Raw genomic sequence first — 56,271 nt, 5'->3', positions numbered from 1 at the left:
GGCTGATGCGTTCCATCTCCGCCAGCACCTCGTCCTGGTCGTGGTCCAGGACGCTGCGCGAGCGTCGATACTCCAGTTCGCATTGAGAGAGCACCACGTCAGGCGCGGCAAGGAGCGAGCAGTGGTCGAGGAAGATGCCGTAGATATGGCTGGTGACCACCGCTGACGGCCAGCTTGTCGAGCGAGATCTGTCGGTGCGGAGAGCTAGGGTGTGCTCACCCTCGATCACTGCCCGAAGGGATACTAGATGTCATACAGGGACTACCTGAGCGACATCACCGAGTTCGGCCCCTGCAGGTCTTGTGGCTGCACCCCCGAGACCCAGTGCAAGGGCGGGTGTCAACGTGACCAGAAGCGGTGGCGACCCAGCGTGGGCCTGTGCACGGCGTGTATGTCCAGTAGAGGCGCCGAGGGCTGCTACCCAGGCACCAAGTCCCACGCTAAGCGTGGTAACTCACTCTCTGAGGCCCAGATCGAACAGTTCGGCGGCAGAGTGTGCCACATCTGCGAGAACGGCGAGATGCTGGTGAGCGGCCTGGCGCCAGCGGACCAGCAGGGCTGGCGCGAGATTCAGCCCTACCGTCACCTCTGGGACCCGAGCACCTGGGTCGGCATGATCTGCAGCATCACCAACGCTCGCGGCCGCGCGTTCGACGGCTGCTCCCGCTACCTCGGGTACGTAACCCGCGGAACTCCCTACGGATCCGTACGGCGCCTGCGTGCCCTCGCGCACTACCGCGATCACCGGCTAGACCTGATGCCCTATCTCGACACTCCCGTCACCCAATACGACCGGGACGAGACAAAGCGACGCCGCAAGGACTTCGACATCTCGCCTGCCGAGGTCGCAGCCCTCCGCGCCGCGGCCGGGCACAAGTGCCAGATCTGCAACCGGTCGGAGGCCGAATCTGTCCCTGCGGACCGCCGGCACCGCCTGGTGATCGACCACGATCACGAGACCCATCTGTGGCGCGGACTGCTCTGCCCCGAGTGCAACAGCAGCATGAAGTTCTTGGATTACGGCCCTCGCGAAGATCGCGAGGGCTACTACAGTAACGCCCTGCAGCTGTTCAGCCGTGTTGATGGTGTGCGGGTCGCACCGAACTACGACAAGCTCCGTGCAGGCAACAAGGCCAGGGCAGAAGCCCGACGCCTGGCGAGGTGAGCCACCTGCTACGGCCCGGCGCCCTACCCGCTGCTCACGTCGCTAAGGTCTACTGCGCGGGCCCCAGCCCTACGATCACGGCTGCTGCGGTTTCTGAGTTCCTACCCCTGATCGCCATGGCTCTTTCGGCGCCGCCCTACCGGCGCCGAGGCATCCACTTCCTGCCGCCCGTCGCGGACACGAAAGCCTCGTCCTATCCCGGCCAACCGCCGTACGTGCCGCCCCACTGGATCTGCACACCCGAGAACTTTCCCGGAGACAACGGCACCATAAACACAGGCTGGGGGTGAAGTCCCACAGAGCGGTAAAACTGCGCCTCCCGGCAAGGTTTGCCAAGGTATGCGTCACGTGGCGAGATCGTTGATCCACCACTCGGCGGGACACCACCCGACGGACAATCCGAGCAAGAGCAGCTTCTACGAACGCCATAGGTTCGACAAACCCGAAAGTTGCGCGTTGGGCATCAGTTCGCAGCGTCAATATGACGATGAACAGCCAGCGCTCGGCGTGCCAGTCGACGGACAGTGTGCCGTCGATCCTCGCTCAAGAGCTGAAGAACGTCTGATGCCGGCACCTCGGATCGCCCGAGGTCGTCTGCCAACGTTCGGCGCACGATCACGGCTGAGTCACAGGCGAGACGCCGCCCAATCTGCTCGTCGCGTCGCCCCGGGGTTCTCACCCAACGAGATGCCGCCAAGGCGCGGACCGCTGGCTGTGGATGCCCAACGAGAGCTGCTGGGGAAGCCAGATCAGGGTGCTGAGGAAGCCAGTACAACGCCCGTACGACCGCACAAACGGCCTTCTCATCACCTGAGCTTAGGAGGCCTAGTCCCACCGCTTCGACCTGCAAAGCCTGTTCGATGCTGCATGTGGTGCTCGCCAACTCCACGCCGCACACAGCGAGATTGCTGCGACCGAAATCTATGCGGAACAGGCTGAGGGGATGGGTGGGCGCGAAAGGGCCGTCGTGAGCGGTGGCGTCCTCTTCACCCCTCGCGAAGGACATGGCCATCTCGAAGAGCCGCTGCCGGGTCGAGGCCGACAGCGATTCGGCCAAAGCGTCAAGCGCCGCCATCGCCGCGCGCCGGTTCGCGGCAATCTCCCGGCGGTCCTGAGCCTGCGTGACCAAGGCGTCGGCCACTGCTTCCCGATCCGCTTCAGGTAGTGCCGTGACCAGACTTGCCCGCCAGTTGAGACCGCCCGCGAAAGCAGTCACGCCCTGCGGGGTCGCGTATGGTGCCAGCAATTTGTCACGCGCTCGGAGCGCCATCGTCATGTCGGAGAGGTCATGGTTCATCCGCACGAGCAATCGCGCAGCCGTTGACCTTTCACCAGCCAGCGTCTGCAACCCTCCGGCGAAGAGGTCCGGGTGCTGGACAATGGCGATGCCTGCGAGATTCGCCACCTGGTGGGAGATGGGTGCATCAAGCTCGATCATGCGGATGAGTTGACCAGCAGCCTGTTGGGCCAACTCCTCGTGCCCGTACAGGATCCCGACCAGCGCGTTTATGTGTGCCTCGTCGCTGAAGCGGTACTTGCCATCGCCACGCTCAACCAAGGGGTCAAGGATCTCCAGCAGGCGGGAGGCCTGAACAGGCGTACCTCTCTCGACCAATGCGGCGACCAGTTTGAGGGCCGACGATCCCGTCGATGGCCCAATCCGGCTCTGCCGGATGCGGCCAGTCTGACAAAGCTCCCATTCACTCAAGGCGATAGTCAGAAGGTCCTCGACCTGTTCATCAGGAACCAGATCGGCTTGCATCGCCATTCCAGTGAACCCCGCAGCCCGCGAATCAGGTACGGGGCTGGTGAGGTAAGTCGTCAGATCGAGGTAGTCCTCCCCCAGATCTCCGAGAAGCTTCGTGATGGCCTGGGTCTGTCCTGCGCGAGCGTAAAGAGTGGCGGCACGAGCGTGTTCGCCGGTTTCAGCGTAGATGTCGGCGAGTAGGTCGAGAGTGAATTGCTCGGTGGCAACATGAGCTGACGTAACCGCAGCACGCAGAGCTCGACGAGTGGCATGAGCCGCACGCGCATACTTCCCACGTCTCAGCGCGGTGCCCGCGTCCTCGATGTAATTCCTGCGATGGGCGGGCAAGACAGTTCCGCCGCTGGCGCGCATGGCCTGGGCCAACGGATGTGTTTCCGTCCAAACTCCGTCCGGACCGTAGATGGATATGCACAAGCGGACTGCATACAGCCATTCGGCGGTGTCGTCTCCGAGACCGGCGAGGGCGCCGGCGTTGATGGCGTCCCACCAGATCTCAATTGCTGCACCGGCTGCGCCGGTGAGCATGAGATGGCGGGCGTATCTGGCCAGTACCAACGCGATTTCCGGCGGTGCCAGGCGTCTACGCTGGGCAGATGCAACGATGTCCTGCCAGTCTCCGGTCGCTTCCGCGACCACAAGGCTGAGCCGGGTCCGGAGGATCCCAGTTGCTTGGCCGACTGCCGCGGAGAAGGCGGGCAGGCGCATCAGGATCAGATCTAGCTGCTCACTGGCGATCGCGGCCTCGCCCAGCGCCACGATGTACTTGGACAGGTGATCGTCTTTAAGTTCGGCCAGCGCATCGACTGCGGCCGCGAGGGCGGTCCAATCATCCAGAGCATGCCACGCTGCGGAATGGACTGCCAAAGCAGCGGCGGCGCGCTCTTTTGCGGGCGAGTTCAGGCTCCCAGCGTGCGCGAGCTCGCCGAGGCGGCGGTGGACGCCTATGTCCTCGTCTGGGCCTTCAGTGTGCGCGTATTGCTCGACGATGTCGGCGTACAGGATCGCCGCGCTGTCACTGTCGCCGCCGGCTTCCAGCGCCGAGCCAGCGCGAATGATCATGAGCAGAGCATTGCCTCGATAACCCGCTTCTGTCAGTGACGTCGCGATTTCACGAAAAAGCGCGGCGGCCTCAAGCGGCTGATTCGCTTCGTCGGCAACCGCTCTGGAGAGCTTCTCGGCGAGCCCCGGTATCGCGTCGACCGGCCCGCGAGTCAGCGCATCGGCGCGGACGGTGTTGTCGAGCGCCTCAGAGGATTGGCCGAACAGAACAGACCGCGAAATGTTGAGGTAGCGGTGAGCGATCCACCGCAGATCGGAATCGCTGAGCCTTTCGGCCACAGCACGGCCGTCAAGGATTTCCAGGTCAAGCTCATGCTCCCGAAGCGCCCACGCTTGAAGGGTTCGTCGAGCTTTCGGGGTGATGTCGTGCACCGTGAAGGCGTAGACGTTGTTGACCTCACGACCCTTCATCACCTCGATGATATCGGATTTAATCTTGGCCGAAATGTTGCTTTTTTGAAGGGTGCAGATGCCGACGATCATTCGACCACTCGCCGGAGAGTCCCTTGCTCCAAGCAAGCGGTCGGGGACGAAGCTTCTGAAACTCTCGAAGTCGCGCCCTTGATCTCCACCCGAAGATACAGGACCGGTAGTGGGGATGATGTTGCGAGTGATCCTCGCACGCGCGAATTCGCGACAGATGTCCTCGAATGTGTGATGCCCATTCCGGCCCGACAGCCCCAGCAGTGCATGAAGAACGGTCTCTGTGACCACATCGGGCGTTTCGCCGAGCCAAGGTTGCGACACGGGCCATGAGCATAGCCGCAGGGTCCGTCGTTTTCCCTCGAACGGAACGTCGCACCTGTCGATCAGGCTTCTGCCAGGCTGGCCATGGCCAGGTTGGCAGGACGTGGGAACTGATTAGCGCCGCAGATCCGTGCGGACCTAACCCAGGTTGGCTCAGCGTACGGTGTACCGCCCGGATAGTGAGTTACGTGCCCTGAGCTGCGATTAAGCGTGTACCGCTTTAAGATCCATCGCGTAGGGGCTTGAGCTGGGCGTTCTTCGGTGTAGCTTACGCGGCTCCTGACTTCCCAAGGATCTTCGCTCACATACTGCTGGCCACCATGACCGTTCGCTCGGCGGGTCGGCAGCCGGTGGTCGAGGGCGGGGCGCATAAGGCACGGACGCAGGGTCCAGCGATCATGGTCGAACCTTTGCTTCGGCTGCTGTCCGATTCCGGGCTCGATCGCAGGTATTTATAGGGGTGACAGGGATCAGGTGGCCCAGGTGATCGGGCCACACCACATGCATTCCAGGCCGACGCCCGCGAGACGGCCTCTCATCTCCCTGGCAAGCATGGGCGCCTTCCGGCGGAGAAAGCCGTCCTTGCTCTGTGGCGACTCGAAGCGAAGATCGGTTAGCCGGCGGCGACGCCGTGCGGAGACTATCGGCGCCCCGGCCCGGCGATGACCGTCGGATTCGGCCTTGACCAACGCCACCCAGGTGGGCGTCGATACGCCCTGACCGGCACGGCCATCGATGCGGTGGGGTGATGACCACGGGCGTGCTCGCCTGATCACGCCACCGCATCGGCTGTGCCGGACGGGAGCACGGCGACCCCGGCGCTCCACACCGCACAGACGTCGGTACGGGGCGACAGGACCGCCGTGCGCCCATAGCCAGCCACCACCAGGGCCACGGCTGAACGGGATAGCGCGGGATGCGTGTTCGGCACAGAACTACCGAAGGCATGCCCAACAATGCGATCAATTCCTTCGAGTCGGCCGCTTCCGGAACCAAGCGCTACCCCGCCCTGCCCACCACCACACCGGCCCTACCCGACAGCATCGAAGAGAACAGGACAGGCACCAGCATGGCCGAGGGACGTACCTTCAAACGCTGCTCATGCCGCGACAGCGACGGCAAGGCACTGGGGCAGAAATGCCCCAAGCTGCGCCGTGCCGACGGCGGGTGGAGCTACCGGCACGGCATCTGGAACTACCAGATCGAACTCCCGCCAGGACCTGGCGGTAAGCGGCGTGGGCCGCTGCGGCGCGGCGGCTTCATCACCCAGGACGCCGCCAAGGACGAACTCAGCCGCGTGCGTGACCTGCTCGCGCTGGCCGACCCGCGAGAGCCCGCCACCCGCACTCAGATCGCCGACCTGATCAAACGCACCCTGGCCGAGACCGACACCCTCCCGAGCGTGGAGACGGTCCGCCGCAAGATCAAGACTGGGCAGGATCCGACCCAGGAGATCACCGTGGAGCAGTGGCTGGCCGAGTTCCTGACCCGCAAACGAAAGATCGAGGAGACCACCCGCCGCTCCTACGAAGGCCACATCCGCCTCTACCTCACCCCGTACCTGGGGCGGCTGCGGCTGGATCAACTCAAGGTCAGCGACATCGCGTTGATGTTCGAGCAGATCGAGGAGTTCAACGACACCATCGCCGAACGCCGCGCCGACCCCGACCCGCAGATCCGGGCCACCGTGAAGTATCGGCGGCCAATCAGCATCGCCACCATGCACCGCATCCGCGCCACCCTCCGCCACGCGCTCAACGTCGCCATGCGCCAAGACCGGCTGATCGACTTCAACCCCGCCGCCGTCCTGGAGATGCCCGCACACACCCGGCCCAAGCCGCTGGTGTGGACCGACGACCGCGTTCGTGCCTGGCAGGCCGACTACCGCAGCTACCGGGAAAGGGAAAAGCAACGCAGGGGTGGACGACGGGTCGATCCGATCGACGCCTACACCAGCGTGCCGCGCCCCTCCCCAGTGATGGTGTGGACTCCCGCCCAAACCCGGCTCTTTCTCGAAGAAGCCCAGCGTCACCACCTGTTCGCCCTCTACCAACTGATCGCGCTGCGTGGACTACGGCGAGGCGAGGCGTGCGGACTGCGCTGGAAGGAGGTCGATCTCGACGGCAACACGCTGACCGTGAACTGGCAGCTCGTGCAGTTGGCCTGGGAGGTGCACGAGGGCACCCCCAAGACCGACGCCTCGGTGCGGACGATCGCTCTGGACAGCGACACCGCGCGGGTACTGCGGGCCCATCGGCAGCAACAACTTCAGGAACGGCTGGCCATGGGCGAGGCATGGACCGACACCGGATTCGTCTTCACCCAGCCCGACGGCAGCCGCCTGCATCCCCAGCACGTCTCCGACCAGTTCCTCTGGCTCGCCTACCTGGCTGGCCTGCCACCCATCCGGCTCCACGACCTCCGCCACGGCGCGGCCTCTCTGATGCTGGCGGCCGGGGTGGAGATGAAGGTGGTACAGGAGACCTTGGGCCATACGTCCAGTGCCTTCACTGCCGACACCTACACCTCCGTCTACCCGCAGGTGGCCACCGCCGCGGCCGAGAAGACCGCAGCCTTGCTGTTCGGCAAGGATGATCAGGACGCGTCCGGGCACGTCATCTCGCTGAGGAGCTGAACAGTCGGATTAAGAATCCGGCCCCGCATTCGCCACCTGCTCGCGGCGAGGCGGGGCCGCTGCTCTTGGTGCCTGAGTGGGAGGATGGCGAATAGATCATGGTGTGTGCGGGGTTGGTGCGGGCGAGCACGCCCGGAGCACGCAACCACTAGATCAAAATTCTAGAACGCGTCCGATCCCGCATAACCGCAGGTCAGGCCAGGATCAAAGCGCGCCCTGCAGGATTCGAACCTGCGACCGTCGGATTAGAAGTGGATCGCTGTTCCTTCGCAGGACAGCACGCCGAACTGCGACGATGTCACTGTTTCCTCCCGGGATACGGGGAGCATTCCGCGCATGTTCCGGATCATGCTGCCGCTGTACATGGCCAGAGAGTTCTCGTCCGACGTGTGCTTGGATACCCAGTGGGCCGGGGCTGAGGAACGAAGCCCTGGACCGTCGATCGCCCCCAACCCCGTACGGTGGCCGGCCACAACCAGGCGATCGGGAGTCCAGCACCTCTACGGCGGCCTCAAGGTTTGCACCAAACCGCATTAGTAGCTCGGATCTTGCCCATTCCGATCGGTTCAGCCTGGACCAACAGACGTCGACGGTCGGGCCACGTTCGTGGACGTGGTGTATGAAAGGACCTTCGAGTGATCCTGTTTCTGCAGATCAAGCGGTAAGTGTCTGCCGAAGCGTTTCTGCTCGGCAACCGGTTTGCCTCGCGAGCAGGGAAGTACGCGAGAGATGCGCTCGCACTCGCGCCCCTGGGTTAGGGGGCTAGGCACCACGTTATGCCACGTCAAACCGGCCCCGGAGGAAGGCCATCTCGGCTCGCGCTCGTACCCCTGACGGTGGCTACTGCTCTGTACATGCGTCCCGGCAAACTGCCATGTTCGTGCCCAGAGCATGCTGCAGGGCTAGGATCAGGTTCCCCCAGACCCACTGAACGGTGATGGTAGGTGAGCATGCCAAAGCGCCCAAGCCAACATGACATTGCCTCGCGAGCAGTAGCGGCCGTACGCAAAATCTGGGCTGATGCGGGTGCCGCAGTAGATGAGCTCCATGAGGATTATGGCGAAGACCTCCTAGTGCAGCCAAGCCTCAACGGAGAGATGGATTCTGTCCGCATCTGGGTCCAGGTCAAGGGCACAGCCATGTCCAACCCAAATAAGTCCGACCCTCGAGCCCGGCTAGCAGTTGGACACCTGAAGCGTTGGCTAACAACAGACAACTACGTGATCATTGTACTCTGGGATGTAAGAGCAGAGCGAGGATGGTATTTCCTACCCGCATATGAGACAAGCATCCGCGAGCTTCACAAATTCCCCGACAATAAAAGGCTCAGCATCTCGCTGGACCCGAAACAGAAGTTCGATTCCAAGGGTGCTGCATATCTTATCTGGCATGCACGACTAGAACATACAGGGGAAGCCGTCGAGCGGCTCCGCATCTCTCAAAATTCGATGGATATCAGCGCGCCCACATGGCCTATCGAGGATATCAAGTCGGAGCAAGATGCCCTAATCCTAGAACATACAGCACGCATCATGGCTCAGCTAGGGATGATTGAACGCTTACCAGAGGGTATCATTTTCACCGATGACTTCCGTCACGTTATCGAGACAGTAACCGCCAAGCGGGACAAAGATGCCCATCGCTACAACGACAACTATCCGAAGTTCGCTTCGGTTGTCGCACTAGAATCGCTAGTAATACAAGCTCAAAATAGCGCACCCATGCTGAATGGATTTCCAAGTCGAGTCATGCAGGAGATGCATGCCGTGACAAGCTATCTGCTAGGTGCATACGAGTGACGTGTACCGTCATCTAGCGCGCGCTGCGTAACGAAGCCGGGTAGCAGCATTCAACCAAAGTGTGCGTCTCCGGTCAGAGGAGGGCACAGCGCCAGCCGCTACGTAAAGACAGCACGGCGATCACTCCGGAGCCGGAGCGCCCTCAGGGAGGCATAGTTTGTGGCGATGAGGGGGTTGTACTGGTTTCCAGCCACTGACCTGCAAGGACTACACGCACATGGCCCGCCTGACAGGATTCAGGCGCGCGTATCGCTCGACTGAAGCGCGGCAAGTGCCGGCTCGGAGCTGAACTAATCTGCTGCGACTACTGTCAACCCGGAACTACGCAACAGCTATGAGTGTCCGAAAGTTGCCCCCAAGGGACAGCTTGTTCTGATATGCATCTGTCACGACTCAAACCCTGCGCGCAGGCTCACCGGGAGACCAGAAGGAGTCGTTATCCTTTGATGGTTCAGCACATAACAACAAACAACGGTAGAGACCGGAACCGAAAATATGACTGATCCAAGAGAAAAGCGATGGCAGCGTCTGCTTAGTAGTAGTGCGCCACGTCAACTACAAAGCGTAGATATAACCAACTCTAATGTCTTTGCGGATCAGACTATTGAGTTTTCTCGAGCGACGGCCTTCGTTGGCCGTCACGGAACAGGAAAGAGTCTGATTCTTCGCGTGATTGAGGCGCTATTTGGATACTCCACCCCGGCGTATGCCTCACCAGACCTCGGTCGAGTATCGGGCACCTTTCGAGTAAAGCTCGCTTGCCCCGACGGATTGATTGAGAGAACCATTGATCTGCAGGCTTCAGAGGCAGATCGGGCGGAGCAATGGAACCTAGAGAATGGATGTCCTATTGTTGCCTACTACACAGCGCCGACAAACGCCTTCTCGGAGATCAATTTCCTTACCGACAACTTCGCGATACTAGATGAGCAATATGAGCGTGGAGCTACAAAAGCCGAGCTTGGCGCTATACGGAATATCCTTGGGCGTTCATACGAGCGACTGACATATCGTACTCACACGAAAGAGTATCAAGGACACAGTGAATGGTATGCAGTCTATGTGACTGGACTAGAGTCAGGCCGAGAGGTCGACAGCTTTATGATGAGCCAGGGCGAGTCTTGGGTGCATCATGTCCTTGGATACTTTCTCTCTCATCAGCTCGGAGATGAAGACCTTGCGCTCCTGGATGAACCAGAAACCTTCCTAGCGCAATCTGCGCAAAGGCCATTCATTGATCAAGTTGCACGCGAAATTCTAAAGAAAAACTCCCAGTTGATTATAGGCACCCACTCCTTCGAGGTGCTCAATAGGTTCCCGCTTGAGAGCATACGCGTATGCGTTCGCGTCGATGGAAAGATCCATGTAATCCGCCCTAGTGGCTACTCAATCATCAAGGACGCAATAGGTATAGAGTCACCGGTTCGGGCTTTAGTACTCGTAGAAGATCGCTTTGCGATGGATTTACTGCGATCCCTGTTTTCTATCTACGATGTCGCTCTCAATCGCGACACGGAGATCGTTAATTGTGGCGGAGAGTCGCACGTCCGTCAAGGCATCCGAAGTCTTTCGGCAGCTAGGCGTGTTCCTTGTATTGCTGTTCTGGATGGCGATCAGAACGATGGCACAGGTGCATCGGATGACCATTTGGAAGCGATTTATTATTTGCCTGGCAAATTCGCCCCAGAGAGAGAACTTCTCGATAGCGTACTGAAAAACGGAGTCTTCTTTTCGCATCTCTCCGGGCGTACCATGTCGGATATATTAGGGGCCGTAGATGCTTGCGCCCAGCTAGATCACCAGTATCAAATAGAAAAATTTGCTAGCTACCTCGACATTGCGCGAGAGTCCGCTATCGATCAGCTAGTTCGTTCCTGGCTCCAGACGCCAGAGATTGAATCTCAAGCACGCGCTCTCATACAGCAGATTAGACAGCGAATCGAGACTTGAGGTTTGACCTCCACCCCTTGCGCCTTCCTCGGCTGGCTACTGGCATCGGGGTCTAGGGATGCTCATAGGGATCGCGGAGAGCGGCCCGAGTGGCGGGCCGCGCGCGAGAACGGCCACCAGGCCGCACGCGCAGCGTGCGGCCCGCAAGCTCGGGCCGCGCGGCGGCGCGTGCGGCGCCGCCTTGATCCCCAAGAGATTAATTCGGCAAGTTCTCCAAGGTCAGTGCCCACGGGTAGCTGTCGATGTGTTCTGCTCCGGAGTTGGGTGGGTGTGGTTCGAATTGGCCGAGGCCGAGCAGGACGCGTACGCCTTCGGCGCGGAGTTGGTCGACGCTTTGTTTGAAGGGGGCGCGTGTGGCCAGGGCGGTGTTGACGAAGGGCACGATGACGATGGGGATGCCGAGTCCTGGGGCTTCGGACAGGACGCCGAGTGCGTAGGTGTCGGCGATGCCTTGGGCGAATTTGTTGATCGTGTTGTAGGTGGCAGGGGCGACGATGATGGCGTCGGCGCGGGGTGATCTGGGCTCGTCGGGTTTGCGGTACTGGCTGCGGACGGGGCGGCCGGTCTGCTTCTCCAGTTCGGCAACGTCGATGAAGTCGAGTGCCGGCGGGGTGGCGATGATCTGGACGGTCCAGCCGGCGTCTTGGGCGAGGGTGACGAGACGGCCGACGTGGGGGGCCGGTCCTGCGGCGCAGACGATGACGTACAGGACTTTGCCGGGTTGGGTCACGCGATGACTCCCAGGGTGGCCGCGTATTCGCGGGCCTCTCGGCGGACGCTGATCGGGGCGGTTGCCAGGATGTCACGTACCAGCCGGAGGGCCGCGGGGCGGCCGGCGATTTCCTCTGGGGCGATCTCGCCTGCGGCGCGCAGGATGTGCAGGGCCTTGTCGTGCCGGTTCCACATGAGGAAGGCGCGGGAGGTGTCGAGCAGAAGAGTGGCCTTGCGTTCGTTGATGGGGAGCTGGTCCAGGTCGACTTGGCGGGCGTAGTCGATGGCGGTGCCCGCGTCGCCGAAGCGGAGGGCGACGTTGGCCCGATGGCACAGGACGTTGTTTGGGCCGAACGCGGTCCACATGTGGTTGGCGTCCCGGCCGAGTCGGTTGCCGGCCTCGGCTGCCTCGTCCAGGAGTTCGGCAGTGTTGTGGCGGTTGCCCGTGTCGGCCGCTGCGATGGCTCCGCGCAGCAGCAGCGATCCGTAGATGGACAGGTCGTCGGGGGTGGGCTCGGTGAGGTCGGCTGCCATGCGTTCGGCTGCGCTGCGGGCCGCGCCCGTTGCTGCGTGGTGGTGGCCGCCGTCCATCAGGGCGTGGGTGATGATGCGGGAGCTTGAGCCGATCATGAGTGCGCTCTGGCTGGCGTGTGCGGCTTGGACGCTGCGGTCGGCTGCGAGCCAGGCCAGGCCCTTGTCTTCCTGCTTGAGGAGGATGGAGGCGGTGACGTGGTACGCCTCGGCGGACAGGGCTTGTGCCCGTAGGCGCTCGTCACCCTCGGTGTAGGCGCAGGCGGCGCGAAGCTCGCGGAGGAGAGCGGGGAGTTTGGCGGTCACCTCGGCGTACCGGCATGCCTGGTAGTTGCGTTTGGCGGCCGCGACCGCGTTTGCGAGAGCATCGAGGCTGGCGGGTCCATGGGCCGGGCTGGTGTGATCAACCAGTACGGCGGCCAGCTTTTCGATGTCCGTGTCCGCTCCCTGAGCTGGTTTTCCGAGTACAGCGCTGAAGAGGGCAGCTCCGGTGAGGCCGACAAATTCGCGGCGTCGCACGTCTCTTTCGTCGCTATCAAATCCGGGGAGTCGTACGGCGCGCGTTGTATTGCTGATGCTATCGACCGTTGTAAGGGGCTTTTCGGGAGTACGTCCGCGTCTGGTCGGGGCGAAACCCAGGTCTTCGGGGTCAAGGTGGGTGACCTCGGCCAGAGCGAGCCGGTATGGCTCGCGGGGCCAGGTGACCTCTCCGGCTTCCCACCGGCGTATCCGTTCCTCGTCGCAACTCAGGCGATACTTGATCCCGCTCTTGGTGAGGTTGACCTTTTTGGCCATTTCGGCGCGGGTCAAATCGGCCTGCTGTCGCCAGTTCCGAAGTCGCTCATTCGGTGCGGCATCGGGCATATCTGGCCTTCTTTCCGAGCGGAGATCGAAAAGGGGTTATGAGGGGGGCTATCGGCGGGTCCCCTCATTCTGCTTTGCCGGTGGACTTGCCATCAACCAACAAGGTAAGCGAAGCGGGCTTCCGCCGCAGGGAGCACCGAAAACGACTCGCGAGGAGATGGCGACGGTGACCCGGCCAGACGAGAACTGCGAGACCAGCCCCTGTCCCGCGTGCCGTGGGCGTGGTTACAAGCTCAAGAGCTCGCGCCACGCTCTCCTGATCGGCGCCGGCGGGGAGGAGGCGGAACCGATGGGAGAGCGGACGTGTCTCGACTGCCTCGCAAGCGGCCGGGCCGGAGGGAACGGGAAATGAATTCGATCATGCAAGCGGCCTTGCAGGGCTTCGGGCAGACGGACGAGGCGAACGCCCTGATCCGGCTGCGTGACCGGCTCGTCAGTCGCGGCGTCAACGCCGAACTGCGGGACAACAACTGCGCGCTCATGGTGCACAAGCCGGAGCCGGGCCTGCCGGTGTGGGTGTTCGTCGGGTACGGCGGGGCCTACTACTCCTGGCAGAGCGCCGAGAAGCGGCATCCGATCAGCGATGTTGAGGGGGCGGCGGACGTCTTGGCGGAGTACATCGCCAAGTAGCAGACGGGCGCGGCAAGGTGGTGTCTGCCCTGTTCGAGGGGATCGGGGCGGGTCCTTCCCAGCCTTGCCGCGCCTCATCGCCCGGCAGGCAGTCCAGCCCATGCTCATAGGAGGGTGCCCCCATTCCCTCCGTCGGCTGCCTGCCGGGCGTTCTCCTGCACCCCTGTGGAAGGTGTGGACGAGTGGGCTAAGCCCAGGTTACGCTCCAACTTGGTAAAACAACCTGTCGGGTGTTGGACGGTCAAAATGTCGCTAGAGTCCGTGCCGCCGAAGTATGCGCAGCTTGTGCAGGAGCTTCAGCGGCGTATCGAGTCGGGAACCTATCCGCCTGGATCTCTCCTTCCGAGTGAACACCAGCTCATCCAGGAGTTCAGTGTGTCCCGGCCTACCGTGGTCGCTGCGCTTCGGGTGCTGCGCGAACAGGGGTGGATCGAGTCCCAGCAGGGCAAGGGCCGGTTCGTACGTGGACGTCCCGCGATGGCGGCAGTGGAGCCGAACCGGCCGGGACAGGCGTACCTGACCAACCCGGAGACCAGCACCCCTGGCGAGTTGATCGAGGCCGGGGCCGTCGCGTTGCCTAATCGGGTGGCGGCGTTGCTGGAGGCGCAGCCCAAGAGCAAGGCGTTCCTGCGCCGGCGGGTGGTGATCCGTGACGGCGAGCCGACTGAGCAGGTGTCGCTGTGGTTGCCTCTGGAGTTGTCGGAGGGGACCAGCCTGACCAGTGGCGAGCCGTTGCGTGAGGGCATTCGTGAGCATCTGAGGTCGCGCAAGGGCGTGCGCTTTGATCACATCGTGGAGCAGATCACCGCGCGCATGCCCACCACTCAAGAGGCCAAGCAGCTCAGCATGCCCAAGAACGTGCCGCTTCTCGCGGTGTTCGGTGCTGTCCGAGACGCCTCCGGCCGGCCCCTGGTCGTGGTGGAGGTGCTGCTCCCGGCGGACCGGCACGAGTTGGAAGACGCCTATCCGGTTTCGTAGGGAATCACGACGATCTGGTGAGGATCTTCGTAGATCACTTTGCCGGGGTCGGCCATCTCGACACGTACGCATGCGACGCCATGAGCGGCGAGGATGTCCAAGTAGCCGGGCAGTCGTTCAAGAAGATGTGTGGCTGTCGCCTCGAACCAGGCCGCGGCCTTTGGGTTCAGCGCGCGGTCGTAGACGAGCGGATCGACGTCGCTCGGGTCGATCAGGTTCGCGTGGAACCAAGCATGGTTCTCGTCCTTGAAGCGTTCCTCCTGCGGTGACAGGCGCCCGTGTTTGGCAAGGCCGTTGACGAGGCCGAACACGCCGGGGTGGACGCCTCGTGCGTTCGGGGTGGGGCTCTGAAACCTCACGTACACGAGGGCGATCATCCTTGATCGTGGTGGTTTGTCGCTACCGGATCGGTAAGAGGTAAGTCACCTCCCAGCCTAGTCACTTGACGTAGCAAGTCTGAGCGTCTTACCTTCGGAGCATCACTTGATAGGTCAAGTGTCAGTCAGACAAGAAAGGAGAGCCGTTATGGCTCTGCAAGGACCCATCCCCGTCACCTACCCCATGGTCTTCCCGCACGGCTGCTACGTCGTCGGTGAGGTCGAGCCCGTCAAGGATTTCGACGCCTCCGCCGGCGGCCGGTTCGTGCAGGCCCGCGACAAGCAGACCGGTGAGCTGGTCTGGCAGGTCGCGGTCATGGACGGTGACCCGACCCTCAAGCCCGCCCAGAAGACGGTGGCGGTCAAGATCCTCGCCCCGGTCCAGCCGGTGCCCCCTCAGCCGATGCCGGGGCTGCCGTTCACGCCGGTCGAGTTCGACGGCATGTCCGTCACGCCGTACGTCAACGCCTCCGGCCGTCTCGCCTACTCGATCAAGGTCCGCGAGATGCACGCACCCCGCCAGCTCAACCAGCCCGCCCAGAGCAAGGCTCCGGCCGGAAGGGACGCCGCCTAAATGACCCGACGCCGCACCCCGCGCAACAGCGTGATCCGGCTGACCACCGGGCACGCCGCCCGCACGCTCAACCACCCGTTCCCGCGCCGTGAGCCCGTCCTGGCGCTCGACTTCGGCGCCACCTCCGTCCTGGTCACCACCAGCGGGCCGGTCACGGTGGAGGACCTGGAGTTCGCGCGGCAGCTCGCCCGAGAGGCATCGCGCTTCGCCCGCTCGCTGGAGCGCAGCTTCTACGGGCTGCCCGACGGTAAGGGGGTCGCGGCGTGACGCTCGGCCCTTACACCTACCTGACCCTGTCCATGCGGCCGGAGTTCACGCCGCACGTCGGCGTCTCCTTCCACACGCCGCACCTGAAGGTCCGCGCCGGACTGCTGCTCAGCGACCCGCGCCCGTACCTGGAGTTCACCTCCGACGAGGCGAACGTGCACATCTCCACCACCGGGGCCGGTCCCGTCACCGACGCCGACCTGGCCACCGCCCGCGAGATCTTCACCGCTGCCGCTCGCTACCTGGCCGACTGCGAGCAGTTGCACGCCGAACAGACGGCCGACGACAAGGACGCCACCCCGGACGCCACCGGCCCGGCGGCCTGACACAAGAAGGCGGGGCCGCTGGAAGCGGCAACTTCCGGCGGCCCCTCGGTTCTCCCACGACTCCACATCACGAGAGGTATCTAGCTTATGTTCAAGCGGCTGCCTGGCGACGAGGCGCGCAACCTCGTCTCCACCACGCCCGACACGGCCGTCGTCTTCCGCCCGGCCGTGGTCACCACTCCCGCCATCCTCACCATCGTCATCCTCGCCTGGCGCATGCTGGCCGGGCTCGTCCGTACGCTCTGGCGTCACCCCATCGCGGCCCTCGTCGCGGTGGCCCTCGGCGCTGTCTGGTACGTCTACGGCTGGCCTGCGGCGGCGTCCCTGTCCGGGACGGTCGTGCTGGCCCTGATCTCGTGGGCGTTCATCGACCGGCAGTCGTTCGCCCGTCTCGTCGGCTTCCGGCTGCTGGCCTGGTGGCGGCTCGTCTGGATCTACCGCCGTCACTGGCAACCCGTCATGATCGTCTCCGGTCTCGGCCGTCACCTCCGGGGCCGCGACTACCTCCCTCGGCTCGGCAAGGTCACCTGCACCTCGTGGGCTGACCTGGTCACCGTGCGCATGCTCAAGGGTCAAGCGGTCAAGGACTGGTCCGATCGCCTCGACCACCTGGCCCACGGCTTCGGCGCGCAGTCCTGCCGGGTGACGCTGTCTCACGCTGGTCGGTTGACGTTGACCTTTCCGCGCAGTGATTCACTCGCCTCGCCCCTCCCGGCGCTGCCCATACCGCAGGAGCCGACCGTGGGACCGTTCGAGATCGGCAAGCAAGAGGACGGGCGGCCATGGCGGCTCAAGGTGCACGGCACCCATGTCCTCGTCGCGGGCGCGACCGGGGCCGGCAAGGGGTCGATCATCTGGTCCGTCATCCGCGCCCTGCTCCCCGCCGCGCGTGCGGGGCTGGTCGAGCTGTGGGCGCTGGACCCCAAGCTGATGGAACTGTCCTACGGGCGCGACCTGTTCGGCCCGCGTTACGCGGCCACTCCGGAAGAGTGCGCCGACCTGCTGGACGAGGCCGTGAGCGTCATGCAGAAGCGGGCGGCTCGGTTCGCCGGTCTCCAGCGTTCCCACGCCCCCACCGTCGATGACCCGTTCGTCCTGGTCGTGGTGGACGAGGTGGCGTTCCTGACCGCCTACCAGTCCGACCGGCAACTGCGGCAGCGCATCTCCGCCGCGCTGGCCACGCTCACCACGCAAGGCCGCGCGGTCGGCGTGGGTGTCCTGGCCGCGTTGCAGGACCCGCGCAAAGAGGTCATGAACATCCGCAACCTGTTCCCCGACAAGATCGCCCTGCGGCTGGACGAGTCCGAGCAGGTGGACATGGTCCTCGGCGACGGCGCCCGTGATCGCGGCGCGCTCGCTGACCACATCTCGCCGGTTCCGGAGCTGGGCGCGGGCGTCGGCTACGTCCGGCTGGAAGCCAACCCCGAGCCCGTCCGGGTCCGCGCCGCCTACGTCTCCGATACCGATATCCGCGCCATGGCCGACACCTACGCATCGCGCGGGGAGGCCGCGTGAAGATCTGCTTCCACGGCACCGCCGACGAGATCAGCCGGGTCGCCGGCCGTCCGCTGCTGGTCCTGCTGACCGCCCGTGACCTGCCCCGCATGCGCGTCTTCGAGCTCCACCACTCCCGCATCCACGCCCACCCGCGCCTGGAGCACTACCGGCTCTGCGCCCTCATGGCCGAGACCACCGACGAAGGGAGGACCGCATGACCCATCCGCACGACCGCGCCCTCCCCCGGGCCGTCCGCCAAGCCATGCCGATGGCCCGGGACGTGCTCGTGGAGGTCGCCAAGCAGCACGGCGTCTGCATCAGGCCCCTCGCACTGCGACGGTTCGACATCGTCACCGGCAAGGCCGAGATCATCGACGTGCCATGCGGCTCCACCCTGGACAGCAAATGCCCGCCGTGTGCCAAGCGCAACCGGCAACTCCGCATGGCCCAATGCCGCGAGGGCTGGCACCTCGACACCGAACCGGCCATCACGCCGGACGAGCCGAACGAGGAACAACGCTGGCTGGTGGAGTTCCGCGCCGACATGCAGGCCAAGCGCGACGCCACCGCACAGGCCGGCGACGACACGACCGACCTGGACGCCGTCCTCGCGGGCCTGGACGAGGAGATCAACGCCGCCGGGATGCGGGGAAGCGTCACCGGATCCGCGGTGCCCAAGCGCTCCCGATCGACCCGGCGGCGGCAGGACGCTCCCGATCTGCCCAAGCGCAAGATGGCCCACACGACGCTGGGACGCACCTTCCACGCGTCCGATGGCAAGGTCTACCGGCCATCGCTGTTCGTCACGCTCACCCTGCCCAGCTACGGCAAGGTCCGGGACGGCGTCCCACTCGACCCGGACGCCTACGACTACCGGCGTGCTGCTCGGGACGCGCTGCACTTCTCCAAGCTCGTGGACCGGTTCGTGCAGAACCTGCGCCGGGTCGCGGGCTATGACGTGCAGTACTTCGCTTCGGTGGAGCCTCAGAAGCGGCTCGCGCCGCACCTGCACATGGCGATCCGGGGCACCCTCCCGCGTGCGGAGATCAAGCAGATAGCCGCCGCGACCTACCATCAGGTCTGGTGGCCGCAGGCCGATGAGGTGCGCTTCGACGGTGACCACCTGCCCGTCTGGGACGAGCAGGCCGGCTACCTCGACCCGGCCACCGGCGAGGTCCTGCCCACCTGGGACGAAGCCCTCGACGCCCTGGACGAGGACGCCGAACCCCTCCACGTGCTGCGCTTCGGCGAACAGGTGGACGTGCAAGGTGTCCTCGCCGGTACGCCGGACGCCGATCAGTGCATCCGGTATCTGTCCAAGTACCTGACCAAGTCTCTGGGTGACGCTCTCGACTGCGGCCAGGCTCAGCGTGAGCATGCCTCCCGCATGGTGGATGCCCTGCGTTATGAGCCGTGCTCGCCGGCCTGCCCGAACTGGCTGCGTTATGGCGTCCAGCCCAAGAACGCCAAGGCGGGGATGGCTCCTGGTCGGTGCCGTTCCAAGGCGCACAAGCCTGAACACCTCGGCTACGCCGGGCGCCGCGTCCTGGTGTCCCGCAAGTGGTCCAACAAGACGCTCGCCGAACACAAGCAGGATCGCCGGACCTGGGTCCTGGAAGCTCTCGGCCAGGCCGACCAGCCCACCGACCCGCACCGCTACATCTGGCGGCCTGTCCCGGCCGGCGATGCCAACGTGCCGCCCCTCGCCGTACGCCTCCTGCGCACCGTCGCCGAACGCCAACGGTGGCGAGCCCACCTCAGAGAGCTGGAAGCCAGAGCGGCCGGTCAAGATCTTTCGGCAACTGAGCCTACCGGGAGGGCGGCATGAGTAGGCGGGACGAACTCCTCACCGTCGCCCAGGTCCTCGACGAACTCGGCGGAGTCTCCCGCCGCACCTTCTACCGCTGGCGCGAGATCGGCAAAGCACCACAGGGCATCCGCCTGCCCAACGGCGAACTGCGCATCTACCGCAGCGACCTCGAAGCCTGGCTCGAATCCCTCAGGAGCGCCGCATGACTACCTCCTACAAGGTCAAGTTCTGGGACATCCGTACCAACACCAGAGCGGACAAGCCCGGCAAGAAGCCTCGGATCGTCTCCCACACCGTGCGGTGGACAGTCGGCCACCGCGAGAAGTCGCAGACCTTCAAGACCAAGGGCCTGGCCGAGAGCTTCCTGTCCGACCTGCGGCAGGCGGCCAAGAAGGGTGAAGCCTTCGACGTGGACAGTGGGCTTCCCGCTTCGATGGTCAAGGCCAAGGATGCCCGGACCTGGTACGCCTTCGCCGTCGCGTACGTCCACGCGTGGTGGCCTCACGCGGCGGCGAAGTCCCGTGAAGGCATGACCGACACTCTCGCCACCGTCACCCGCGTTCTGGTCGGCGACGTACCCGGCCGCCCGTCTGACGAGGTAATCCGGCGGGCACTGCGCGAATACTCCTTCCTGCCCGAGGACCGCCGGCGGGAGTCGACGCCGGAGATCGCCCGCGCTGTCCGCTGGCTGGAAGGCGCTTCGCTCCCGCTGAGCGCTCTGGAAGAGACCAAGCACGCCCGTGCGGCGCTGGAAGCCCTGGCGCTGTGCCTGGACGGTAAGCCTGCGGCGACCTCGACGTATCGCCGCAAGCGGGCCGTCTTCCATCACGCGCTTGAGTACGCCGTGGAGCTGGAGGAGCTTTCGGCGAATCCGCTGCACAAGGTCAAGTTCCGCAAGGCCAAGGTGAGCGGCGAGATCGATCGGCGCTCGGTGGTCAGCCCAAGGCAGGCGCGTGAACTGCTCACCGCGGTGACCTACGTGGGACGGTCGCGAGGGCCGATGCTGGCCGCCATGTTCGCCTGCATGTACTTCGGCGGCCTTCGCCCGGCAGAAGCGGCGGGACTTCGGCAGAAGGACTGTCAGCTCCCAGAGAAGGGCTGGGGGCTGCTGACGCTGGAGAAGACCAGGCCACAGAGCAACAAGCGGTTCACCGACTCGGGGCAGGCCCACGACGAGCGCGGGCTGAAGCATCGGGACGTGAAGCACACGCGGACTGTGCCCGTCCCGCCCGAGTTGGTGGCCATCCTGCGGGATCACATCGCGGCGTTCGGAGTCGGCGAGGACGGCCGACTCTTCCGTACGCGCACGGGCGGCGTGATCTCGGGCTCGGCGTACGCGAAGGTCTGGCAGGAGGCCCGGACGTACGCCTTCACACCTGACCAGGTCGCCTCTCCCCTGGCGGGCCGGCCGTACGACCTCCGGCACGCGGCCGTCTCGCTCTGGCTCAACGCGGGCGTGCATGCCCCAGAGGCGGCCGAGAGAGCGGGACACGGTGTGGACGTGATGCTTCGTGTCTACGCCAAGTGCATCGACGGCCAACAGGAGATCGCCAACCAGCGCATCTTGGAAGCGCTCGCGGCGTGACACAGGAGCCACGGCAGGACCCCGGGACACCTCGGGGTCCTGTCGCCGTTCGGGCCTCGGAACTCCCACGCCGACCTGGGCAAACGTGGCTGCGAGCATTCCGCGTATGTTCCGCGAGCAGTGGCACAGGGCTGCTTTCGGGGGCCTCCCGCTGCCTACGGGGCAACCGGGGCGATCATGCAAAAGACCAGGTCAACCCATGGATTGCCTGGTCTCGGTTGCGCGCCCTGCAGGATTCGAACCTGCGACCGTCGGATTAGAAGTCCGGTGCTCTATCCAGCTGAGCTAAGGGCGCTCCCGCCTTATTGTGCATGATCCGGCGACTTGTCACGCACATGTTTTGGTTGTGTCAGGGAGGTCGGCGGGTCGGGGCCGGTGGGAGGGGGTGAGCGGAAAGTCCGATCGCGGGCGGAAACTCCAGGCGGGGGCGGGGTGGGAGGGTCTAAGCTGTCGTGGCATGGTCACGACGGTCCTGCATGAGATTCCCCTGCAGGGCGGGGACGTGACTGACGGCGTGGTGCGGGTCGGTGACACCGTGCGGAGGCCGGTCAGTACGTCGACTCCCGCCGTACACGCGCTGCTCCGGCATCTGGAGGCGGCGGGGTTCGCGGGGGCGCCCCGGGTGGTCGGGAGCGGGATCGACGGGTTCGGGCGGCAGGTGCTCAGCTATCTGCCCGGTGTCACCGGGGTGCGGGCGGCGAGCGTTCGGGACGACGCGCTCGGGCGGTTGGGCGGGCTGCTGCGGGACTATCACGACGCGACCCTCGGGTTTCCGCTCCGGATGGAGGGGTGGGAAGGCGGGTCCAACGATGATCGGGCGCCGGAGGTCGTGGGGCACTGCGATCTTTCGCCGGCGAACGTGGTGTTCCGGGCGGACGTGCCGTACGGGATGATCGACTTTGATCTGGCGCGGCCCACCACGCGGTTGTTCGACGTGGTGACCACCTTGCGGCACTGGGCGCCGCTGGCGGATCCGGTCGATCGGCATCCGTTGTTACGCAATGTCGACGTGGGTGAGCGGGTCAGGATCTTCTGCGACGCGTACGGGGTGCCGGCGCGCGAGCGGCGGCGGCTGGTCGAGGTCGCACGGGTACGGTTCCAGCAGTCCTACGCGGTCATGCGGAGCCGGGCGGCCGTGGGCGGGGGCTGGGGCCGGATGTGGGCCGAGGGTGCGGGGGAACGCATCCGGCGTGCGGTGGCATGGCTGGATGTGCACGAAGATGAGCTTCATGCCTATTTGGTGTGATCGTGGTGATGGTGATGGTAGAGGTAATGCGCGTGAGCTTGGGTTGGGGCTTGCGGCTGGGGTGATGCTCGACCGGGTCATTGGTGATCCGCAGAGTGCGGGGCATCCGGTGGCGGTGTTCGGGCGGGTGGCCGGGCAGGTCGAGCGGGTGCTCTATCGGGATTCCAGGGCGGCCGGCGTTCTTCACGTGGCCCTGTGCGTCGGGGGTGCGGTGGCTCTCGGTGTGGCGATGGCGAAGGCGGGCCGAGGTAAAGGCCGGGGGCGGGTCGCGTCGGTCGTGCGGGTGGGGGGCGTGGCGGGGGCGGCGTGGGCGGTGCTCGGGGGGACGACGCTGGCGCGGGAGGGCCTTCACATGGCCGAGGCGCTGGAGGACGGGGATCTGGAGCGGGCCAGGAAGCGGCTGCCCCACCTGTGCGGACGGGACCCGTCCGGGCTCGGGGCGGAGGAACTGGCGCGGGCGACCGTCGAGTCGCTGGCCGAGAACACCTCCGACGCCGTCGTGGCGCCGCTGTTCTGGGGGGCGGTCGCGGGGGTTCCCGGGCTGCTGGGGTACCGGGCGGTCAACACGCTGGACGCGATGGTCGGGCACAAGTCGGCGCGGTACCTGCGGTTCGGATGGGCGGCGGCGCGGCTGGACGACGTGGCCAACTACGTTCCGGCGCGACTGACCGCGCTGCTCACGGTGCTGGCCGGGCCGGATCGGCGGGGAGCGTGGTCGGTGGTGCGGCGGGACGGGCACCGGCATCCCAGTCCGAACGCCGGGCGGTGCGAGGCCGCGTTCGCCGGGGCGCTCGGGGTGACGCTGGGGGGCACCAACGTGTACGGGAGCAGGGTCGAGCATCGGCCGACCATGGGTGACGGGCCGCGGCCCGGCGTGGCGGACATCCGGCGGGCGGTGCGGTTGACGCGGGTGGTGAGTACGGGAGCCGCGGTCGGGGCGATCATCGGGGCGGTCGTCGGGGCGGCGGTTCTTGAGGTCTGGGGTCGGCAGGTCGGCAATTGCGGCGCCGCTCGTTCCGGTGCCCCTGAGCGCGGTGAGCGGCCGGCAGGGAGGTGACCGGGCGGCAGGGAGGTGACCGGCCGGCAGGAAAGTGAGCGGCCGGCAGGGAGGTGAGCGGTCGGCGGGAAGGTGGGCGGCCGGCGGAGGAGCGGATCAGCCGACCGGCCGCGCGCCCCCGTTCGCTCACATCACGCGGTTGAGATTGAACACCAGCCACACGATGACGGCCGAGATCACCGTGATCCCGATCATCGCCTTCGCGGCCTGGTGGGCGGTGACCTTTCTCGCGGTGACCTGTTTGGCGCTCTGCTTCCAGACCTGCCGCATGGTGATCATGTTCTGGTAGCGGCGGCCCAGGGCGAAAAGGGCCACCCCGAGGAGGATGAACAGAATGACGCGACCGTCCGGTGTTCCCATGGGAATCCCCCTGTGACCTCGGTGAACGTGCTGCCCCCGAACCAGGTGAGAACACAGAATACTCGGGCAATAGCGATTTGTAATCAAGATATCGGGTCGAGATCCACGACGATCGGCGCGTGATCGGAAGGACCTTTCCCCTTGCGCGCCTCGCGGTCCACGTAAGCCGACCTGACCCGGCCGCTCACGTCCCCGCTCGCGTACACGAGATCGATCCGCATCCCCTTGTTCTGGTGGAACATCCCCGCCCGATAGTCCCAGTACGTGTAAGGATGCGGCCCCTTCATCGGGGTCGGCACCACGTCGTGCAGCCCGAGGGCGCGCAGGGCGGCGAGCGCGTCGCGTTCGGCGGGGGTGACGTGCGTGGCGCCCACGAACAGGGCCGGATCCCACACGTCGGCGTCGGTCGGGGCCACGTTGTAGTCGCCGCAGGCGACCAGCGGCCCGGACGGCAGCTCGGCGGCGAGGGCGTCGCGCAGGGCGGCGAACCACTCCAGTTTGTACGCGAAGTGGGGCGAGTCGACGGCGCGGCCGTTGGGCGCGTACAGCGACCAGACGCGCAGGCCGCCACAGGTGGCGCCGATCGCGCGGGCCTCGGGACGGGCGGCGCCGACGCCGGCGAGCTCGCCGAAGCCGGGCTCGCCGGGGAAGCTCGGCGTCACCTCGTCCAGGCCGACCCTGGACAGGATCGCGACGCCGTTCCAGCGGCCGTCGCCGTGGGCCGCGGCGGCGTAGCCCAGCTCGCCCACCTCGGCGGCCGGGAACGCCTCCGCCGGACATTTGGTCTCCTGCAGGCAGAGGACGTCCGGCTCGGCGGCGGCCAGCCAGTCGAGGAGGCGGGGCAGCCGGGCCTTGACGGAGTTGACGTTCCAGGTGGCGAGACGCATCCTTCTAGCCTGCCACCGGACTACGCCTGCCACCGGAACGCACGCTCACACGGCTTTCATCAACGCGGCGGACGGCTCGCGGAGCAGGCCGCCGACGCCCTGGTCGAGCGCGGCCTTGGCGTGCCGTACGGCGTCGAGCGCGTTGCCGGCCGCGCTCGGCGAGTCCTCGACGACCATGCGCAGCTCCACCTCCAGCGGCGAGCCGCCGAAGCCCTCGCCGTCGAGCCGGATGTAGGCGACCTTGCGGTCCTCAAGGAAGGGCACGTATTGGGCTCCGACGTGCAGCGACCCCGCTCCCGCGCCGGCGGACTTGGTGGCCCGCTTGCTCGCCAGGCGGTCGCCGTCGGTGAGGTTGACGAAGTCCATGTTGCCGCCGCCGAGGAGCTGGTGCCCGCCGGACAGGCGTACGCCGTTGCTGGTGAGCGCGTCCACCAGGGCCCGGTGCAGGAGCGTCGCGCCGAACGAGCTCTTCAGGTCGTCGCCGATGAGCGGCAGCCCGGCCGCCTCGAAGCGGGAGCGCCACTCGGGCGAGCGGGCGAGCATGGCGGGCATGCAGTTGACGAACGCGCACCCGGCCTCGATCGCGGCCTGCGCGTAGAGCTCGGTGGCGCGCTGCGCGCCCGTGGGCAGGAAGTTGAGCACGACGTGGCTGCCGGTCGCGGCGAGGTGGGCGGCGACCTGCGCGGCGGTGGCGGCCTCGTCGAGCCGGCCGCGCGGCTTGACGAGGCCGGCCGAGCCGGGGCCGACGCCGTCGGCGAGTACGCCGTCCACGACCGGCACCCCGAGGTGCGGCACGTCGGCGAACCTGCGGGCGTTGTTGGGCGGCGCCCAGACGGCCTCGGACAGGTCGCGGCCGATCTTGGCGGGGTTGACGTCGAAGGCGGCGGTGAAGCGCACCTGGGAGACGGCGTAGCCGGCGCACACGGGGTTGGGCAGGCCGGGGGCGTCGCCGTCGCGGTAGTGCTCGACGCCCTGCACGAGCGAGGACGCGCAGTTGCCCACGCCCACGAGGGCGACGTTCACGGTTGACACGTTGAAGCTCACGTCCGTTCGACGCCGATGGTGATCTCGTTCCCGAGGCGGCGGCCGGTCAGCAGCTCCAGGTCGTCGCCGCTCCAGAAGCGGCCCGGATCGTACCAGTTGGGGCGGCGGCCGACGGGCAGCAGGCCCATCTCCTCGTACGTGACCGCCACGACCTCCGCGCAGTAGGCGCTCTCCAGCGCCATCCCCTGACGGGCCCGCCACGGGACGCGGCCACGGAACCAGCGGCCGGCCAGCCGGGCCGTGGAGGGGAACGGCGTGCCGTCCAGCCGGGCGACCGTGCGCAGGGCGGCGTCCTCCATCTCCGGCGTGACCTCGGGTTCGAGCTGGCGCAGCCAGGGGCGCTGGCCGTATCTGCCGACCCACGTGGTGACCGCCGCGCGCAGGTCGTGCAGCTGCACGCCGCGGTGGTGCGCGCCGGCCCACAGGTCGGGCAGCGACCGGCCGAGCTCGGCGTGCCACATCATGGGCGGAAGGTCCTCGATCACGATGGCCATGCCCACATGGTTGACGGGGCTGTTGGTCACCGTCTGGATGGCGCGGTCGGGCACCGAACGCCCGCGGAAGATCCACAGGTCGCCGGTGCGCGTCACCTTGACGGCCTCGTCGAGTGTCAGCACATGGCTAGCCTAGGCACTATGCGCAAGCGGCGGTGGTGGAAGGTGCTCGGGCTGGCCGGGGTCATGGGCGTGGCGGCGACCGGGGTGGTGATCGCCCGCGCCGAGCGGCGGCGGCGCGCGTACACGCCCGAGGAGATCAGGGCCCGCCTCAAGGAACGCGTCGAGGGCCCGGACCAGGGGCAGGATCAGGCCGAGGGCCTCAGGTCGTAGACGAAGACGACGTCGGAGTACGCCGGGTTGTCCACATAGCCCTGGATGCTGCCGAGGTAGGCGCGCTGGTAGTTGGTCACCCACGGCAGCGCCACGGCCGCCCGCTGGTCCAGCACGCGGCGGGTGGCCTGCTCGTACGCCCGCTGCGCCGCCGGCGGGTCGGTCACGGTCAGCTCGGCCACGGTGTCGAGCAGCGCGTCCAGCTCGCCGTCCTTGAGATAGGACAGGTTGAACACCGGCGGCTCGCCGCTGTGGAAGACGTTGCCGAAGTAGGAGTAGCCGTCGGCGTAGTCGGGCCACCAGTACATCACGAAGATGTCCTGGCCGCGCCGCTTGCCCAGCTCCCACTGGTCGTTCCACGGCATGGCGGTGGCCTGGACGGTGACGTTGAGCGGCTTCAGCGTGGCCTCCAGGTGGGTGGCGAGCAGCCGCCAGTCGGTGTCGCCCTCCCCGTACGTCATCCGCAGCCGCAGCGGCCGCCCGCCGGGACCGTAGCCGGCCAGGCGCAGCAGCCGTTCGGCGGCGGCGAGGTCCTGCTTGGGCTCGCGGCCGGGCACGTGGCCCATCAGCCCTTCGGGGATGACCCCGCTGGTGGGCGAGCCGGCGCCCTTGAGGTCCTTGACCAGGCCGCGGTAGTCGATGGCCTTCTGTACGGCGCGGCGCACCCTTACGTCCTTCATCGGCCCGTCCGCGGTGTTGAACAGCAGCATCGCGGTCTGGAACGACGGCCGCTCGGAGGTGCGCACGCCGGGCGTGGCCGACGCCCTGGAGAACAGGCGGGGGTTGAGCCGCTCGACGAAGTCGGCCTCGCCGCGCTGCAGGAGCTGCCAGGCGCGGTCGGGGTCGGGCACGACCCGGTACTTGACGAGGTTGTAGTGGGGTTTGTCCCACCCGCCCCAGTACTTGTCGTACGCCTTGAGCGTGAGCTCCTCCTCCTTGTCCTTCTGCCACTGAGCCACGGTGTACGGCCCGGTGCCGGCGTCCCTGCCCTGCCCGAACCAGGCGGTGAGGTCGGAGGCAGCCTTGGTGTCGTAGATGTAGGCGGCGTACCCGGCGGAGGCGACCAGGTCGAGCGGCACCGGGTACTTGAGCGTGAACGTCACGGTGGACGGCCCGTCGGCCCGGATCGAGGAGACGGCGTCCCAGATGTAGGAGGCGCCGGTCTTGGTGGTCATCGTGCGCTCGATGGACGCCTTGACCGCGTCGGCGTCGAACGGGCGGCCGGTGTGGAAGGTCACGCCGGTGCGGAGGTTGAACGTCCAGGTGCGACCGTCGGCCGAGGCGCGCCAGGAGGTGGCGAGGCGCGGGGTGGACTTCTTCGTCACGGGATTCCAGAACGTGAGCGTCTCGTAGATGTTCTGAAAGGCGACGAGTTCGTTGGAGTAGGACTTTCCCGGGTCCCATTCGGTGATGATGTCCAGATTCTTCACGTAGACGAACGTCGACTCGCCCGCGGGGGCGCGGGCCGGCTCAGGAGGTGAGGAGCAGGCCGCGAGGAGCGCCAGCGCGGCGGCCGCGGCGAGACGACGGCGCAACGCATCTCCCTCTGTCAGCGACCTCTGTCAGCGACGTACTCGGGAAACCTACTCCAAGATCATGAAGACCGGCGACACGTGTCCAAAAGTCCCGAAAAATTGGGCAATTGAGTGATCGCGTTGCTATTCTCAGGGCCTGTCCCGTCCAGGGTTGCCGCCAGGGGACCAGGACCGGAGTGAGGTGCCATGGGTCGTAGCCGGACGATCCGCATGAAGATCATCGGACTGCTGCTGGTGCCACTGGCCTCCATGGTGGTGTTGTGGGGAGTCATCACCGCCGTCACGGCGACCGAGAGTTTGGAGCTGCGCGAATACAAAACGGTCTGGACGAACCTGCGCCTTCCCGCGTACAAACTGATCAGCGAGATTCAGCGTGAGCGTCTGGCCTCGGCCAAGCTCCTGCGCAACGTGGCCGGCCCCGCCGCCGTGACCGCGCAGCGCAACCGCACCGACGCGGCAAGGGACACGTTCCGGCAGCTCTCCAGCACATCCAAGAACCGATCGGAAGAGATCCGCATACAGGTGGACGCGGTGGACACGCAGCTCGACAGGCTCGACGCGATCCGAGGAGAGATCGACGCCGGCCTGTCCGACCGTCTGCACACCGTGGAGTCGTACAGCGCGATCATCGACACGATCTTCGGCCTGCACCGGCACGTCGCCCTCATCGACGACATCCCCATCTACGAGCAGTCGCGCGTGATCATCGACCTCGGCTTCGCCAAGGAGCTGCTGACCCGGGAGCAGGCCATCGCGCTCGGGCCGGTCACCGAGACCGAGCGCAGGCTGTTCACCCAGATCGTCGGCAACCGGCGCTTCCTCGTCGACCAGTCGCTGAGCGAGCTCGACCGGCCGCTGCGCGACGCCGACGTCTCCCTCATCGCCTCCCCCGCCTACCAGCGCATGCGGATGATGGAGGACCAGATCATCGCGGGCCGCACGCCCAAGAGCTGGCTGGCCACGACCGAGGCGCTGGCGAAGTCGTTCCAGGAGTCGCTCATGCGGGCCAGCGCGACGCTGAACGCCCGCGCCGAGCCGATCGCCGACGAGGTGCTGCGGCGGGCGTTCATGCTGGCCGGGCTCTGCCTGGCGCTGGTGGTCGTGTCCATCGCGTTCTCGCTGCGGATGGGCAACCGGCTGTCGAAGGAGCTGGGCGCGCTCCGGCTGGCCGCGCTGGAAGTGGCCCAGGAGCGGCTGCCCCAGGTGGTGGCCAAGCTGCGCAAGGGCGAGACGGTCGAGCTGCCCGAGCTGTCGGTGCCGAGCACCACCACCGAGATCGACGACGTCGGGCAGGCGTTCTCCACCGTCCAGCAGACCGCCGTCGAGGCCGCGGTCGGCCAGGCGCAGCTCAGGGAGGGCGTCCGGCACGTCTTCCGCAACCTGGCCAGGCGCAGCCAGGCCCTCCTGCACCGCCAGCGCATCCAGCTCCAGGACATGCAGCACCGGGCGACCGAGCCGGACGCCCTGGAGGACCTGTTCAAGCTCGACCACCTCACCACCCGCATGCGCCGCCACGCGGAGGGCCTGATCATCATGTCCGGCGCCATCCCGGGCCGCGGCTGGAGCAGGCCGGTGCCGCTGCTCGACGTGGCGCGCGGCGCGACGGCCGAGGTGGAGGACTACCAGCGGGTCACCGTCGAGCCGATGCCGGCCGAGCGCCTCGCCGGGCCGGTCGTCGGCGACGTGATCCACCTGATCGCCGAGCTCATCGAGAACGCGACCGTCTACTCCCCCGACAAGACGCCGGTCATCGTGCGCGGGGAGAAGGCCGCGCGCGGCTTCGTCTTCGAGGTCGAGGACCGCGGGTTCGGGATGAGCCCCGAGGAGCTGGCCGAGTACAACGAGCGGCTGGCCAGCCCGCCCGAGTTCGATCTGGCCGACAGTGACCGGCTCGGCCTGTTCGTCGTCTCGCGCCTGGCCGCCAGGCACGACATCCGCGTGACGTTGCGCGGTTCACCATATGGAGGGACCACCGCGATCGTGTTGATCCCGGAAGAGCACGTGGCAGAGCCCGAGGCTCCCGCCGAGGAGCCCAAACGCCCCATGCGGGTGGTGCGCAGTGAGTGACGAGCGCTGGCTGGACGAGGACGCCGGTCCGATCGTCCCCGCCTATCTGCTGACCCGGGGCCGTACGGTGCCCGCGAGCGAGGCCATCGACCTCATCGCGGTGATCATCACCGCCGGCGGCCTCACCGCGCCCGTGGGCCTCGGCCCCGAGCACCTGATCATCCTGCAGAAGTGCACCAAACCCACCCGCCTCGTGGACGTGGCCGCCGAGCTCAACCTGCCCATCGGCGTGGTCCGCGTGCTGGTCGGCGACCTGTACGCGCAGGAACTCGTCCAGGTCGAGCACCCGCCCCCAGCGCCGGACGCGAAGGTCCTGCTGGAGGTCATCAGCGGCCTGAAGGCTCTGTGAGCGGAGGCTGCCCGAGGACGTCCGCGGCGCGGTGACAGGCCGCGCTGCGGCCGTCCGTGACCTCGCGGAGCTCCGGGGCGCGCTCGCACTCCGGCACGGCGAGCGGGCAGCGCAGCCGGTACGGGCAGCCGGTCGCCGCCGGCACGGCCTCCGTCCGGCCGCTCGCCTCCGGGGGCGGGCCGCCGAGCCGGGGGACCGCGTCGCGCAGGGCCAGCGTGTACGGGTGCGCCGGCCGGGCCAGCAGCTCCGCCGTCGGCCCCGACTCCACCACCCGGCCGGCGAACAGCACGTACGAGGTCCGGCAGAGCCGCCGCACGACCGCGAGGTTGTGGGTGATGAGCAGCCGCTCGGCGTCCAGCCCGGCGAGCAGGTCGAGGATGCGCGCCTGGACCGTCACGTCCAGCGCGCTGGTGGGCTCGTCGAGGATGAGCAGGCGGGGGCCGACCGCCAGGGCGCGGGCGATCACCACCCGCTGCCGCTGGCCGCCGGAGAGCTGGTGGGGCCGGCGGCCGGCGAGCGCCGGGTCCAGGCCGACCTGTTCCAGCAGCTCCCCCACGCGGGCCCGCTCGCGGCGCGGCAACGCCTCGGCGACGGACGCGCCGATCCGCATGCGCGGGTCGAGCGCCTCGGCCTGGAAGACGGGCTGGACGTCCTTCCTGAACCTGCGCCGGTCGGCCTCGCGCAGCGGCCGCCCGCCGTACCAGATGTCGCCGGACATCGGCTTCAGCAGGCCGAGGAACGCCCGCGCCAGCGTGGTCTTGCCCGACCCGCTCTCCCCGATCAGGCCGACGCCGCCCTCGGTGAGGTCGAGGCTGACGTCGTGGACGACGGGGCGCCCGCCGTACCCGAGGGTGACGCGCTCGGCCCTCAGCATGGTCATGGCAGCGCCTCCAGCAGCTCGCGCGTGTACGGATGGGCCGGCGCGGCGAGAAGCGCGGCCGGTCCCGACTCGACCACCGCGCCGTCCTTCATGACCAGCACCCGGTCGGCGATCGTGGACACCAGGGCGAGGTCGTGCGAGACGAGCAGGAGCGCGAGGCCCCGTTCGGCCCGCAGCCCGTGCAGCACGGCGACCACCTCGGCCTGTACGGTCACGTCGAGCGCGCTGGTCGGCTCGTCGGCGAGGACGACCTCCGCGCCGAGCGCGATGGCGAGCGCGATGGCGAAGCGCTGGGCCTGCCCGCCGGAGATCTCGTGCGGGTAGCGGCGCAGCAGCTCGGGGTCGAGCAGCACCGCCCGCATGGCCTCGGCCATGGCCGCGTCCGTCGCCTCCCTGCCGTGCAGCCGCAGCGCGCGGCGCATGAGGACGCCGAGCCGGGTCGCGGGGGCGAGCGCGGCCTGCGGCGACTGGATGACGAGCGCCGCCCGCGCGCCGCGCAGCTCGCGCAGCCGGCGGGGCGAGGCGGTCATGACGTCCACGCCGCAGACGGTGACGCGGCCGCTCACCTCGGCGTCGGGGAGGAGGCCGAGCAGCGCGAGCAGCGTCGTGGACTTGCCCGATCCGCTCTCCCCCACGATCGCCACGCACTCGCCCGCGCCCACGTCCAGCTCGGGCACGTCGGCGACGACGCGCCCGCCGTAGCTCACCTTGAGCTCGCGCACCTCGATCACTTGACCACCCTTCGCGGGTCGAGCGCGTTGCGCAGCCCCTCGCCGAGCACGTTGAACGCGAACGCCGTCACCAGGATCGCCAGCCCCGGGAAGGTCACCATCCACCAGCTCGTGGTGAAGTACGTCTGCCCCTGCTGCACCATGAGCCCCCACTCCGCGGTCGGCTCCTGTGCGCCCAGCCCCAGGTACGACAGCGCCGCCGAGGTCAGGATCACCCCGCCCGCGTCCAGCGACATCTGCACCAGGACGGGGGTGAGCGAGTTCGGCAGCACGTGCCGCAGCACGATCAGCGGCGCGGGCACGCCGAGGCAGCGGGCGGCGTCCACGTAGCCGCGGGTGGCGATGGAGGCGGCCGTGGAGGCGGCCAGGCGGGCGTACCACGGCCACCAGGTCACCGCGATGGCCAGCACGACCGTGTTGACGCTCGGCGGCAGCACGACCGCGAGGGCGAGCGAGAGCAGCAGCGCGGGGAAGGCCAGGAACACGTCCGTGATCCGCATGATCACATCGCGCGCCCAGCCGCCCGCGTACCCGGCGATCATCCCGAGCGTCACCCCGGCCGTGGCCGAGACCGCGAGCACCGCGACGGCGATGAACAGCGAAGTGCGGGCGCCGTACAGGATCTGGCTGAGCACGTCGCGACCGGCGTGGTCGGTGCCGAGCCAGTGTGCGCCGCTCGGCGGCAGCTGCGACTCCAGGGGCCGGGGATCGGCGTCGTACGGCGCCAGCCAGGGCGCGAGGATCGCGGCCAGCACGAGGAGCACGATGAGGACCGCGCCGAGCGCGGCGAAACGGTCGGGGATCCGGGGCAGCCCGCGCCGCTTCATCGGGCCCTCACCCGGGGGTCCACGACGCCCTGGAGCAGGTCCACGACCAGGTTGGCCAGCGTGTACACGAGCGCGATCAGCAGCGTCACGCCCGCGATGGCCGGGGTGTCGCGCGCCTTGATCGACTCGGCGGCGTAGCGGCCCAGCCCAGGCCAGTTGAAGACCGCCTCGACCAGGAAGCCGTTGACGATCGAGTACGCGAACACCAGCGCCACGATCGACAGCACCGGCACCAGCGACGGCCGCAGCGCGAACCTGGTCAGCACGGCCGTCTCACCGAACCCGAGCGCCCGCTCCATCCGCGCGTGGTCCTGGCCGGACTCCTCGATGAGCGCCGCCCGGGTCATCTGGGCGATCACGCCGGTGGGATAGGCGGCCACGACGAGCGCGGGCAGCACCAGGTGCTGGAGGGTGCTGGTGAAGATGGGCCAGTTGCCGGTGATGAGGGCGTCGACGACCGTGATGTTGGTCCAGAGGGTGAGCGGGCTCGTGGTGTCGAGCGAGGAGTCGTACTCGCCGGCGATCGGGAACCAGCCCAGCTTGCTCGCGAAGACCAGTTGCAGGGTGAGCGCCAGCCAGAAGACCGGCACGGACACCGCGAGCATGCTGGTGAACCGCACGCCGAGGTCCGGCAGCCGCCGGTTGTGGCGGGCGGCGAGCACGCCGACCGGGACGCCGACGACGATCGCCAGCGCCAGCGCCGCGCCGACCAGCTCCAGCGAGGCGGGGAAGGCGAGGTAGAGGTCGTCGAGGACCGGCTGGCGGGTGCGCAGGCTGGTGCCCCAGTCGCCGGTGAGCAGGTCGCGCACGTACGCGACGAGCTGCGCGGGCAGCGGGTCGTCCAGCCCGAACCGCTCGCGGACCTCGGCGAGCTGCTCGGGCGTGGCCTTCGGCCCGGCGTAGGCGACCGCGGGGTCGCCCGGCACGAGCCTCATGACGGCGAAGGTGAGCACGACCACGCCGGCCACGACCAGGAGGGCCTGGCCGAGCCGGCGGGCCAGATGGCGTGCCATGGGTCAGGCTGCGCGCTTCAGGTCGTAGAAAAAGACCACGTTGGGATAGGCGGGGTTGTCCACGTATCCCTCGACATCCGCGGAGAGCGCCCGCTGGTAGGTCTGCACGTACGGCACCGCGACCGCCGCCCGCTCCTCGATGATCTTCCGCTGCAGGTCCTGGTAGGTCTCGTCGGCGCGGACCTGGTTGGTGGCCGTCAGCTCGGGCAGCGCGTCGATGCCCGCGTCGATCTGCGCGTCCTTCAGGTACGACAGGTTGAACTGCGGCTCGTCGGCGCTCCTGAACACGTTGAGGAACCAGGAGTAGGCGTCCGGGTAGTCCGGATACCAGTACATGACGAAGACGTCCTGGCCGCGCTTCTTGCCGAGGTCCCACTGCGCGTTCCAGGTCATGGGCCGGGCCTGCAGCGTGACGTTGAGCTTCTTCAGCGCCGAGCTGAGCAGCGTGACCAGGAGTTTCTGGTCGTCGTCGCCCTGGGCGTAGGTGAGGCTCAGCTTGAGCTCGGGGTTGTCGGGGCCGTAGCCGGCCTCCTCCAGGAGCTGCCTGGCCTTGTCCAGGTCCTGCTTGGGCTGCATGCCGGCGACGTGGCCGAGCAGGCCCTGCGGCACCAGGCCGCTGGCCTTCTGCCCGGAGCCCTTGAGCGCGGCCACCAGGCCGTCGTAGTCGATGGCCGCCTGCAGCGCCTTGCGCACCCGCTCGTCCTTGGCCGGGCCGGAGGCGGTGTTGAACAGCACGAGCAGGTTCTGGAACGACGGCGACTGCGAGGTGCGCACCCCGTCCGTCGCGCCGGCCTGCTGGAAGAGCTGCGGGTTGAGCCGCTGGACGAAGTTGACCTCGCCCTTCTGCAGGAGCTGCCAGGCGGTGGTGATCTCCGGGGTGACGCGGAAGGCGACCTTCTTGTACTGCTCGGGCTTCCAGCCGCCCCAGTAGTCCTCGTACGCCTTGAGCGTGAGCTCGGTCTCCTTGCCCTTCTGCCAGGTGTCGACCGTGTACGGGCCGGTGCCGCCGTCCTTCTTGCCGTCGGGGTCCACGGCGCCGACGTCGTAGATGTAGGCGGCGTAGCCGGAGGAGGCGATGAGGTCGAGCGGGGCCGGGTACTTCAGGGTGAACTTGAGCGTCTTGTCGTCAAGGGCGTCGATCTTGTCCACGGCGTCCCAGATGTAGGCCGCGCCGCCCTTCTTGTCGATCGTCCGCTCGATGGCCTTCTTCGCGGCCTCGGCCGTCAGCGGCTTGCCGGAGTGGAAGGTGACGCCGGGGCGCAGCTCGAACGTCCACTCCTTGCCGCCGGCCCCCGACGTCCACTTCAGCGCGAGGCGCGGCTCGGCCTTCTGGGTCTGCGCGTCGTAGCGGGTCAGGCCCTCGTAGATGTTCGACAGCGCGACGATCTCGTTGGAGTAGGACGTGGCCGGGTCCCAGTCGGTGACGACGTCGAGGTTGGGGACGTAGACGAACGTGCTGTCGTTCACCGGGCCGTCGGACGGGGCACTCCGGCTCTGGCCGGTGCCGCTCTGCTGGGGCGCGGGTGTGCCGCCGGCGCCGCGCACCTGACCGCCCGCGCACGCGGACGCGGTCAGGGCGAGGACACCGGTCACACCGGCGACGAGCAGACGCTTGTGCCAGCGCATGTGGGGGGATCCTTCCGTTCTTTCACCGGGCGAGGGGTCCGGCTGCTTTGACGTGTACCCGCACGGCGGGCTCGGAGAGGTAGCTCAGCGGCACCTCCAGGAGATCGACGATCTCCACGAGGGCAGGGTCCGCCCCCGCCGCCACGGCTCGGGCCGCCGCCTCCTCCTTGGCCCTTTCGATGGCCTTTGACCGGCTATCTCCCGCAGGCAAGATCGTATCGACTCTGCCGCTCGCCAGCGCGATCGCGGCCCCTACCGCGTTGGCGACCTCGGCGTGCTCCGGGCGGATCAGCTCGCCCGCGCCGGGCACGCTGGCCGGCAGCACGAACGCCCCGCCACCCACCGCGACCAGCGGCCGGTCGGCCCGGCCCAGCGCCATGCGGTCCACGGCGTCGGCGACCAGCTCGTCGGCGGTCGCCACCGCCCTTTGCAGCATGTCGGCGATTGCTTCCGAGATGTCAAGCCGCCAGCCGGGATCGTCCGGCGGGGTACGGCCGGCGGCCACGGCGGCGTCGGTCATGGTCGGGGTGCCCCCGCCGAACACCAGGGCCTCCTCCGCGATGCGGTAGCCGACCGAGTCGGGGCCGAGGCCACGCTCCCGTACGACCGTGCCGCCGCCGAGCGCGATGGCCAGGATGTCCGGCATGCGGAAGTTGGTGAGCACGCCGCCGATCTCGACCGCCGCCGCCGACTCCCGGGGGAAGCCGCCGGCCAGCACGCCGAGGTCGGTGGAGGTGCCGCCGACGTCCACGACGATCGCGTCCGCCGCGCCCGACAGGTACGCCGCCCCGCGCAGCGAGTTCGCCGGGCCGGAGCCGATCGTGGCGACCGGCAGACGGGCGGCGTGCTCCAGCGTCATGAGCGTGCCGTCGTTCTGCGCCAGGTACGGGCGGGCGCCGAGACCCCGCTCGGCCAGCGCGGCGACCAGCGCGCCTGTCACGTCGGCGGCGACCCCGTACAGCGCGGCGTTGAGCACGGTCGCGTTCTCGCGTTCGAGCAGGCCGAGCGAGCCGATCTCGTGGCTGAGCGAGACCGGCAGGCCGTACTCGTCCCTGACCAGCTCCCCCACCAGCCGCTCGTGCTCGCCGCTCGCCGGGCTGAACACGCCGGTGATCGCCACCGCCTCCGCCTCGACCGCGTCGAGGAAGCGGCGTACGGCGTCGAGATCGGGGCGGGCCAGCTCGCGGCCGTCCACGTAGTGGCCGCCGGGCAGCACCGCCTCGCCCGCCGAGACGGCCTTGCGCAGGTCGTCCGGCCAGCCCGACAGCGGCGGGACGCCGGTCGTGGCGGGCGCGCCGAGCCGCAGCACCGCGACCCGGCCGAGGTTGCGCCGCTCCAGGATGGCGTTGGTGGCGTGCGTGGTGCCGAGCATGACGCGGCCGATCCGCTCCCTCGACTCGCCCAGGGGGGCGAGCACCGCGTCGAGCGCGGCCCGCAGGCCCTCCGTCACGTCCGGGGTGGTCGGGCGCTTGGCCTTGGCGATCACCCGTCCGCCGGCGTCGAGCACCACCGCGTCGGTGTTGGTGCCGCCGACGTCGATCCCCACGCGCAGGTCAGACATGAGCGCTCAGCTCCTCCACCGGGACGTAGTCGAGCTCGTAGCCGAAGGCGCGCGGCCCGGCCGTCTCCAGCCCCTTGGGGGTACGCCAGAGGGGGTCGCACGGCCAGGCGAGCACCGTCACGCGCTGGCCGTAGCGCAGGCCCTCGGTCTGGATCGCGGCGGCGGTCTCGGTGTCCACGACCGTGATCAGGTCGGGCACCATCGCGAGCGGCCGGCCGTCCTCGATCGCGACCAGGTTCTCGTTCTGCAGCTCCAGCGTGAGCGTGCGGCCACGGTCGTCGCCGGTGCCCTCGACCGTGGCCGTGCCGCGGACGAACCCGCCCGTCGTGCGCCGCTCCACGTCGGTCAGCTTGCCGGTGACCAGGCAGGCGGCGCCGAGCCTGCCCTGGAGCGCGCCCAGCGGGTCCGGGACGCCCTCGGTGGCCCTGCCGACCTCCAGCGCGTACGTGACCGTGCCCTCGATCACCGCGCCCCGCGCGCCGGCGGCGGTGAGGATGTAGTCGGCCATCAGCGCGGACGAGCCGGCCGCCACGCACACCGCCCGCGCCAGGCGCTCGGACCACAGGCCGTCCACCGGGCGGATGGTGACCACGTTGCCCTGCACGTCGGACATGATCACCAGGTCGGCCGGGAGGCCGGCGACGTACATGGAGACCATCTGGACCTCGGGGAAGGCCCGGCCCATGCCGTCGGCGTCGAGCAGCGGCAGGCCGAGCTGGGCGGCCCAGGCGACCGGGATGACGCCGTTGGAGCCGCCGATCTCGGAGGACATGACGGCGCTCGGCGGGCGGCCGAAGATCCGCTCGACCTCCTCGGCGACGCGCCGGGGCTCGTCCTCGCTGTGGATCATCTCGTGGCTGACGGTCGGCGCGCCGATGCCGGACAGCGGCACCACCAGGGCGTCGTCCGGCAGGTCGGCCAGGCTGACCAGGGGGACGGGGCCGTACTCGCGGATGGCCCGGACCGCGGCCAGCGACCCGGTGCGGACGTCTCCCCCGCCACCGGTGCCGAGAACGGCGCAGCCCCGGGCGAGAGCCGGGATATCGCTCACATCAATGCTCATTTGGCGACACAACCAACCACACCGCCGCTGCTTTCGCCAGTCGGGCAGGTGCCGGCCGTACTCTTTGGGAACGACTCTGGAGGAACGACGGGCGGAGGCGTGGATGCGGATTTCTGTGGCCGCCGACAGCAGGGACGGCGTGGCCGAGCGGGTGGTGACGGAGCTGCGCAGGCGCGGCCACGAGGTGATCACGCACGGCGCCCTCGACGACGGCGAGCGCGACGACTGGGCGTGGGCCTGTGAACTCGCCGCCCGCGACGTGGCCGAGGGCCGCGCCGAGCAGGCCGTCGTGTGCTGCTGGACCGGCACCGGCGCCTCGATCGCCGCGAACAAGGTCCCCGGCGTGCGCGCCGCCCTCTGCGTCGACGCCTACACCGCCGGCGGGGCCCGCAAGTGGAACGACGCCAACGTGCTCGCCCTGAGCCTGCGCCTCACCTCCGACGTGGTGCTCGACGAGATCCTCGACGCCTGGCTCGCCGGCCGGCCCAGCGACGACCCCGCCGACCTGGCCAACATCTCCCACCTGGAGCAGATGTGACCGCCGGCCCGTCCGGTCACTGCGGCGGCCGGGAAAACGTCACCGGCGGCGTCTAGGGTGCTGGCATGAGCGACGTGCTCCTGCGCGGCGGGCTTCCCTGGGGGCTCGGGTCGCCCGCCGACCTCCTCGTCCGCGACGGCCTGATCCACGAGGTCGGCCCCGGCCTCGACGCGCCCGGCGCGCAGGTGGCCGACATCACCGGGCAGCTCGTGCTGCCCGGCCTGGTCGAGGCGCACTGCCACCTCGACAAGACCCTTTACGGCGGCCCGTGGGTGCCCCACTCCGCCGACGACACCCTCGCCGGCCGCATCGGCAACGACCTCGGCCGCCGGGCCGAGCTCGGCGTGCCCGACACCGGGCGCATCACAGCGCTGCTCGAACGCATGAGCGCGGCCGGCACCACCCACGTCCGCACGCACACCGACATCGATCCGCAGGTCGGGCTGCGCGGCGTGGAGGCCGTGCGCGAGGCCGCCGCCCGCGTGCCCGTCGAGGTGCGCCAGGTCGCCTTCCCGCAGCACGGCGTGCTGACCAACCCGGGCACGGCCGAGCTGCTGGAGGAGGCGCTCAAGAGCGGCGTGGAGGCGGTCGGCGGGCTCGACCCGGCGGGCATCGACCGCGACCCGGTGCGGCACCTCGACGTGATCTTCGGCCTGGCCGAGCGCTACGGCGCCCACATCGACATCCACCTGCACGACGGCGGCACCCTCGGCGGCTGGGAGCTGGAGCTGATCATCGAGCGCACCAAGGCGCTCGGGCTGGGCGGGCGGGTGGCGGTGAGCCACGCCTACGCGCTGGGCCAGCTCGGCGAGGGCGCCCAGGACCGGCTGGTGCAGGGGCTGGCCGAGGCGGGCGTGGCCCTGGTCACCGCGGCGGTCTACGACTTCCCGGTGCCGCCGGTCAAGAAGCTGCGGGCGGCGGGCGTCACGCTCGCCTGCGGGCACGACGGCATCCGCGACCTCTGGGGGCCGTACGGCAGCGGCGACCTGCTGGAGCGGGCCATGCACCTCGCCTACCGCAGCACCTTCCGCAGGGACGAGGACATCGAGCTGGCGCTGGAGGCGGCCACCACGGGCGGCGCCCGCCTGCTCGGGCTGCGGGGCTACGGGCTGAAGCCGGGCGACCGGGCCGACCTCGTCGTGCTGCCGTGCGGCGGCGCGGCGGAGGCCGTGGTCGTTCACCCTGCGCGCACTCTGGTCATGAAGGACGGCGTAGTCCTGCACAATTGACCGGCGGGACCATCGAAAGGCAGGCAAGTGCTCTCTATTCACCAGCGGATCGCCGCGGAGCTCGGCGTACGCGACGGCCAGGTGCAGGCGGCCGTCGAACTGCTCGACGGCGGCGCGACCGTGCCGTTCATCGCGCGATACCGCAAGGAGGTCACCGGCGCGCTCGACGACGCGCAACTGCGCACGCTGGAGGAGCGGCTGCGCTACCTGCGCGAGCTGGAGGAGCGCCGCACCGCGATCCTGGAGTCCATCGAGTCCCAGGGCAAGCTCGACGACGCGCTGCGCGAGCAGATCATGGCGGCCGAGACCAAGGCCCGCCTGGAGGACATCTACCTGCCCTACAAGCCCAAGCGGCGCACCAAGGCGCAGATCGCCCGCGAGCTCGGGCTGGAGCCGCTGGCCGACCGGCTGCTCGCCGACCCGTCCCTCGACCCGGCCGCCGAGGCCGCGGGCTTCGTCACCGAGGGCGTGGCCGACGCGGGCGCGGCCCTGGAGGGCGCGCGGGCCATCCTCATCGAGCGCTTCGCCGAGGACGCCGACCTCATCGGCGGCCTGCGCGAGCAGCTGTGGACGCGCGGGCGGCTCGTGTCCAAGGTCCGCGAGGGCAAGGAGGAGGCGGGGGCCAAGTTCTCCGACTACTTCGAGTTCGGCGAGCCGTTCACCAAGCTGCCCTCCCACCGCATCCTGGCGATGTTCCGCGGCGAGAAGGAAGAGATCCTCAGCGTCACGCTGGAGCCCGACGACAGCCCCGACTACGAGCTGCGCATCGCCTCCCGGTTCGGCGTCTCCGACCAGGGCCGGCCGGCCGACAAGTGGCTCACCGAGACCGTGCGCTGGGCCTGGCGCACCCGCATCCTCGTCCACCTGGGCATCGACCTGCGGATGCGGCTCTGGCAGGCGGCCGAGGACGAGGCGGTGCGGGTCTTCGCCGCCAACCTGCGCGACCTGCTGCTCGCCGCGCCGGCCGGCACCCGTACGACGATGGGGCTCGACCCCGGCCTGCGCACCGGCGTGAAGGTCGCCGTGGTCGACGCCACCGGCAAGGTCGTCGACACCGCCACCATCTACCCGCACGAGCCCAAGCGCCAGTGGGACCAGTCGCTCGCCGTGCTCGGCGCGCTCGCGCAGCGGCACGGCGTCGAGCTCATCGCCATCGGCAACGGCACCGCCTCCCGCGAGACCGACAAGCTGGCCGGCGAGCTGTGCAAGCACATGCCGGGGCTGACCAAGATCGTGGTGTCGGAGGCGGGGGCGTCGGTCTACTCCGCCTCGGCGTACGCCTCGCAGGAGCTGCCCGAGCTCGACGTGTCGCTGCGCGGCGCGGTCTCCATCGCCCGCCGGCTCCAGGACCCGCTGGCCGAGCTGGTCAAGATCGACCCCAAGTCGATCGGCGTCGGCCAATACCAGCACGACCTGGCCGAGACCAAGCTGTCGCGCTCGCTCGACGCCGTGGTCGAAGACTGCGTCAACGCGGTCGGCGTCGACGTCAACACCGCCTCGGCGCCGCTGCTCACGCGCGTGTCGGGCATCGGCGCCACGCTCGCCGAGAGCATCGTCAGGCATCGCGACGCCAACGGCCCGTTCCGCACCCGCACCGCGCTCAAGGAGGTGCCGCGGCTCGGCCCGAAGGCGTTCGAGCAGTGCGCGGGCTTCCTGCGCATCCGCGGCGGCGACGACCCGCTCGACGTGTCGAGCGTGCACCCCGAGTCCTACCCGGTGGTCCGCCGCATCCTCGGCTCGGTCAAGACCGACCTCAAGTCGCTGATCGGCAACACCGCCGCCCTGCGCTCCCTGCGTCCCGACGACTTCACCGACGACACCTTCGGCCTGCCGACGGTCACCGACATCCTGCGCGAGCTGGAGAAGCCGGGCCGCGACCCGCGTCCCGCCTTCAAGACCGCCACGTTCAAGGAAGGCGTCGAGAAGATCTCCGACCTGTCGTCCGGGATGATCCTGGAGGGCGTGGTCACGAACGTGGCCGCCTTCGGCGCCTTCGTCGACGTCGGCGTCCACCAGGACGGCCTGGTGCACGTGTCGGCCATGTCCCGCACGTTCGTCAAGGACCCGCGTGACGTGGTCAAGCCGGGGGACATCGTCCGGGTGAAGGTGCTGGACGTCGACATCCCGCGCAAGCGCATCTCCCTGACCCTGCGCCTGGAGGACGACGCCACGGCCCAGGCCGACGGCTCCCGCCGCTCCAGCGGCGCCCGGGGTGAGGGCGCCGGAGGGGACGGCGCCCGTGGCGACCGAGCCCGGGGCAACGGCGGACGCGGTGACGGCGCCCGGGGCGACGGCGGACGCGGCCAGGGCCGCGGTGACGGCGGGCGCGGCGACCGAGGCCAGGGAGGTCAGGGCGGCCAGGGCGGTCGTGACGGCCGGCGCGGGGGCGACGGCGGCCGGGGCCAGGGCGGCCAGCGCGGCGGCGGCCAGCGCCGCCAGAGCCCTGCCCCGACGGGCGCCATGGCCGAAGCCCTCCGCAAGGCGGGCCTCACCGGCGACGACCGCCGCTAGAAGACCCACCGCCAGAAGGCTCACGGCCCCGGAGACCCACGGCCGGAAGGCGCATGGCTCCGGAGAGCCACCGCCGGAAGACTCGCCTGAGGGCGGTCACCTCGACGACGATGAGGTGGCCGCCCTCTTGCCGCCCGCCGGGAGGCTCGGCCACCCGGGCGCGCGGCGGGGGCGGCGCGGGGGCTACGGTCGGAGGGTGAGCACTTCGACGTTCAGGACGGCGATCACGCAGGCCCGCGACCTGCTCAGGTGGCGTTCCCCGCTCAGGACCGAGCTCTGGGCGGCCCGGCTGATGGCGGACCTGGAGCCGGAACAGGTGGAGCCGTTCCTCCGCGAGCTGACCGGCGACGGCAGCGCGGAGGCGCGGTTGACGCTCGCGGCCCTGGCCGCGGTGGCGCCTCCGGAGCAGGACGACGACGCGGAGCTGAGCGAATCCCCAGGCGGGTCGGTGTTCGGGCGGGCCGCCGAAGGGGCGTTGGACGCGCTGCCGGCGTGGACGGCGCGGATGGGGCGGGTGGTCTGCGAAGGCGCCTGGTACGGCAGGGCCGACCCGTACGGCGAGCAGATCCTCGCGGCGCTGAGCTTCCGCTACGAGAACGGCAAGGAGCCGCACGTCCTGGTCGTCGGCATCGACCAGCCGCATGGCGGCCTGGCGGTGGACGCCGTGGTCGAGGAGGTGAAGTTCCTCGACGATCTGGGGCTCGCGGCGGCGGAGCCCGGCGTGGTCGCGGGGCGGGTGCTGGACGCGTTCGAGCTGGGTGACCGCCTGCTCGGGGCGGAGGTGGCCGACACCCTGCCGGGGGTACGCGCGCTGGCGGTGGCGCGGGCGCGGAGCGTGCCGGGGCTGGTGCGGGGAGCCGGCGACGACACGGCGGAGCGGTTCGCGGAGCTGGCGGGCCTGCCGGAGCTGCCGGGGGCGCGGGAGGCGTTCGGGAAGCTGCGGGAGTTCGTCGGGGACCATCCGCTGTGGTGGAGCCCGGACCGGGTGTCGCGGTTCCTCACCTCGTGGCTGCCGCGCGAGGCGATCCTGTCGGACGCGGCGATCGCCGCGATGCCGGAGGTGGTGCGGGCGTGGACGCGGTTCAACGGTGACCAGCCGGCGGTGTCGCGCCAGATCGACGAGGACGCGCCGCGCCTGGCCGCGCTCATGGCCGACGACTCGCTGGCCGGCCTCGGCAAACGCCTCGCCCAGACAAGACTCGACCAGGACGGGCCAGACCAGGACAGGACCGATCAGAACGGCCCCGACCAGGGCCCGCAGGACGGCTGAGTCAGAAGGCGTACCGGACGCGGCAGTACGGCAGCCTCGCCGCGATCAGCTCGGTGAGCGCGGCGACGTACCGGCCCTTCTGCCCGGTGCGGTAGCGGACGTTCCAGCCGCCGGTCTGCGACCGTTTGGCCTGCTGCAGCTCCGGCCGCCACAGCACCTCCTCGGCCTTCGGGTGCCAGCCCAGGTTGACCTCGTGCAGCCGGTCGTTGTGCGTGAGGAAGATCACCTCGGCCGCGAGCTGGGCCTTCGCCTCCGGGCCGAGAGCATCGTCGAGCTGCTCGAGCAGTTCGGCCCAGCTCTCCAGCCAGCCGTCCCGCACCACGACGGGGCTGAAGTTGACGTGCACCTCGTAGCCGGCGGCCACGAAGTCGTCGATGGCGGCCAGGCGGTCGGCGATCGGCGAGGTGCGGATGTCGAGCAGCTTGGAGTCGGCGGCGGGCATGAGGCTGAAGCGGACGCGGGTGCGGCCCCGCGGGTCCCAGTCGAGCAGGTCGCGGTTGACGTATTTGGTGGCGAAGCTGGCCTTGGCGTTGGGCAGGCCGCGGAACAGCCGGACCAGGTCGCGTACGTTGTCGGAGATCGTGGCGTCCACGGAGCAGTCGGAGTTCTCGCCGATGTCGTAGATCCAGTCGCGCGGGTCGGCCTGGTTGGGCTCCGGTTTGACGCCCTGGCGGCCGGCGTGGCGGCGGACGTACCCGAGAATCTTGTCGATGTTGGCGAACACCGTGATCGGGTTGCTGTAGCCCTTGCGGCGCGGCACGTAGCAGTAGGCGCAGGCCATCGCGCAGCCGTTGGCGGTGGAGGGCGCGATGAAGTCGGCGGAGCGGTCGTTGGGGCGCGCGGTGAGCGACTTCTTGACGCCGAGCACCAGCGCCTCGGTCTTGATGCGCACCCAGCGGTTGACGTTGGTCTCGTCGCCGTACAGCTCGGGGATGCGGTGGTGGCTGCCGACCTCGACCAGCTCGGCGTCGGGGAAGCGGGCGAGGATCTCCTGCCCGCGCGGCAGCCCGGCCGCCTCCGGCTCGACATAGACGCGCCGGATGTCGAGGAGCGGCTGTGTCGGCATGTTCACCCCTTCTCCGGCTGGTCCACAGGACAAGCGTATGCGGTCCTGGACGCGAGTTCCCAGGTCAGGACGGGTGCGCCGCATCGGCGGCAGTGTTCGCGGCGGTAGACCCAGCGCTCGTCGGGCCGGTCGGGGTCGCTGACGACCTGCCCGGCGTCGCGCCCCAGGGCGAGGTACGCGGCCGCGGTGTCCCACAGCCGCCCCGCGCCTTCCGCGCCGACGTCCCTGGCGGCGGGATGCAGGCCGACGAGGAACAGCAGCTCGGCCCGCCAGGCGTTGCCGATGCCCGCCCACACCTTCTGGTCCAGCACGGCAGCGCCGACCGGCCCGCCGAACGCGGTCAGCCGCCGTACGGCCTCGTCCCTGGAGGCGTCGGCGCGCAGCGGGTCGGGCCCGAGCGAGGCCCGCAGCGCGGCCACCTCGCCGGGGCCGTACGCCTCGCACTGGATGGGCGCGATCAGGTCGAACGCCACGTCGCCCGTGGCCAGCCGGAGCCGCGTCCCGCGCCGGGGCTCGCGCGCGGGGCCGTCGTACCGCAGGAAGATCCCCCGCATGCCGAGGTGCACGTGGATCGCGGGGGCGTCCTCGAAGTGGTACAGCAGGTGCTTGCCCGGGGCCTCGACGGCGGTCAGCGTCCGCCCGTCGTAGGGCCGCGCGTCGAAGCGGCCCTGCGGCCCGGAGGCGTGGACGACGCGCCCGCCCAGTGCCGCCTGCTGCTCGTCGGCGTGGCGGTGAACCAGATGTCCCTCAGGCACACCGCCCCTCTACCCCCTGAGCTGTGCTGATGCGCTCGCCAGCAGCATGTCGAGCGCGGTCGGGTAGGCGCTGTCGTTCATGCGGGCGACCAGCAGCGGGGCGGTCGCGGCGATGTGGGGGTGGGTGCTGGCGGGCAGGCGGGCGTAGGTGTCGCGCCAGACCTCCTCGTCGGCCTCGCGGGCGGCCGGCGGCAGGGCGAGGGTGGCGGCGTCCAGGATCGAGAAGGCGAGGCTCTGGTCGATGAAGGCGTGGTAGATGCGGACCGCGTCGGCGTCGGGGAAGCCGGCCCCGCGCAGGATGCCGAGGATGATCTCGTCCGTGGCGACCTCCTGGGGGAGGCCGGTGACGCGGCTGGCGGTGAGTACGGCGGCCTGCGGGTGCGTCAGGTAGGCGTGGTGGATGCGCAGCCCGAGCTCGCGCAGGTCGGCGCGCCAGTCGCCGCTCGGCGACCAGCCTTCCACGGCGTGCCCGAACAGCTCGTCGGCGATGGCGAGGACCAGGTCGTCCATGCCGCGGAAGTAGCGGTAGACGGTGCTGGCGTCGGCGCCGAGCGCCAGGCCGAGCCGGCGGGCGGTGAGGCCGGCGGCGCCGTGCTCGCGCAGCATGCGCAGCGCCGTCTCCACGATGAGCTGATGAGTCAGGACCTGCCCTTGTTTGGTGGGCCGCCGCCGCCTGCGTGCCGTCTCCGGGACCACCCGCTTCGCCATCGCGAGACCTTCCTTATGCCAACGCCATTGACGTTGATGAGCGTAGTGCAGTTGGATTAGCGACACAGCCCCCCAAAAGCATCCAAAGGGGATTTTTTCGTCATGCGTATCCTTCTCGTGGGAGCAGGCGGGGTGGGAACCGCCATCACACGGATCGCCGCCCGCCGTACCTTCTTCGACCACATGCTCGTCGCCGACTACGACCTGCCCCGCGCCAAGGCGGCCGTCGCCGCGCTGGGCGCCGACGCCCACCGGTTCACGCCGGTCAAGGTGGACGCCGCCGACCGGGCCGCCGTCACCGCCCTGCTCCGCGAGCACGACTGCGACGTGCTCCTCAACGCCACCGACCCGCGCTTCGTGCTGCCGCTGTTCGACGCGGCGCTCGCGGCCGGGGCCGACTACCTCGACATGGCGATGTCCATGTCCAGGCCGCACCCCGAGCGGCCGTACGAGGAGGTGGGGGTCAAGCTGGGCGACGAGCAGTTCGCCCGCGCGCCCGAATGGGCCGCCTCCGGCCGCCTCGCGCTGGTGGGCATGGGCGTCGAGCCCGGCCTCGCCGACGTCTTCGCCCGCTACGCCGCCGACGACCTCTTCGACGAGATCGAGGAGATCGGCATCAGGGACGGCGCCAACCTCACCGTCGACGGCTACGACTTCGCCCCGTCGTTCTCCATCTGGACCACCATCGAGGAGTGCCTCAACCCGCCGGTCATCTACGAGAAGGACCGCGGCTGGTACACGACCGAGCCCTTCAGCGAGCCCGAGGTCTTCGACTTCCCCGAGGGCATCGGCCCGGTCGAGTGCGTGAACGTCGAGCACGAGGAGGTCCTGCTGGTCCCCCGCTGGGTGGACGCCCGCCGGGTCACCTTCAAGTACGGCCTCGGCGAGGAGTTCATCGACACGCTGAAGACCCTGCACGCGCTCGGCGTGGACCGCACCGAGCCGGTCCCCGTACGCGGCGACGGCGGGACCACGGTGCGGGTGTCACCGCGCGACGTGGTGGCCGCGGTCCTGCCCGACCCGGCCGAGCTGGGCGCGCGCATGCATGGCAAGACCTGCGCCGGCACGTGGGTGAAGGGCGTCAAGGACGGCCGGCCGCGCGAGGTGTACCTCTACCACGTGGTGGACAACCAGTGGTCGATGCGCGAGTACGGCTCCCAGGCCGTCGTCTGGCAGACCGCCGTCAACCCGGTGATCGCCCTGGAGCTGCTGGCGGAGGGGACGTGGAAGGGCGCCGGCGTGCTCGGCCCCGAGGCGTTCGAGCCGCGCCCGTTCCTGGACCTGCTCGTCGAGTACGGCTCCCCCTGGGGCATGCGGGAGCAGTGAGACGGCGTCGGGAATCATGAGGGGGCGACAACCGTACCTCGGGAGGACCCCCTTGAGCAGCATCGCCGACGATCCCGACCGCGCACCCGCCCGTTCCCACCTGTACGCCATGGGCCTGTCCGAGGAGGAGCAGCGCCGGCCCGTGGTCGGCATCGCCTCCACCTGGACCGGCACCATGCCGTGCAACCTCACCCACCGCGAGCTGGCCGCGCACGTCGCCGAGGGCGTGCGCGCGGCGGGCGGCACGCCGATGGAGTTCAACACCATCGCGGTCTCCGACAACCTCACCATGCACACCCCGGGCATGCGCGCGTCCCTGGTCAGCCGGGAGGTCATCGCCGACTCGATCGAGCTCATGGGGCGCGCGCACGGCTTCGACGCCCTGGTGGCGATCGTCGGCTGCGACAAGACCGTGCCGGCCGCGATCATGGCGCTGGCCCGGCTGGACGTGCCGTCCGTGGTGCTCTACAGCGGCACCATGATGCCGGGCCGGTGGCGCGGGCGGGACGTGACGATCCAGGACATGTGGGAGGCGCTGGGCGAGCGCGAGGTCGGCCGGCTCGACCAGGCCGACCTCGACGACCTCGCCCGGCACGCCTGCCCCGGAGCCGGCACCTGCGCCGCCCAGTACACCGCCAACACCATGGGCTCCGTCGCCGACTTCCTGGGCCTCGCGCCGTTCGGGATCGGCGACATCCCGGCCGTGGCGGAGGAGAAGAACGCCGCGGCGCGGCGGGTCGGCGAGCTCGCCATGGACGCGCTGGCCCGCGACGCCCGGCCGTCCCGGGTGCTCACCGCGGACGCCCTGCACAACGCGATCGTCTCGGTGGCCGCCATGGGCGGCTCCACGAACGCCGTGCTGCACCTGCTGGCCATCGCCCGCGAGGCCGGGCTGCCGCTGGTGATCGACGAGATCGGCGAGGTCTGCCGCCAGGTGCCGATCATCACCGGGCTCAAGCCGAGCGGCGGGCCGTACACCGCGCTGGACCTGTGGCGGGCGGGCGGCACCTCGCTGGTGGCGCGGCGGCTGCTGGAGGCCGGGCTGCTGCGCGAGAACGTGACGCTGGCGGACGGCCGCACCCTCGCCGACGTGGCCGCGCAGGCCGAGGAGCGGCCGGGCCAGGAGGTCGTGGCGGACGTGACGCGGCCGTTCAAGCCGCGCGGCGCGCTGGCGATCCTGCGCGGCTCGCTCGCCCCCGACGGCTGCGTGCTGAAGCTGGGCGGCAAGGACGACTTCCGGCACGAGGGCCCTGCCCGGGTCTTCGACTCCGAGGACGACTGCTACGCCGCCATCCAGGAGGGCCGGATCGTGGCGGGCGACGTCATCGTGGTCCGCTACGAGGGCCCGGCAGGCGGTCCCGGCATGCGCGAGATGCTCTCGATCACCGGGCCGCTCGTCGGGCGCGGGCTCGGCACGTCCGTGGCGCTGGTCACCGACGGGCGCTTCAGCGGCGTCTCGCACGGGCTGGTGATCGGGCACGTGACGCCGGAGGCGTACCACGGGGGCCCGATCGCGCTGGTGCGCGACGGCGACCCCGTGGTGATCGACAGCGCGGCCGGCACGCTGGACCTGCTGGTGCCCGAGGAGGAGCTGGCCGCGCGCCGGGCCGCGTGGCGGCGGCCGGAGCGCGCGGTCGAGCGGGGCGTGCTGGCGAAGTACGTCAGGACCGTGGGTTCCGCCTCCGACGGCGCGGTCACCGCTTGACGGCGGCTATGCTGCGCAGAGACGTTTCGGTCATTCCTTATAGGCATTCGTGCCCGATGAGGGCGACACAGAGGAGACTTACGCGATGTACAAGGAGTTCGCCTTCGAGGCCGTGATGTGGCTCGTCCCGGTCGTCGTGCTCATCGGGGTGGCACTCCTCGTCACCGCCTGAGCCCCGCGTGAGGAGCCGGTCCCCGAAGGGGCCGGCTCTTCTGCTGCCTGCCTACCCGGTGAACGGCGGCGCGTTGCCCGCTTCGTTGAGCTCGGCGATGGCCAGCTCCGCCGTGCGGCGGATGTCGAAGAACTTGTCGAGCGCGGTGATCGCGAACAGGTGCTCGCACCGCCCGTTTAGCCCCGACAGCAGCAGCCGCCCGCCGGAGGCGGTGACGGCCTTGTGCAGATAGACCAGCACGGACAGCCCGGAGGAGTCGCACACGCTGACGGCCTGCATGTCGATGACGAGCATCGGGGGCTGGGTGAGATCGAGCGCCTTGGTGACACGGTCACGCACCTCGGCCGCCGAGCCGAAGTCGAAGTCTCCCGTCAACCTCGCGATGACGCAGGGGCCCTGGAGTCCGAGGCTTATCGACAAGGCCTGCTCCGAAGTCACCCAGCTCCACCTACCCGCGTCGCTCTCCCGATCCACTTACTTTACGAGAAGTAGCGCTTCGGGTTGAACACCAGCATCTGCTCGATCTGGCCGTCGGTCACACCGGAGTCGAGCAGTGCGGCCAGCACGTCGTCGTGAATGTGATCGTAGCGCCAGTTCGGCGCGAGCGTGCTGTGCGCCTCGTCCCAGGCCCCGCCGAAGTAGTCCATGAAGCAGGCCGCGTCGTGGCTGAGGACCATCCGGTCGGCGTAGCCGCGCCCGCACAGCGCCGCGATCGTGGCCACCCGCTGCGGCGTCGGGTTGTAGATGTCGAGGCCGAAGCGGTCCATGCCGAGGGTCGCGCCGGTGTCGGCGAGCCGCATGAGGTAGTCGAGGTCGTTGCTGTCGCCGGCGTGGCCGACGACGACCTTCGTCAGGTCCACGCCCTCCTTGGCGAACAGGTCGAGCGCGATCAGGCCGCTCTGGGCGAAGGAGTTGGTGTGGACGGTGATCGGCGCCCCCGTACGCACGTGCGCCTGGGCGACGGCCCGGCAGATGCGCTCCACGCCGGGCGTCAGCCCCTTGTGCTCGACCACGCACTTGAGGAAGGCCGCCTTGACGCCGGTGTCGGCGATGCCCTCGGTCAGGTCGCGGACGAAGTCGTCGATCATCGGGTCGGGGATGTCGAAGAACAGGCCGGGGCCGCGGTGCTCGTACTGGTGGGGCAGCTCCTCGAAGGAGTAGATGCCGGTCGCGACCACGATGTTCAGCTCGGGCACCTGCTCGGCGACGCGCTGGATGCGCGGGATGTAGCGGCCGAGCCCCCACACGGTCGGGTCCACGATGGTCCGCACGCCCTTGGCGGCCACCGCGCGGAGCTTGGTGACCGCGTCCGCGACCCGGTGCTCCTCGTCCCACCATGAGCCCTTGCCGTAGTTGTCGAGATGTTCGGTGGCCACGACGAAGACGTGCTCGTGCATGAGGGTCTGGCCGAGGTCGTCGACGTTCACGGGCCCGCGGACGGTCTGCACGGTCGGCATGCTGCCTCCATACCGGCTGGTCGGTTGGCGTCAACCTAGACGTCGGGAAGTCCGGCCGTCAATGAGCGACGCCGGACCGCCTCCGGTGGAGTGGCGTGGGCGGGCGGAGCCGGTCGCCTATTCCGGGTCCGCCTTCGGGGCGGGGACCACCAGGACCGGGCGGTGGGCGTGGTGCAGCACGCGGTCCGAGGTGCTGCCCAGCAGCAGCGAGCGCACCCCGCCGAGCCCACGGGTGCCGGTCACGATGAGCGTGGCGTCGAGCTCGTCGGCCACGTCCACGATGGCCGCCCACACCGCCACCGCGTCGGCCTCGCAGCGCGGTGTCGCATCGAGGCCCGCCTGCCTGGCCAGGTCCGCGCCGCGCCTGGCCAGCTCGTCCATCGCCTTGCCGATGGCCTCGTCGCCCGCGGCGTCGGTGTCGATGGTCATCATGAGGCCGGCCGAGGCCCGCGCCGAGCTCATCGCCAGGCGCTCCCACACCGTCAGCACCACGGCCTGCTCGCCCTTGAACATCCGCCCGGCGAAGGCGATGGCCTCTTTGGCGTCGTCGGAGCCGTCGTACGCAATCAGGATCGTCATGCCAGCACTCTTTCCCGGCCGGCGGCTTTCACGCCTGCCTGATCACCGGACGGGCCGCGAGCGCGCGCCGGGCGGCCGGACGCAGCATCGACAGCCCGGCCAGCGCCAGCACGGCGATCTCGGTCACCACGACGGTCCGCTGGATGAGCCCGGCGGGGATGTCGTCGTTGGTGAGCGGGAGGCCGAACATGCGCACCACGTACGGGATCACGACCAGCACGAGCGCCCCGAGCGCGGTCAGGCACAGGATCCGCATCGCGCGGGCGTACCGGACGCGGGCCCTGGCCAGCAGCAGCCCGGCGACAGGCATCATGAGGAAGGCGGCGAAGGCGGCATAGCGGTGGATGCCTCCCGACAACGACAAGGGCACGCCCGGCCGGTCGGTGGGGAAGGCCCCGATGAGGAACATGCTCCCGCCCCACGCCACCAGCAGGCCCACGACCCAGCGGTTGCCGCCGGTCCGGCGCAGCGCCTCGGCCATCAGCGTCGCGCCCACCGCGAACAACGTCAGCGAGGCCGGCAGCAGCCAGCCGGACCGCTGCCAGGCGTACTCGCTGATCACGGTGTGCATCGGGTCGAGCCCCGCCTCGGCGTGCAGGGTGAGCATGGCGCCTGCCCCGGCGCCGATGGTCGCGAATCCGCTGACGAGCAATGCCTTCATGCCTCTTAAGCTCGTGGAACACGGCTTCGCGGAGTATCGGAGATCAACCCGAAGGAGCCCTGAAGCTCCCCTTAGTCCTTAAGTATCGGCAGCTCCGGATCAACGCGTTGACCTGGGAGGAAGTGACCCTGGGTAGGGTTTGCCCCCTCAGGGTGGGCAGGGTTGTCCCTGATTTGCCTTAGAGTGCGCTCTAGGGTCCAACCTGGACATATGAACAAGCGCACTCTCGGCGTCGGCGGCCCGCGGGTCTCCGCGCTCGGCCTTGGCTGCATGGGCATGTCCGAGTTCTACGGCCCGGCCGACGACAACGAGTCCATCGCGGTCATCCACCGCGCCCTCGACCTCGGCATCACTTTTCTCGACACGGCCGACATGTACGGCAGGGGCGCCAACGAGGAGCTGGTCGGCCGGGCCATCAAGGACCGGCGCGACGAGGTGGTGCTGGCCACCAAGTTCGGCGTCAAGCGGGACGGCGCCACCCGCACGATCGAGAACAGCCCCGAGTACATCCGGGCCGCCTGCGACGCCTCGCTGCGCCGCCTCGGCGTGGACCACATCGACCTCTACTACATGCACCGCCGCAACCCGGAGGTGCCGATCGAGGAGTCCGTCGGCGCCATGGCCGAGCTGGTGCGCGCGGGCAAGGTCCGCCACCTCGGCCTGTCGGAGGTGAGCGCGCCGACCCTGCGCGCCGCAGCCGCCGTGCACCCGATCGCGGCCCTGCAGAGCGAGTACTCCCTGTTCACCAGGGGCCTGGAGGCGGAGATCCTGCCGGCGGCACGCGAGCTCGGCATCGCGCTGGTGGCGTACTCGCCGATCAGCCGCGGCCTGCTGACCGGCGCGCCGCCCACCTCGGGCGAGCTGGCCCCGGACGACTACCGCCGCAACTTCCCCCGCACCTCCGGCGAGAACGCCGAGCACAACGCCCGGCTGGTGGCCGAGGTCAAGCGCATCGCCGACGCGGCCGGCGTCACGGTGGCGCAGCTCGCGCTGGCCTGGGTCCTCGCCCAGGGCGAGGACGTCGTGCCCATCCCCGGAACCAAGCGGCTGAAGTATCTGGAGGAGAACGCCGCCGCCGCGGACATCACGCTCACCGCCGAGCAACTCGACGCGCTGGCCGCGGCGGTCCCGGCGGACGCGGTGGCCGGGCAGCGCTACCCGAGCATGGCCGAGGTCGAGCGTTAGGGCCGGTCGAAGTAGGCGCGTACGGCGGTGCCGCCCGGCCTGGTGTGGACGCGGACGAGGTCGGCGAGCAGGTTGACGATGAGCAGCCCGCGCGAGCCCGGAACCCGCGGGTCGACGGGCATCCGCCCGGCGAGCGGGTCGCGGATGTGACCCCGGTCGCTGACCTCGCACACCAGCCGGTCGGCCGTCGCCCACACCCTGATCGTGCCGGAGCCGCCCCCGTGGTCGAGACTGTTGGCGCCCAGCTCGGCCACGACCAGCTGGATGTCGTCGAGCCGGTCGCCGGTGAAGCCCAGCAGGGCGGCCTGCCGGGTGGCGAGGCGCCGCGCGGCCGACAGGTTGTCGCCGTCGAAGCGCAGGGAGACGCACTCGCCGGGCTCCTCCAACGGCTGGTTGTGCGCGTCGATGACCTGCTCGGGCGCGTAGTCGCCGCTGGGCCGCTCACCCTCCGCGTCCCACAGGACGGGGTGGGTGCGCGCGGCCTCCTCGACGACCGCGGGGGCGAGCGCGGCGACGTCGTACGGGCACAGGATGGTGACCGCGCGCCCGGCGAAGGCCAGGTTGATCAGCGCCTCGTGCTGCGCGCACGCGGGGTAGACGGTGGCCGGACGGCCGGCCCAGATCGGCTCGCCGATGATGCGCACCCGCCCGGCGGGGTGCCGGTCGGCGAAGTCGCGGAGGACGGCGGGGATGATGCGCCCGGGATTGCGGCCTTCGACACCCATGTCGAGCATGCGTACGGCGCCGGCGTCGGGGCCGAGCCCGGCGGCGATGAGCGCGAGGTTGGGCGCGGGAACGGCGACGGCCACGGGCTCTCCCGCCGCCAGGCCCTCGCGGACGAAGGCCGTGGTGGCGGAGACGTACTCATCCGCGCTGCGGTAGAGCAGCGCGGGGTGGGAGAACGGTCCGGCCGATTTCATCACGCCTCACGCTACCCAAGGTTGAGGAGTTCATGGGAAAGGGTTGGGTACCACATAGGTGTGAAGAGAGTGCAGGTGATCCTCCGCCCCCGTCCGGTCCGGCAACCGGAACCCCTCGATCTGCGGACCCCTTCCGGACGACGGCTCCCGTTCTGAGCCCACCGAACCTATGCTCGGGGCATGTCGGAATTGCACATGCGGGTCTCCGACGAGGACCGTGAGCGCACTGCCAACCAGCTCCAGCACGCCTTCGTCGAGGGTCGTCTCACGCGGCCCGAGCTGGAGGACCGGCTCGGGCTGGCCCTGACCGCGCGGACCTACGGCGACCTGCTCGGCCTCATCACCGATCTCCCGGCCCAGCAGCAGCCGCCGCAGGACGACGTGGTCGAGCTGGAGTCCAAGTCCGATCAGATCAGGCGCTCCGGCGACTGGGCGGTGCCGCGCAGGCTGCGCGTCACCTCCAAGTACGGCAGCGCCGACCTCGACCTGTCTCAGGCGGTCATCCCCCATCCAGTGGTGGAGATCGAGCTCAACCTGACCTACGGCTCCACCAAGATCACCCTGCCCGAGGGCGGCACGGCGAACGTGGACGGCTTCCGCAGCGACTGGGGCCACGTCTCGACCACCGAAGTCCCGGGCCGTCCGCGACCCGGCATCCTGCACGTGGTGATCACCGGCACCACCAAGTACGGCACGCTGACCGTGCGCTACCCGCGCAAGCGCTGGTTCACCCACTGATGGAACAGCGCGATGTGGTGCTCGCTCGGCACGAGCACCCCTCCCTCCCGGTAGGCCCGTGACGACATGCCGGGCTGGGTCCGCTCGCAGGCGTCGAAGTCCTGCTCGTTGACCCGGTGGAACAGCTCGACCGACCTCGACAGGTCCGCCCCCGAGGCGACCACGCCGGGATGGTAGAGCCAGTCGCACTCCACCAGCGTCCGGTCCACGGCCAGCGGGAACATCCGGTGCACGATCACGTGGTCGGGCACCAGGTTGACGAACACCTGCGGCTTGACGGTGATCGCGTAGTAGCGGCGGTCCTGCTCCCGCGCGACGTCGGGGAGCTTGTCGAAGCCCGGGCCGCCGTCGACGGTGAAGCCCTCGACCCGCTCGGCGAACTCCGCGCCGTGGCCGACGTAGTACTGCGCCGCGTAGCCCCCGGCGAACTCGGGGAGCACGGCGACCAGCTCGGGGTGGATGGTCGCGCAGTGGTAGCACTCCATGAAGTTCTCGACGATGAGCTTCCAGTTGGCCTTGACGTCGTAGCTGACGCGGCGGCCGAGCGCCAGCTCCTCGACGTGGTAGCGCTCGATGGCGGCCGGGTCGCCGAGGCGTTCGGTGGCGGCGCCGGTGACGCTCTCCTCGAACGACGGCGGCTCCGCGGCCAGGCACACCCACGCGTAGCCGAGCCATTCGCGCAGGTGGACGGGGATCAGGCCGTGGGCGACGCGGTCGATGTCGGGCATCTTCGCCAGGTTCGGCGCGGCGGCCAGGCGGCCGTCGAGGTCGTAGGACCAGGCGTGATAGGCGCACCTGATCGTCCGCCTGACCTCGCCGGCGGGCTCCTCGCAGAGCCGGGCGCCGCGGTGCCGGCAGACGTTGAGGAAGGCGCGCAGCCGGTGGTCGCGGCCCCGGACCACGATCACGCTCTCCCTGCCCACCTGGACGGTACGGAACGCGCCGGGCCGCGGCACGTCCTCGCCGCGGACGGCGCAGAACCAGAGGCTTTCGAAGATCTTGGCCTGCTCGTCGGCGAAGACGTCGGGGTCGGAGTAGGAGCGGCCGGGGAGCGTGGGGATGAGGCTCGACGTGGTGGTCAACCGACACCGCCTTGTTGCGTATG

54 protein-coding genes and 1 tRNA gene (1 of these 55 running past the window's edge) are annotated in these 56,271 nt (G+C 69.1%); 28 read left to right on the top strand and 27 right to left on the bottom strand.

All coding sequences use genetic code 11. The features are described from left to right. On the bottom strand, positions 1–229 hold the 5' portion of the coding sequence (locus SMD20_RS39510; RefSeq protein WP_329591051.1) for a hypothetical protein. 119 nt of this gene lie to the left of the window's left edge; only the first 229 of its 348 coding nucleotides appear in the window; the start codon lies at positions 227–229; its stop codon lies off the left edge, out of view. 291 nt (positions 230–520) lie between these two features. Here SMD20_RS39510 and SMD20_RS39505 point away from each other — a divergent pair, with 291 nt between their 5' ends. After that, the gene (locus tag SMD20_RS39505) at positions 521–1,165 is read left to right on the top strand and encodes an endonuclease domain-containing protein (RefSeq protein ID WP_329591049.1); all 645 of its coding nucleotides are present in this window, start codon (positions 521–523) and stop codon (positions 1,163–1,165) included. 463 nt (positions 1,166–1,628) lie between these two features. Here SMD20_RS39505 and SMD20_RS39500 read toward each other — a convergent pair whose 3' ends face one another. Next, positions 1,629–4,475, bottom strand: a complete 2,847-nt coding sequence (locus tag SMD20_RS39500) for a hypothetical protein (RefSeq protein WP_329591047.1) — start codon at positions 4,473–4,475, stop codon at positions 1,629–1,631. Between the two features lie 1,210 nt (positions 4,476–5,685). On the opposite strand from SMD20_RS39500, the gene SMD20_RS39495 reads away from it, so the two are divergent. The 3 genes from SMD20_RS39495 (at position 5,686) to SMD20_RS39485 (ending at position 11,123) form a co-directional block, all read left to right on the top strand. Further along, positions 5,686–7,374, top strand: a complete 1,689-nt coding sequence (locus tag SMD20_RS39495; protein WP_329591045.1) for a tyrosine-type recombinase/integrase — start codon at positions 5,686–5,688, stop codon at positions 7,372–7,374. A 950-nt stretch (positions 7,375–8,324) separates the two neighbouring features. Further along, positions 8,325–9,173: a DUF4365 domain-containing protein gene (locus tag SMD20_RS39490; protein WP_329592823.1), complete on the top strand. Its 849-nt coding sequence runs from the start codon at positions 8,325–8,327 to the stop codon at positions 9,171–9,173. Positions 9,174–9,842: 669 nt separating this feature from the next. After that, a complete protein-coding gene (locus tag SMD20_RS39485) occupies positions 9,843–11,123 on the top strand; it encodes an ATP-dependent nuclease (protein ID WP_329591043.1) in 1,281 nt (426 codons plus the stop codon). Positions 11,124–11,319: 196 nt separating this feature from the next. Here SMD20_RS39485 and SMD20_RS39480 read toward each other — a convergent pair whose 3' ends face one another. Both SMD20_RS39480 and SMD20_RS39475 read right to left on the bottom strand, forming a co-directional pair. After that, entirely contained in the window at positions 11,320–11,853 is a 534-nt protein-coding gene (locus tag SMD20_RS39480) for a flavoprotein (protein WP_329591041.1), read from the bottom strand. Continuing rightward, complete coding sequence (locus SMD20_RS39475) at positions 11,850–13,229, bottom strand: helix-turn-helix domain-containing protein (RefSeq protein ID WP_329591039.1); 1,380 nt, start codon at positions 13,227–13,229, stop codon at positions 11,850–11,852. Before SMD20_RS39475 ends, SMD20_RS39480 begins: the two co-directional genes overlap by 4 nt. A gap of 360 nt (positions 13,230–13,589) precedes the next feature. Between SMD20_RS39475 and SMD20_RS39470 the strand changes: the two genes are divergently transcribed. Both SMD20_RS39470 and SMD20_RS39465 read left to right on the top strand, forming a co-directional pair. Continuing rightward, positions 13,590–13,859, top strand: coding sequence for a hypothetical protein (locus SMD20_RS39470; RefSeq protein ID WP_329591038.1), 270 nt, complete (start codon positions 13,590–13,592; stop codon positions 13,857–13,859). A gap of 246 nt (positions 13,860–14,105) precedes the next feature. Beyond that, positions 14,106–14,837, top strand: coding sequence for a GntR family transcriptional regulator (locus SMD20_RS39465; RefSeq protein WP_329591036.1), 732 nt, complete (start codon positions 14,106–14,108; stop codon positions 14,835–14,837). Here the strand turns inward: SMD20_RS39465 and SMD20_RS39460 are convergent. Then, positions 14,822–15,214, bottom strand: coding sequence for a hypothetical protein (locus SMD20_RS39460; protein WP_329591034.1), 393 nt, complete (start codon positions 15,212–15,214; stop codon positions 14,822–14,824). The genes SMD20_RS39465 and SMD20_RS39460 overlap by 16 nt on opposite strands. Positions 15,215–15,362: 148 nt before the next feature. Between SMD20_RS39460 and SMD20_RS39455 the strand changes: the two genes are divergently transcribed. The 8 genes from SMD20_RS39455 (at position 15,363) to SMD20_RS39420 (ending at position 21,273) form a co-directional block, all read left to right on the top strand. Then, positions 15,363–15,788, top strand: coding sequence for a plasmid replication, integration and excision activator (locus SMD20_RS39455; protein WP_329591032.1), 426 nt, complete (start codon positions 15,363–15,365; stop codon positions 15,786–15,788). Further along, positions 15,789–16,055, top strand: coding sequence for a hypothetical protein (locus SMD20_RS39450; RefSeq protein WP_329591030.1), 267 nt, complete (start codon positions 15,789–15,791; stop codon positions 16,053–16,055). After that, the gene (locus SMD20_RS39445) at positions 16,052–16,381 is read left to right on the top strand and encodes a hypothetical protein (protein WP_329591027.1); all 330 of its coding nucleotides are present in this window, start codon (positions 16,052–16,054) and stop codon (positions 16,379–16,381) included. The genes SMD20_RS39450 and SMD20_RS39445 overlap by 4 nt, the downstream gene beginning before the upstream one ends. 87 nt (positions 16,382–16,468) lie before the next feature. Continuing rightward, positions 16,469–17,896, top strand: a complete 1,428-nt coding sequence (locus tag SMD20_RS39440) for an FtsK/SpoIIIE domain-containing protein (RefSeq protein ID WP_329591025.1) — start codon at positions 16,469–16,471, stop codon at positions 17,894–17,896. Further along, positions 17,893–18,096, top strand: a complete 204-nt coding sequence (locus SMD20_RS39435) for a hypothetical protein (protein ID WP_329586579.1) — start codon at positions 17,893–17,895, stop codon at positions 18,094–18,096. Before SMD20_RS39440 ends, SMD20_RS39435 begins: the two co-directional genes overlap by 4 nt. After that, positions 18,093–19,706 carry a replication initiator gene (locus SMD20_RS39430; protein ID WP_329591023.1) on the top strand — a complete coding sequence of 538 codons (1,614 nt, stop codon included), beginning with the start codon at positions 18,093–18,095 and terminating at the stop codon, positions 19,704–19,706. The genes SMD20_RS39435 and SMD20_RS39430 overlap by 4 nt, the downstream gene beginning before the upstream one ends. Continuing rightward, positions 19,703–19,894: a helix-turn-helix transcriptional regulator gene (locus tag SMD20_RS39425; RefSeq protein ID WP_091077878.1), complete on the top strand. Its 192-nt coding sequence runs from the start codon at positions 19,703–19,705 to the stop codon at positions 19,892–19,894. Before SMD20_RS39430 ends, SMD20_RS39425 begins: the two co-directional genes overlap by 4 nt. Then, entirely contained in the window at positions 19,891–21,273 is a 1,383-nt protein-coding gene (locus tag SMD20_RS39420) for a tyrosine-type recombinase/integrase (protein WP_329591018.1), read from the top strand. The genes SMD20_RS39425 and SMD20_RS39420 overlap by 4 nt, the downstream gene beginning before the upstream one ends. A gap of 221 nt (positions 21,274–21,494) precedes the next feature. On the opposite strand, the gene SMD20_RS39415 is transcribed toward SMD20_RS39420, so the two are convergent. After that, positions 21,495–21,568 (bottom strand) — tRNA-Arg (locus tag SMD20_RS39415). A 162-nt stretch (positions 21,569–21,730) separates the two neighbouring features. Between SMD20_RS39415 and SMD20_RS39410 the strand changes: the two genes are divergently transcribed. Next, positions 21,731–22,519 (top strand): aminoglycoside phosphotransferase family protein, encoded by a 789-nt coding sequence (locus SMD20_RS39410; protein ID WP_329591016.1) that lies wholly within the window; start codon positions 21,731–21,733, stop codon positions 22,517–22,519. 43 nt (positions 22,520–22,562) lie between these two features. Next, positions 22,563–23,576, top strand: a complete 1,014-nt coding sequence (locus tag SMD20_RS39405) for a cobalamin biosynthesis protein (protein WP_329591014.1) — start codon at positions 22,563–22,565, stop codon at positions 23,574–23,576. A 126-nt stretch (positions 23,577–23,702) separates the two neighbouring features. On the opposite strand, the gene SMD20_RS39400 is transcribed toward SMD20_RS39405, so the two are convergent. From SMD20_RS39400 to SMD20_RS39385, 4 genes are all read right to left on the bottom strand, one after another. Further along, positions 23,703–23,936, bottom strand: coding sequence for a hypothetical protein (locus tag SMD20_RS39400; RefSeq protein WP_329591012.1), 234 nt, complete (start codon positions 23,934–23,936; stop codon positions 23,703–23,705). A gap of 83 nt (positions 23,937–24,019) precedes the next feature. Continuing rightward, positions 24,020–24,823, bottom strand: coding sequence for an exodeoxyribonuclease III (locus SMD20_RS39395; protein ID WP_329591010.1), 804 nt, complete (start codon positions 24,821–24,823; stop codon positions 24,020–24,022). Positions 24,824–24,868: 45 nt separating this feature from the next. Beyond that, positions 24,869–25,846, bottom strand: a complete 978-nt coding sequence (locus SMD20_RS39390) for an inositol-3-phosphate synthase (protein WP_329591008.1) — start codon at positions 25,844–25,846, stop codon at positions 24,869–24,871. A gap of 17 nt (positions 25,847–25,863) precedes the next feature. Then, positions 25,864–26,484, bottom strand: coding sequence for a hypothetical protein (locus tag SMD20_RS39385; RefSeq protein ID WP_329591006.1), 621 nt, complete (start codon positions 26,482–26,484; stop codon positions 25,864–25,866). Positions 26,485–26,502: 18 nt separating this feature from the next. Here SMD20_RS39385 and SMD20_RS39380 point away from each other — a divergent pair, with 18 nt between their 5' ends. Continuing rightward, a complete protein-coding gene (locus SMD20_RS39380; RefSeq protein ID WP_329591004.1) occupies positions 26,503–26,694 on the top strand; it encodes a hypothetical protein in 192 nt (63 codons plus the stop codon). Here the strand turns inward: SMD20_RS39380 and SMD20_RS39375 are convergent. Continuing rightward, positions 26,670–28,229 carry an ABC transporter substrate-binding protein gene (locus SMD20_RS39375; protein WP_329591002.1) on the bottom strand — a complete coding sequence of 520 codons (1,560 nt, stop codon included), beginning with the start codon at positions 28,227–28,229 and terminating at the stop codon, positions 26,670–26,672. The two genes, SMD20_RS39380 and SMD20_RS39375, sit on opposite strands and share 25 nt — an antisense overlap. A gap of 210 nt (positions 28,230–28,439) precedes the next feature. On the opposite strand from SMD20_RS39375, the gene SMD20_RS39370 reads away from it, so the two are divergent. Then, complete coding sequence (locus SMD20_RS39370) at positions 28,440–30,296, top strand: sensor histidine kinase (protein WP_329591000.1); 1,857 nt, start codon at positions 28,440–28,442, stop codon at positions 30,294–30,296. Next, a complete protein-coding gene (locus tag SMD20_RS39365) occupies positions 30,289–30,645 on the top strand; it encodes a DUF742 domain-containing protein (RefSeq protein WP_329590998.1) in 357 nt (118 codons plus the stop codon). The genes SMD20_RS39370 and SMD20_RS39365 overlap by 8 nt, the downstream gene beginning before the upstream one ends. Here SMD20_RS39365 and SMD20_RS39360 read toward each other — a convergent pair. Genes SMD20_RS39360 through SMD20_RS39330 form a run of 7 tightly spaced genes read right to left on the bottom strand, consistent with a single transcriptional unit; the run spans position 30,623 to position 38,334 of the window. Next, positions 30,623–31,525: an ABC transporter ATP-binding protein gene (locus tag SMD20_RS39360; RefSeq protein ID WP_329590997.1), complete on the bottom strand. Its 903-nt coding sequence runs from the start codon at positions 31,523–31,525 to the stop codon at positions 30,623–30,625. The two genes, SMD20_RS39365 and SMD20_RS39360, sit on opposite strands and share 23 nt — an antisense overlap. Then, the gene (locus SMD20_RS39355) at positions 31,522–32,256 is read right to left on the bottom strand and encodes an ATP-binding cassette domain-containing protein (protein WP_329590995.1); all 735 of its coding nucleotides are present in this window, start codon (positions 32,254–32,256) and stop codon (positions 31,522–31,524) included. The genes SMD20_RS39360 and SMD20_RS39355 overlap by 4 nt, the downstream gene beginning before the upstream one ends. After that, complete coding sequence (locus tag SMD20_RS39350) at positions 32,253–33,083, bottom strand: ABC transporter permease (protein WP_329590993.1); 831 nt, start codon at positions 33,081–33,083, stop codon at positions 32,253–32,255. Before SMD20_RS39350 ends, SMD20_RS39355 begins: the two co-directional genes overlap by 4 nt. Continuing rightward, positions 33,080–34,096 (bottom strand): ABC transporter permease, encoded by a 1,017-nt coding sequence (locus tag SMD20_RS39345; RefSeq protein ID WP_329590991.1) that lies wholly within the window; start codon positions 34,094–34,096, stop codon positions 33,080–33,082. Before SMD20_RS39345 ends, SMD20_RS39350 begins: the two co-directional genes overlap by 4 nt. A gap of 3 nt (positions 34,097–34,099) precedes the next feature. Then, the gene (locus SMD20_RS39340) at positions 34,100–35,722 is read right to left on the bottom strand and encodes an ABC transporter substrate-binding protein (RefSeq protein ID WP_329590989.1); all 1,623 of its coding nucleotides are present in this window, start codon (positions 35,720–35,722) and stop codon (positions 34,100–34,102) included. A gap of 22 nt (positions 35,723–35,744) precedes the next feature. Continuing rightward, positions 35,745–37,283 (bottom strand): hydantoinase/oxoprolinase family protein, encoded by a 1,539-nt coding sequence (locus tag SMD20_RS39335; protein ID WP_329590987.1) that lies wholly within the window; start codon positions 37,281–37,283, stop codon positions 35,745–35,747. Continuing rightward, positions 37,276–38,334: a DUF917 domain-containing protein gene (locus SMD20_RS39330; RefSeq protein ID WP_329590985.1), complete on the bottom strand. Its 1,059-nt coding sequence runs from the start codon at positions 38,332–38,334 to the stop codon at positions 37,276–37,278. Before SMD20_RS39330 ends, SMD20_RS39335 begins: the two co-directional genes overlap by 8 nt. Positions 38,335–38,449: 115 nt before the next feature. On the opposite strand from SMD20_RS39330, the gene SMD20_RS39325 reads away from it, so the two are divergent. The 4 genes from SMD20_RS39325 (at position 38,450) to SMD20_RS39310 (ending at position 43,894) form a co-directional block, all read left to right on the top strand. Continuing rightward, a complete protein-coding gene (locus SMD20_RS39325; protein WP_329590982.1) occupies positions 38,450–38,884 on the top strand; it encodes an RpiB/LacA/LacB family sugar-phosphate isomerase in 435 nt (144 codons plus the stop codon). A gap of 65 nt (positions 38,885–38,949) precedes the next feature. Then, on the top strand, positions 38,950–40,113 hold the full coding sequence (locus tag SMD20_RS39320; protein ID WP_329590980.1) for an amidohydrolase: 1,164 nt from the start codon (positions 38,950–38,952) through the stop codon (positions 40,111–40,113). Between the two features lie 27 nt (positions 40,114–40,140). Next, on the top strand, positions 40,141–42,624 hold the full coding sequence (locus SMD20_RS39315) for a Tex family protein (protein WP_329590978.1): 2,484 nt from the start codon (positions 40,141–40,143) through the stop codon (positions 42,622–42,624). A gap of 196 nt (positions 42,625–42,820) precedes the next feature. Beyond that, on the top strand, positions 42,821–43,894 hold the full coding sequence (locus tag SMD20_RS39310) for a hypothetical protein (RefSeq protein WP_329590976.1): 1,074 nt from the start codon (positions 42,821–42,823) through the stop codon (positions 43,892–43,894). Between the two features lies 1 nt (position 43,895). On the opposite strand, the gene SMD20_RS39305 is transcribed toward SMD20_RS39310, so the two are convergent. From SMD20_RS39305 to SMD20_RS39295, 3 genes are read right to left on the bottom strand one after another with little or no spacing between them, the layout of a single operon-like run. Further along, positions 43,896–44,960 carry a spore photoproduct lyase family protein gene (locus SMD20_RS39305; RefSeq protein ID WP_329590974.1) on the bottom strand — a complete coding sequence of 355 codons (1,065 nt, stop codon included), beginning with the start codon at positions 44,958–44,960 and terminating at the stop codon, positions 43,896–43,898. Between the two features lie 2 nt (positions 44,961–44,962). Beyond that, a complete protein-coding gene (locus SMD20_RS39300; RefSeq protein ID WP_329590972.1) occupies positions 44,963–45,715 on the bottom strand; it encodes a DNA-formamidopyrimidine glycosylase family protein in 753 nt (250 codons plus the stop codon). A 9-nt stretch (positions 45,716–45,724) separates the two neighbouring features. Further along, positions 45,725–46,423: a TetR/AcrR family transcriptional regulator gene (locus tag SMD20_RS39295; protein WP_329590970.1), complete on the bottom strand. Its 699-nt coding sequence runs from the start codon at positions 46,421–46,423 to the stop codon at positions 45,725–45,727. Positions 46,424–46,525: 102 nt separating this feature from the next. On the opposite strand from SMD20_RS39295, the gene SMD20_RS39290 reads away from it, so the two are divergent. The 3 genes from SMD20_RS39290 to SMD20_RS39280 are packed head-to-tail and all read left to right on the top strand — an operon-like array spanning position 46,526 to position 49,626. Further along, positions 46,526–47,749, top strand: a complete 1,224-nt coding sequence (locus tag SMD20_RS39290) for a saccharopine dehydrogenase family protein (protein WP_329590969.1) — start codon at positions 46,526–46,528, stop codon at positions 47,747–47,749. Positions 47,750–47,801: 52 nt separating this feature from the next. Continuing rightward, positions 47,802–49,454 (top strand): dihydroxy-acid dehydratase, encoded by a 1,653-nt coding sequence (gene ilvD / locus SMD20_RS39285; RefSeq protein WP_329590966.1) that lies wholly within the window; start codon positions 47,802–47,804, stop codon positions 49,452–49,454. Between the two features lie 49 nt (positions 49,455–49,503). Then, complete coding sequence (locus tag SMD20_RS39280) at positions 49,504–49,626, top strand: hypothetical protein (protein ID WP_329590965.1); 123 nt, start codon at positions 49,504–49,506, stop codon at positions 49,624–49,626. Between the two features lie 51 nt (positions 49,627–49,677). On the opposite strand, the gene SMD20_RS39275 is transcribed toward SMD20_RS39280, so the two are convergent. From SMD20_RS39275 to SMD20_RS39260, 4 genes are all read right to left on the bottom strand, one after another. After that, complete coding sequence (locus tag SMD20_RS39275; protein WP_329590963.1) at positions 49,678–50,064, bottom strand: STAS domain-containing protein; 387 nt, start codon at positions 50,062–50,064, stop codon at positions 49,678–49,680. A gap of 41 nt (positions 50,065–50,105) precedes the next feature. After that, positions 50,106–51,083 carry a phosphotriesterase family protein gene (locus SMD20_RS39270; RefSeq protein WP_329590962.1) on the bottom strand — a complete coding sequence of 326 codons (978 nt, stop codon included), beginning with the start codon at positions 51,081–51,083 and terminating at the stop codon, positions 50,106–50,108. A 117-nt stretch (positions 51,084–51,200) separates the two neighbouring features. Beyond that, positions 51,201–51,662 (bottom strand): universal stress protein, encoded by a 462-nt coding sequence (locus SMD20_RS39265; RefSeq protein ID WP_329590960.1) that lies wholly within the window; start codon positions 51,660–51,662, stop codon positions 51,201–51,203. 28 nt (positions 51,663–51,690) lie between these two features. Further along, positions 51,691–52,323, bottom strand: coding sequence for a DUF998 domain-containing protein (locus tag SMD20_RS39260; RefSeq protein WP_329590959.1), 633 nt, complete (start codon positions 52,321–52,323; stop codon positions 51,691–51,693). Positions 52,324–52,533: 210 nt separating this feature from the next. Here SMD20_RS39260 and SMD20_RS39255 point away from each other — a divergent pair, with 210 nt between their 5' ends. After that, a complete protein-coding gene (locus SMD20_RS39255) occupies positions 52,534–53,508 on the top strand; it encodes an aldo/keto reductase (protein WP_329590957.1) in 975 nt (324 codons plus the stop codon). Here SMD20_RS39255 and SMD20_RS39250 read toward each other — a convergent pair. Beyond that, positions 53,505–54,428: a sensor histidine kinase gene (locus tag SMD20_RS39250; protein WP_329590955.1), complete on the bottom strand. Its 924-nt coding sequence runs from the start codon at positions 54,426–54,428 to the stop codon at positions 53,505–53,507. The genes SMD20_RS39255 and SMD20_RS39250 overlap by 4 nt on opposite strands. A 180-nt stretch (positions 54,429–54,608) precedes the next feature. On the opposite strand from SMD20_RS39250, the gene SMD20_RS39245 reads away from it, so the two are divergent. Then, positions 54,609–55,166: a DUF1707 SHOCT-like domain-containing protein gene (locus SMD20_RS39245; protein ID WP_329590953.1), complete on the top strand. Its 558-nt coding sequence runs from the start codon at positions 54,609–54,611 to the stop codon at positions 55,164–55,166. On the opposite strand, the gene SMD20_RS39240 is transcribed toward SMD20_RS39245, so the two are convergent. Then, the gene (locus tag SMD20_RS39240; protein ID WP_329590951.1) at positions 55,136–56,248 is read right to left on the bottom strand and encodes an aromatic ring-hydroxylating oxygenase subunit alpha; all 1,113 of its coding nucleotides are present in this window, start codon (positions 56,246–56,248) and stop codon (positions 55,136–55,138) included. The genes SMD20_RS39245 and SMD20_RS39240 overlap by 31 nt on opposite strands. Positions 56,249–56,271 lie beyond the last annotated feature (23 nt).

It is taken from the genome of Nonomuraea sp. LP-02 (assembly GCF_036289125.1).
GTDB classification, from domain to species: Bacteria; Actinomycetota; Actinomycetes; order Streptosporangiales; family Streptosporangiaceae; genus Nonomuraea; species Nonomuraea bangladeshensis.
The sequence above is the reverse complement of the archived record's forward strand: the minus strand, read 5'-3'. Positions and strand labels throughout refer to the sequence as shown.

What these genes read in the sequence shown, in the direction of transcription:
- SMD20_RS39505 (WP_329591049.1), top strand. Translation starts at nt 521, where the DNA reads ATGCTGGTGAGCGGCCTGGCGCCAGCGGACCAGCAGGGCTGGCGCGAG.
- SMD20_RS39500 (WP_329591047.1), bottom strand. Translation starts at nt 4,475, where the DNA reads ATGATCGTCGGCATCTGCACCCTTCAAAAAAGCAACATTTCGGCCAAG.
- SMD20_RS39495 (WP_329591045.1), top strand. Translation starts at nt 5,686, where the DNA reads ATGCCCAACAATGCGATCAATTCCTTCGAGTCGGCCGCTTCCGGAACC.
- SMD20_RS39490 (WP_329592823.1), top strand. Translation starts at nt 8,325, where the DNA reads ATGCCAAAGCGCCCAAGCCAACATGACATTGCCTCGCGAGCAGTAGCG.
- SMD20_RS39475 (WP_329591039.1), bottom strand. Translation starts at nt 13,229, where the DNA reads ATGCCCGATGCCGCACCGAATGAGCGACTTCGGAACTGGCGACAGCAG.
- SMD20_RS39470 (WP_329591038.1), top strand. Translation starts at nt 13,590, where the DNA reads ATGCAAGCGGCCTTGCAGGGCTTCGGGCAGACGGACGAGGCGAACGCC.
- SMD20_RS39465 (WP_329591036.1), top strand. Translation starts at nt 14,106, where the DNA reads ATGTCGCTAGAGTCCGTGCCGCCGAAGTATGCGCAGCTTGTGCAGGAG.
- SMD20_RS39460 (WP_329591034.1), bottom strand. Translation starts at nt 15,214, where the DNA reads ATGATCGCCCTCGTGTACGTGAGGTTTCAGAGCCCCACCCCGAACGCA.
- SMD20_RS39455 (WP_329591032.1), top strand. Translation starts at nt 15,363, where the DNA reads ATGGCTCTGCAAGGACCCATCCCCGTCACCTACCCCATGGTCTTCCCG.
- SMD20_RS39450 (WP_329591030.1), top strand. Translation starts at nt 15,789, where the DNA reads ATGACCCGACGCCGCACCCCGCGCAACAGCGTGATCCGGCTGACCACC.
- SMD20_RS39440 (WP_329591025.1), top strand. Translation starts at nt 16,469, where the DNA reads ATGTTCAAGCGGCTGCCTGGCGACGAGGCGCGCAACCTCGTCTCCACC.
- SMD20_RS39430 (WP_329591023.1), top strand. Translation starts at nt 18,093, where the DNA reads ATGACCCATCCGCACGACCGCGCCCTCCCCCGGGCCGTCCGCCAAGCC.
- SMD20_RS39425 (WP_091077878.1), top strand. Translation starts at nt 19,703, where the DNA reads ATGAGTAGGCGGGACGAACTCCTCACCGTCGCCCAGGTCCTCGACGAA.
- SMD20_RS39420 (WP_329591018.1), top strand. Translation starts at nt 19,891, where the DNA reads ATGACTACCTCCTACAAGGTCAAGTTCTGGGACATCCGTACCAACACC.
- SMD20_RS39410 (WP_329591016.1), top strand. Translation starts at nt 21,731, where the DNA reads ATGGTCACGACGGTCCTGCATGAGATTCCCCTGCAGGGCGGGGACGTG.
- SMD20_RS39400 (WP_329591012.1), bottom strand. Translation starts at nt 23,936, where the DNA reads ATGGGAACACCGGACGGTCGCGTCATTCTGTTCATCCTCCTCGGGGTG.
- SMD20_RS39395 (WP_329591010.1), bottom strand. Translation starts at nt 24,823, where the DNA reads ATGCGTCTCGCCACCTGGAACGTCAACTCCGTCAAGGCCCGGCTGCCC.
- SMD20_RS39380 (WP_329591004.1), top strand. Translation starts at nt 26,503, where the DNA reads ATGCGCAAGCGGCGGTGGTGGAAGGTGCTCGGGCTGGCCGGGGTCATG.
- SMD20_RS39370 (WP_329591000.1), top strand. Translation starts at nt 28,440, where the DNA reads ATGAAGATCATCGGACTGCTGCTGGTGCCACTGGCCTCCATGGTGGTG.
- SMD20_RS39360 (WP_329590997.1), bottom strand. Translation starts at nt 31,525, where the DNA reads ATGACCATGCTGAGGGCCGAGCGCGTCACCCTCGGGTACGGCGGGCGC.
- SMD20_RS39350 (WP_329590993.1), bottom strand. Translation starts at nt 33,083, where the DNA reads ATGAAGCGGCGCGGGCTGCCCCGGATCCCCGACCGTTTCGCCGCGCTC.
- SMD20_RS39345 (WP_329590991.1), bottom strand. Translation starts at nt 34,096, where the DNA reads ATGGCACGCCATCTGGCCCGCCGGCTCGGCCAGGCCCTCCTGGTCGTG.
- SMD20_RS39340 (WP_329590989.1), bottom strand. Translation starts at nt 35,722, where the DNA reads ATGCGCTGGCACAAGCGTCTGCTCGTCGCCGGTGTGACCGGTGTCCTC.
- SMD20_RS39335 (WP_329590987.1), bottom strand. Translation starts at nt 37,283, where the DNA reads ATGTCTGACCTGCGCGTGGGGATCGACGTCGGCGGCACCAACACCGAC.
- SMD20_RS39325 (WP_329590982.1), top strand. Translation starts at nt 38,450, where the DNA reads ATGCGGATTTCTGTGGCCGCCGACAGCAGGGACGGCGTGGCCGAGCGG.
- SMD20_RS39320 (WP_329590980.1), top strand. Translation starts at nt 38,950, where the DNA reads ATGAGCGACGTGCTCCTGCGCGGCGGGCTTCCCTGGGGGCTCGGGTCG.
- SMD20_RS39305 (WP_329590974.1), bottom strand. Translation starts at nt 44,960, where the DNA reads ATGCCGACACAGCCGCTCCTCGACATCCGGCGCGTCTATGTCGAGCCG.
- SMD20_RS39295 (WP_329590970.1), bottom strand. Translation starts at nt 46,423, where the DNA reads ATGGCGAAGCGGGTGGTCCCGGAGACGGCACGCAGGCGGCGGCGGCCC.
- SMD20_RS39290 (WP_329590969.1), top strand. Translation starts at nt 46,526, where the DNA reads ATGCGTATCCTTCTCGTGGGAGCAGGCGGGGTGGGAACCGCCATCACA.
- SMD20_RS39270 (WP_329590962.1), bottom strand. Translation starts at nt 51,083, where the DNA reads ATGCCGACCGTGCAGACCGTCCGCGGGCCCGTGAACGTCGACGACCTC.
- SMD20_RS39265 (WP_329590960.1), bottom strand. Translation starts at nt 51,662, where the DNA reads ATGACGATCCTGATTGCGTACGACGGCTCCGACGACGCCAAAGAGGCC.
- SMD20_RS39260 (WP_329590959.1), bottom strand. Translation starts at nt 52,323, where the DNA reads ATGAAGGCATTGCTCGTCAGCGGATTCGCGACCATCGGCGCCGGGGCA.
- SMD20_RS39255 (WP_329590957.1), top strand. Translation starts at nt 52,534, where the DNA reads ATGAACAAGCGCACTCTCGGCGTCGGCGGCCCGCGGGTCTCCGCGCTC.
- SMD20_RS39250 (WP_329590955.1), bottom strand. Translation starts at nt 54,428, where the DNA reads ATGAAATCGGCCGGACCGTTCTCCCACCCCGCGCTGCTCTACCGCAGC.
- SMD20_RS39245 (WP_329590953.1), top strand. Translation starts at nt 54,609, where the DNA reads ATGTCGGAATTGCACATGCGGGTCTCCGACGAGGACCGTGAGCGCACT.